This window comes from Membranihabitans maritimus (assembly GCF_021729145.1).
In the GTDB taxonomy this organism is placed as follows: Bacteria; Bacteroidota; Bacteroidia; order Chitinophagales; family Saprospiraceae; genus Membranihabitans; species Membranihabitans maritimus.
The window spans coordinates 115,343-173,013 of the sequence record NZ_JAJSLW010000006.1 but is presented as its reverse complement, the minus strand read 5'-3'; the positions used below and the strand labels follow the sequence as shown (position 1 = coordinate 173,013).

The window sequence follows — 57,671 nt, the reverse complement described above, 5'->3', positions numbered from 1 at the left end:
ATTTCTATTTAGACCTTTGCTGTGATTTTTTGTAGATAGGTACCGTAGAACAGGGTTCTCCAAACATTATTGTTCTGGCAACTGGCCGTAGTTGGGCTGTAAGGTCCATAAACGCGGACGGTGGAACGGGGTGCTTACTACATCCTTTGATGACTATAGGTAGTCCTTCGAAAGTACTTAAATCAAGTTCTCGGATTATTGAATGGTAATATTTTGAAAGGGCCACGTCTTGGGTACCATAGTATAATTTATCTGTTACGGGTTGTAAGTACGTGCTTATAAGCATATAGGCCCACATGGGAATAATAGCGTCTGTAGAGCAAAAAACATGTACGAATTTGTTGCGATAATTATCCCAGTCAATTTCTTTAAGGGCTTCCCTGTACTCTTTTTCTTTAAGAATTAATTCTTTAAAGAGAAAGACTTTTAGATCAATGCCAACAATTTCCTCTTTGGGATAAAATTCCTCAAGATTTATTGTCTTTAGCCTACTGTTGGCTACTCTGTTTACCAAATTGCTTTCTACTTCCATAAGATCTTTAATTTTTATTTTCATTCGCTGTCTTAAAGGCTTCTTCTGCTACGTAACTATCATTTCCGATAACTTGTTTCTTATCTTCAAAATCCTTGAGTTTGGGTAGGTCTTTAATATCTTTAAGGCCGAAATAATCAACGAATTTATCACTTGTGCCATATAGTAGTGGTTTACCGATTTTTTCACTCCTTCCTAAAACTGTTATTAGCTCTTTATCCAATAACTTTTGCACAGTATAATCACAATTGACTCCCCTTATTTGTTCAATTTCAGACTTTGTTACAGGTTGTTTATAAGCGATAATCGAGAGAGTCTCCAGGGCTGCAGTTGAAAGTTTTTTATTGGATATTTGTTTTAAATAGGTACTAACGGTATCAAAATAAGCCGACTTGGTCATAAAACGGAAGCCATTATTCATTTCGACAATTTCGAAACTATACGCTGAAGATGAATATTTTTTTACCAAATGATCTATTATTTCACTTACCATTGATTCATTTGGCCTTTCTTCAAATTTAGTTTCAAGGCAATCAAGTATCTCTTCAAAAGAGATGGCTGGGTTAGCTATAAATATTAGTGTTTCTATGTGCTTGCCAAGGGGATCCATATTAATACTCTGTTGATTTAATCAATTATTTCAGAGGTAAGTATAAGCCTCTGGAAATTATAATCTAATATAAACAAAAAAGGGTACTGAAATAAATTCAGTACCCAGATTAACCCCAAAAAAACTTAATGAAAACAATTCACAAAATATAACTTCATAAGCATATTCTGTGTATGATTCCCGTTGAAATCAATTTTAAGACGAGAATACTTTTAAAAGTCACAGGTTTTTTAAAAAAAAATTAAAAAAAAGAATATAATTATTACTCAAAGGTTCTAATTAAGCGTAATAAGTGCGTATTTAATGTCCTAATAGAATAAGTGTTTATGGCAAAAATGAAAAAGGTATTTCTGTGTACAGAATGCGGGTATGAAGCACCCAAGTGGGAGGGTAAATGTCCGTCTTGTAAGGAGTGGAATACTTTAATAGAGTATAAATTACCAGGGAAATCGAAAACCCCGGATCGTCCCTTAGACCGTGATATACTTTCGGCACCTGTAAAAATTAGGGAAGTACAATTAGAGGAAAAAAGGAGGATAACTGTCAGTGATGCGGAGCTCAATCGGTGTTTGGGAGGAGGATTGGTTCAGGGAGGGATAATTCTGTTGGCCGGTGAACCTGGGATCGGTAAATCGACATTATTATTACAATCAGCATCCGGTCTACCGGGAAAAGTGCTGTATATTTCCGGGGAGGAAAGTACTGAGCAGATTAAAATGCGCGCTGATCGAATGTCTACGTCTAAGGAAGAATTATGGTTATTGAGTGAGGTAGAATTAAATAAAATGAAGGCGCACATCCAATCGATGGAACCGGACGTTGTGGTGTTGGATTCCATACAAACGACATACAATAATAATTTGGATGGAGAGCCTGGTAATATTGCTCAACTTAGGCATTGTACCATGGAACTACAACGAATGGCCAAAGAGAAGGGTTTTTCTTTATTGATTATTGGTCACGTGAATAAGGAAGGTGGGATAGCAGGTCCTAAGATATTAGAGCATATTGTAGATACTGTATTATATTTTGAAGGAGATAAGCAATATAATTATCGTATTTTAAGGGTACATAAAAATCGGTTTGGAAGTACCGACGAGATAGGAATATATCAGATGTCAGGAAATGGACTTGATGTTGTAAAGGATCCTTCTATGTTATTTGTTTCCCAGACGAGAGATGACTTAAGCGGATGTTCTACGGCTGTTACTATTGAGGGGGGAAGACCATTTATGGTTGAAGTCCAGGCGCTGGTGACTCCTACTGTTTATGCTGCACCTCAAAGATCTTCCACCGGGTTTGATTTGCGAAGATTATCTATGTTAATTGCAGTTTTGGAAAAGCGATGTGGTTTTCAATTGGGAAAGTACGATGTATTCGTCAATATTGCAGGTGGGATAAAGGTAAACGACCCGGCAATTGACCTGGCGGTAATTGTAGCGCTGATGAGTTCGTTTAAGGACTTACCCATGAGCAAAAAAATATGTTTTTGTGCTGAAGTCGGTCTTACTGGCGAGTTGAGGACGGTCCACAGATACGAACAAAGAGTGAAAGAAGCAGAGCGATTACATTTTGACCGTGTGGTTTGCTCATCTAATAATAAATCTATGGGAAAAACGTATAAAGATATTTTTATCAGTAAAGTGTCTAATGTGATAGAGTTGCTGGAAATTTTATTCGATTAAAAATGAGGGCGAAAGATGAGTAATTTTTCCAATGAAGGGTTGGAAAGGATAAAATCATGGTTTTCTACTAAAGGGTGGAAGCCTCAGGATTTTCAACTAAAGGCATGGAAAGCTCACCTGAAAGGAAAAAGCGGCCTTGTAGGAGCACCTACGGGATACGGTAAAACGATGTCAATTATGGTTCCTGCTGTTTTGACGGGTGCTAAGGGTGGAGCTGTGGAAAGTGTGTCCGTATTATGGATTTCTCCGGTTCGTGCTTTGACCAAAGATATTGCCCGAAGTGCGGAAATGGTGTGTAAAGAGTTTGCACCGGATTGGAGTGTATTTATCAGAACCGGGGATACCGGAACTAGTGCACGCAATAATTTTAAGAAGGAACCTGCTCAAATCCTGGTTACTACTCCCGAGAGTTTCCATTTATTATTAACGGATCCTGCTTATATCACTATTTTCATGAAATTACAAACTATTGTAATTGACGAATGGCACGATCTCATGGGATCGAAAAGGGGAGTACAGGTACAATTGGCCTTAAGTCGGATACTTAGTTGGAAAAGTGATATTAAAGTATGGGGTATCTCTGCTACATTGGCAGATATGCAAATGGCATCTGAAGTTTTATTTGGTACTTTAATTCAACAGAAGAATATTGAAATAGTGACTTCCAATCAGGTGAAATCGATAGAGTTTCAGACCGTATTGCCTGATGATATTCACAAAATGCCGTGGGCTGGCCATTTGGGACTTTATTATCTTGGGAAGGTTATTGACCTCATCCTGCAACACAATACCACATTGATTTTCACGAATACAAGATCGCAATGTGAAATATGGTACAAAAGGATTATTGAACATCAACCCGAGTTATCGGGTGTATTGGCTATGCATCATGGTTCGGTAGATGCATCTATCAGAAATTGGGTCGAACAGGCGATTCACGATAACAAAATGAAAGCAATTGTGGCTACGTCCAGTCTGGATATGGGGGTAGATTTTGCGCCTGTAGATTCTATTATACAAATTGGCAGCCCAAAAGGTGTTGCGCGCTTTATTCAACGGGCTGGTAGAAGTGGTCATCGTCCCGGTGCGACGAGCAATATCTACTTTATCCCTACCCATTTACTTGAAATAATTGAAGGGGCAGCTCTGCGGGAAGCATTGGAAGTCGGAATAATGGAAGAAAAACTTCCGTACATTCGGAGTTTTGATGTTCTTATTCAGTATTTAATGACTATTGCCTCTTCAACGGGGTTTGAAGAACGGAAGCTATACTCTGAAATAGTCAAAACGTTTGCATTTTCTTCCATTAGCAGAGGAGAGTGGAATTGGTGCCTTGAATTTTTGACGACGGGGGGAACAATGGAAGCTTATGAAAATTATAGAAAGATTGGTCTGGATAAAAATGGGTTGTATCGAATAGCGAATAGCAAAGTAAAGCGTGAGCACAAAATGGGTATTGGCACTATTGTGGGTGATGAAATGTTATTGGTAAAATATATCCGCGGCCCTAAAATCGGTAATATTGAAGAGTGGTTTATATCTCGATTAAATCCCGGAGACCATTTTTGGTTTGCTGGGAAGCTATTGAAGTATATATCGGAAAAAAATGGTAAAGTATTAGTTCGCAAAGGGAATAAACCCAGTAATAATATTCCTTCATGGTTGGGAGGTCGTATTCCACTTTCGTCGCCTTTATCAAGCAAGTTGAGAAACCAAATTTACAAAATGGCAGGAGGTGTATTTGATAAGGATGAGTTAAAAGCTATTGAGCCGGCTATTAAGCAGCAAACTTTGCAATCGTATCTTCCTTCCAGGAGGGAGTTCCTGATTGAATATATACAGGATAATGAAGGTTTTCATCTCTTGTTTTATCCTTTTGAAGGTCGATTGGTACATGAAGGGATGGCCATTCTGGTAGCAAAAAGGATATCTTTTCAGACTGAAGTTACCTTTTCCATCGCCATGAATGATTATGGTTTTGAACTACTTTCCGAAAAAGAGATCGATATTGGAGCCTTCGTAAATAAAAAATTATTTACTACGGAGAAGCTATGGGAAGATATCCAGAATAGCCTTAACACCGCAGAAATGGCTCGAAAGAAATTCAGGGATATAGCTACCATCAGTGGACTATTATTTCAGGGATTTCCTAACCGGAGGAAGCAGACCAGTCATTTACAGACATCTGCGGGGTTACTTTACGAAGTATTTAAAACGTACGACCCTGACAATTTGTTATTCTTACAATCCCTGGAGGAGGTTTTGACATTTCAATTAGAAGAAAATAGGCTTCGGGAATCTTTGAATAATATTGTCGGAAAAAATTGGCAAATTACCCGTCCTGAAAAGCATACCCCCTTTTCTTTCCCTATTTTAGTGGATCGATTGCGCGAACATATTAGTTCGGAGCAATTGCAAAAAAGAATTCAACGAATGGATGTAGAATGGAAAAGCTAACGTAAATAAATCATTTGTGGGCTTGAAAAAGGAAGAAATTATTATTGGGATTGGCGATTTGAAAAATAGCGAAACATTTTTGAAATGTAAAAGCGTGGAAATAATACTTTTTCCTGAAAAGTGTGTATTACTTTCTCAAGATAATATCCTTATTGTGGCTGATCTCCATCTGGGGAAAGCTCATCACTTCAACCGGAATGGGATTATGGTACCCACTGGCACGGATGAGACAACATTAAAAAGACTGGAATCTTTGTTGCAAATCTTGCGTCCTCAAAAATTGGTATTCCTGGGGGACTTATTTCACAGTGAATTAAATTCTAGTTGGCAATTATTTCATCATTGGTTGGATAAAGCCAGTCAGTTTACGGGACAAATAATGTTAGTCAAAGGGAATCATGATATACTGGATGAATCTGTTTTTGCAAATCTGGGCATACCGGTAGTTATCGAAATGCGTATTGGTCGTTTTTTGTTGACACATGAACCCGCTCACAATGACTTGTTTAATATTTATGGTCACCTTCATCCGGGTATTAAAATTAGGGGAAAAGGGAAGCAGAAATTAAGATTGCCATGTTTTGGGTACGGTGGATCAGGTTTGGTTTTGCCAGCCTTTGGAGAATTTACAGGATTACATATACTATCACCTGCAAGTTACTCTAAATTTTTTGCCATTGCAGATGGGCTCATTTTTGAATTTGGGGATAACTAAGCTGGAAAAATTATTGATAAATTCATATATTCGACGGAATAATAAATGCATTTATCTATATGCCCAATCGATCCGGTTCTAATAAGGATGAAATATTTGAAAATGAACTTCTACCAAATATAGATTCTTTACATACATTTGCTTATCACCTGGCCTTTAATGACGATGACGCTAAGGATTTGGTCCAGGAAACATTTTTGAAGGCATATAAGGCATTAGATTCTTACGAACCTGGAACTAATGCAAAGGCATGGTTGTTCAAAATCTTAAAGAATGCTTATATTAATCAATATCGGAAGCGGGCCAGGCGACCGACAAAAGTTGATTATGAAGATTATATTGGTTACCAGGATCGTGAAGATCAGGCATCCATAGATTTCATGGATCTGAGAGAGGAGATTTTTGACAATTTGATTGGAGATGAAGTTACCTCAGCTGTTAATTCTCTTCCCGTAGATTTTAGAGCAGTAATATTATTATGTGATATTGAAGGATTTACTTACGAAGAAATATCAAAAATTATAGATGTTCCGATTGGGACGGTGAGGTCCAGGCTTCACAGAGCTCGCAATATGCTGAAGGAGAAACTTTCGAACTATGCAAAATCACTGGGATATAAAGATAAAAGAAGAATATCAGGTGACAAAAAAGAGGAAGAATAGTCTTGTGAAAAAATCAAATAGCATGAAAAATATTAATTACTACAAAGATGTTCAGGAGCAAATATCGCTTTACCTTGATAATGCATTGGAACCTGATCAAAAACAACAGTTCATGGATGATGTAAAGCAAAACCCGAATATGTGGAAAGCTTTAGAGAAGGAAAAAACTTTCCGGAAAATGATCAAAAGTAAGTTGAATAGCCCCAAACTGGGACCTGATTTTATCGAAAATATCAAGAATAAAATTAACCATTATTAATAATGCGTTATTCTGTGGAGTGAACATCACTTGTGACTACCTCGGTCCTGAGTTTCTTTGCTTTTCCAAAAATATCTTTGGAGTTTTCTAATCGGAGTACACCTCTGGGGCAAACAGCCGAACATATTCCACAACCCACACAAGATGCCCTTACTACGTCTTGTCCCCGTTGGGCATACCAACGCACGTCAATACCCATCTCGCAATATGTGGAACAATTCCCACATGAAATACATTGGCCTCCATTGGTAGTAATTCTGAACTTAGAAAAATATTTTTGTTGTATGCCCAAAATGGCGGCCATGGGACAACCAAATCTACACCAGACCCTATTCCCCATCAAGGGATAAAAACCCACACCTACAACTCCGCTAAATGTAGCCCCAATCAAAAATCCGTACCATTCCCTTACCTGGTAGGTATTGATGAATAATACCTGTCCCTGGCCGGTAAAAAAAGTATACAGGACGAAAATAGTCATTACCACTGCAAATACCAGGACAGAGTGTATAAGGTATCTTTCTATTTGCCATGCTTTTAGCGATTTATCCGAAAGGTGACGGAAAGGATCTCCGGCTGTTTCGGCGAGGCCACCACATCCGCAAACCCATGAACAATACCATCTTTTACCGTAAAAATATGTTAGAATCGGTGTTATTAGAAATGTGAGAAGAATACCCCAAATGAGGGTAAACATTCCTAATTTACCTCCTTCTAACATCCCGTTGAGATGCCAATCGTAGTAAAAATAATAATGAAGAGGCCATATATTTTTGAAATCTTTATTGAAATAAGGTTTGTCAGCGTTCAGTCCTTCAAGTATTTCGGGTAACAAAAAAGCAAAACACAATTGAAAGAACATCACAGATAAAGTCCGTTTGATTTGATATCTGTTGTGACGGTACTTAAGGATAAACTTTATCCCGAAAAAAAGTATAGCACAAGTGTACAATGTACCATATACGAACCACTGAGTAGCAGGTTGACCCTTTAAAAACCGGCTAAGGGGATTGAAAAAGGCGACAAGTCCGGTACTCCCGTTTTCGGGATTGTACCCGATCAAATGGGGGTACCAATATAAAATGATGTAAAATGCGGTCAGGAAGATTCCCAACATCCATGCCCACAACCCCTTGTTTGTAATGGAGTCAAACCAAATCCCGTTGTTTTTTATGCCAGCTGGTATATTTTTATATAAATCAATGGCATACCATATAATACCGATACCCAGTAATGAGATAGAAAGCCAAAAAAAGTAAGGAGGCATTACAGCACGTACATTGAGAGCCGCCAGTAACATCAATAGCATTCCAAGGCTAGATATAGCTGTCGCTATCTTTTGGTTCATAGTGACGAAGGGAGGTTTAGGATTAGAAAGGGAAAAACTTTTGTCAGAATTCATACGGATGCTGATTTTGTGTTGTTGGATCGTTGAAAAGTTTCCTTTACATCATTATATTCCTTTTTTGTAAATTCAGGATCAAAATGGGCGTCTTGAATTTGATTTACTACCGCATTAATATCTAATCCCTGATTCAACCAACGATCACATATTTCGTGCCGAAATCGAATACCCATAAGATTAATTCCTAGGATAGCGTTTTTGTTCTGATGGTAAACCAGTCGGATCGATTTGGATTTGTTTTTGTTTTGCCACAGAAACGATTTTAAAGGGGATTCTATTTTATTCGGTACATATCCATACACCTGGTATTCCAGGTCAAAAAATTTTGCTGAATTAAACCAATTTCCGGGTTGGTATTTGACGGGTTGATCGCAAATGGTATGAGCCACTGTTTCCCCCATTATTCTTCCGGTATACCAGATGGGTTCGATCGCCTTTCTATTTTTTTCAGGAGACCGAAGTTCTGCACAATCACCTATTGCAAAAACATTGGGTAAGTTCGTCTCCAGGTATTCATTGACCAAAATCCCTTTATTTATTTCAAGGCCCGAACTTTTTAGCCAATCAGTATTGGGACGGACACCTGCAGTAAGACCTACAAATTGGCATTTTATTATTTCTTGATCCGTAGTGATGACTGTATTCACATGTCCTGTCCCATCATCTTTTATTTCTTTTAGTTCTGATTCCAATTTCAAATTGATGCCATTTTTTCGGATTTGTTGATTGACCATTTGTGCTTCTTCTTTGGGAAGTACATTGTCCCAGTAATTGGTTTCGCGAACAAGCATGGTTACCTCTTTTCTCCGACTGTGCAACATTTCTGCTAATTCAATTCCTATTAGCCCACCCCCAATTATAACGGCGGAACTGATGTTGGGGCTTAACTCTTCAAGTTTATAAAGGTCTTGCAATGAATACAAGCCCAGGACCCCTTTAAGCTCCTGGCCCGGCCATCCAAATTTGTTGCTTTTCGAGCCGGTTGCCAGGATTAATGTATCGTAAGTCATAGAGTTGGGAGCGATATTGAATGAAGAATTTGGGAACTTTTGGCCCGAAAAAAAGATTTCTTTGTTCTCAGAGTCAATTCGTTGAACCTCACCACGAATAAGATTTATTTTATTTTTTTTCCAAAACCAATCTTCATAAGGTTTGGTATGGTGATATTCCATATGTCCCATATAAATATACATTAGAGCGGTGCGGGAAAAAAAATAATCTGATTCTTTAGAAATTACGGTAATAGATGCGGTACTTAATTTCCTAATAAACCTTGCTGCTGTAATTCCACTAATGCCATTTCCTATAATTAATACTTTTTTCATCCACTAAATACCTAGATATTAAAAAAAAATTTAATATATTTGTTCATCATCAGTTTAAAACTACTGTTTTTGAGGATTTTTATTGTGATGAAATCGTTAAAATTTACAGTAAGGCTGATATGACGGTGATTTTTTGTACTTTTATAATCAATTGTCAAAGGTATATATGAAGAAAACTTTACTAATAATATATTTAATTCCTTTACTTACATTTGTTTGTGCCCAGAGTGCATTCAGTGTGTTTCCTGCAGACCTGACTGTGGAAATCGACAATGTAGATGAATTTGAGACGGTTGCCTATTCGTATGTCGTAAATACCAGTGAAAAGGAACTTAATTTAATGTGGAAAAGAAATATACAATCTAAGCCAGACAATTGGGGAGTGGCTATCTGTGATTTCAATAATTGCTGGGATGAAATTGTGGATTCAGCTTCCATTTCTTTAATGCCGGGAGACACAAGTAATATGGATGTTCATATTAGGCCCAATGGTGTGGATGGAAACGCTGTGGTTAAGCTGGCTATATTTGATCTTGACAATAGAGCGGACGAATTTGTGAATTCCTATACATTCAACGATGCAACTTCCTTTGTATTAGGTCAAAGAGAGCCACAAAATATCAGGCTTTTTCCCAATCCTACAACGGAGTATTTTTCAGTAGATGGTGTGGACAAATTAAAAGAAGTTTTAGTTGTGAATCTTGTAGGGCAAGAAGTCAAGCGTTTTTCTGCGTCAGAAAATGCGAGGTATAAAGTATCTGATCTTATGAGGGGATTGTACCTTGTTCGATTGGTAAATAAAGAAGATAAAATCGTAAAAACCATACGTTTGAGTAAACGTTAATTCTATACTTTATGATTTGTTTCTGTAGTCGCGAAGTTTTTCTATCTGTTTTTCAATTTTGTTTCTAGTCTCTTTCAATAACTCTTTTGGGTCATCCCCAATTATAGGGTTTCCAATGAACATGTAAATGTCAGTCTTTCCTGTAGGGCTGAAGTGTTGAACGAATTGTTTGTAAAGTGATCGTTCTGTCCAGTATTCATCTTCATCTTTATATTCTATAGATACGGGAATAACTGGCACTTTCGCTTCTATCGCAGAAGAAAATGAACCAATTTTGAAGTCTCTTGTATATTCAAGATCAGAAGTTGTACCTTCTGGATAAATCAGAATACTTGATCCATTAATTAAACTCTCTGTAATTAATTTTTTTGTTATTCCCCGTTGCTGCCGATTGGAACGATCCACCAAAATAACTTCGGTTAGGTTACTTCCCCAACCTATTATCGGGTAAGAAGATATTTCCGCCTTTGATACCGGATTAGCAATTATTCTGGAAAGGAAAGCTAAAGGGTCGTAAAATGAACGATGATTGCTGACAAATAAATAAGTGCCGTGATCAGGTATAGTACCCAATAAATTAATTTTAACGCCGAATATCCAGTTACTGAAACGACAGAATCGTTTTCTGAAATTGAATTTGACAGTTCTGCGTCGGGACTGACCTGTCAAAAGAAGTCTGAAGATTAGGACGAAAATATGACCTACTAAACCGATAAAGAAGATAAAAATGAGACACCAGGCTTTATAACTTCTCCAATAGAATTTCACTAACTCAAAATATTATAAATTATCAGGCTTGAAAAGTAAGCTAATAAAGTAAGATATACAAATTGAATTATGGGCCATTTCCAGGTTCCTGTTTCTTTCTTGACTACGGCTAAAGTACTCATACATTGCATAGCAAAGGCGTAGAAAAGTAATAGTGACCATATTGTAGCCGGGGTATATACTTTCTTTCCGGTGTCTGCAAATGTAGCATTTTCCATTTTTGCCTGTATCCCCTCTGTATTATCTTCGGAGCCTACACTGTATATAGTGGCCATGGTTCCAACAAAAACCTCCCTGGCTGCGAAAGATGTAATGAGTGATATTCCTATCTTCCAGTCAAATCCAATAGGCCTTATTACCGGTTCAATAGCCTTTCCCATTATTCCGGCAAAAGAATTTTCCAGTTTGTTTGTAGCAATCAGGTTTTCTGTATCCTCCGGAGAAAGATTTTCTTCAAGGGCAATTTTAACAGCATTTTCTTCAGCTTCCTTCATTGCGTTTTTGGGCCCATAGGATGCCATAAACCAGAGGGCAATACTAATGACAAAAATAATTTTACCCGCTTCTACAATAAATGATTTTACTTTGTTATAGGTAGTAATGGTAACATTTCTAAAATTGGGGGTCCTGTAGTCCGGCATTTCCATCATTAGAAAACTTGGAGATTTACTCTTAATCCATTTACTTAGAATAAAGCCAATAATAATTGCCATTGCTGCGCCCAGGAAATATAAAAGAGCAAAGGATAAACCTTGTAAATTGAAAATACCTCCTACTTTTTTGTATGGAACTACCATAGCAATCAGTAAAGCATAAACTGGGATTCGTGCAGAACAACTAATAAGAGGAGTAACCATTATCGTTATCAAGCGCTCTTTCCAACCAGCTATATTTCTAGTACTCATAATTGCCGGAATAGCACATGCTCCTCCGGATACCAGGGCTACGACGCTTCGACCATTCATCCCTACCTTTTGCATTGAATTATCCAACATAAATACAATTCGGGACATATAACCGGTTTCTTCCAAAATTCCTATCAGGAAAAATAAAATGGCTATTTGAGGAATAAAGATAACTACACCGCCTATCCCTGCCAGAATTCCTTCCGTAAGTAATGCTGTGAACCAGGAACTTTCAAAGTTATCGGAAATCCACCCATTGAGGCTTCCAAATGCCCCATCTATCCACTCCATAGGAATTTGAGCCCATGCAAATATTGCCTGAAAAATAAAAAGCATGAGTATTACAAAAATAGCCGGTCCCATCACGCGATGGGTAAGTAAGCGATCGAGCCGGTCCGTAAATGTTGGGTTATTCTTAATAAGGGGAGTGATTTTAAGAAGCATTGGTTCAAGAATAGAAAAGCGCTTCATAGTATCTTGCACCTGGGCCTTCAGGGGATTGAAGGGAGAATTCTTTATTACATCGGCGGTTTTTTGCCCCCCGGGAATTAATTCCGACAACCAATGGGCGTGGTTAGCGAGGACAAAAGCCAAATAGTCATTATCTATTTTTGTATCGCCTTTCATCAATACTTCGGTTGCATCTCTGTCTTCTTCCAGAATATCTTCTTTGGAGAAAAATATTTTTTTGTTAGGTGGTTTTTGAGAATAGGATTGAATGGCCTTTTTTAATTCATCTATCCCAAGACCTCGCTTAGCGCTTATAGAAACTACCGGTATTTCAAATTCCGTTTGAAAAAATGTTTCTAATTTGTCCAATCTGATTTTGACCTGGTCTGCCATATTTAGACAAAGGATCATTTTTTTACCTAGACTGTATAACTGCGAAAAAAATAATAAATGCTTTTCCAGTTTTGTAATATCGGCTACATAAACGAGTAGGTTATCTTCATTATGAATAGAGCCTTTAAGTACCTCACGCGTTGCGATTTTCTCATCATCAGTTGTAGGAAAAAGTGAATATGCCCCGGGTAAGTCTGTAATTTGAATAGTAGTGCCATTGGGTAATTTGGCCTTTCCTTTTTTTCTCTCTACGGTTACACCGGGATAATTCCCGATCTTTTGTTGTAATCCTGTCAGTTTATTGAATAGCGAACTCTTCCCACTATTAGGATTACCCACTAATACCACGTTTCCATCCATTCTCTTAATTATTAATTCTTCTTATCTTTAAATGGGTTTTACACAAATGCAAGAAGCTTCGTTTTTTCTCAATGCAATGCACCCAGTATTTACTCTTACGTATAATGTATTTCCAAAAGGAGATTTCCGAACTACTTCTACGGACCTCCCGGGAAGAAAACCCAGTTCTAATAATCTGCATTGACAATCAGATGGTTTAATATTATGGATTAGTGCGGCTTTATTTTTTTCTAAATGATCGAGACAAATATCGGGCATTTCTTATAAATTATGTTTATTTAGACAAATACTAAATTAGTGCAAATTAAGTGAATTTTTCAGATATAAAGAAGCCTGGTAGTTCTTAAAATTATGATAATACTCTATCTGGACTTTATTTTTCGACATTCCTGGATCTTACCAGTAAAAATAATCATTCACCAAAATACAAAAGAAAAAATTCAAATCCTGCCTTTTGGCTTGAATTATACCCATGGGGTTTTTGTTCCCACATTCGATAAATCCAAATGGTTAATAATAATCATAATGGTAGTTTTTTGAAGAATGGTGATAGAATATCAAGAGAAATATCCTTCACCCGTCCTAATGGAAAAGGAGCGGTGCAGTTGTCAAAATCATTTTCGCAGCCTGATAACTGGATAGTCTTAGATATAGGAGAATTCAGGATGATAGTAGTGGTTGTACTTCACCGATACTAATTATCTCATTCCAATATATTGGGGGTAGTAAACTTTTGAAGGAAAATTCGATTCAACTAGGGGTATTAAAAATGATAGGAGACATCATTGAAAAGTATTGTATTCTTTTTACAACTTACGTGATTTGCTTGAATAGGAAAGCCAATAAAAATAAGGTTGCAAATATGGATGATCTGTCGGCAGTTGATTCCCTGGGGGAAGGAACCATACAAAATAATGGCAATACATCCGTAATAAGGATTTCCGTAGGCAATTAAAGACAAAATTAAACCAGTTGACTGGAATGGATATTCAGTTCCGGGGGCAGGGGAGTGTTAATGCTCTTTGTTGCTATTCAGATTCGGAAGGCAAGGTATTTCTTCAAAAGAGGTATAAATAATACTACATCAATTAACTGCAGTGGGGAGGAAATATATTGACTAAATTGTTGGGATATTAATACTATTACCAGATTGTTTAAAGGAGATATTACTACAATTAAAAAAAGTAACCGCCCGGATATGAACAGTTACTTTTACATCTATAGGGTGGAGGATATCGGAGTCGAACCGATGACCTCTTGCATGCCATGCAAGCGCTCTAGCCAGCTGAGCTAATCCCCCGGCTTCGGTTTTCAATTATTGAATTGGGTCGCAAATGTAATAAATAAAAATAAAAATTTTATGAGTTCTGATTCAATTTTGATTAATCAGCCAAATAAATAATTTTTTCTGTAATATTGGGACAATCAAATACTAATAAATAATGGATATAAAGTTTTGTGGGGCAGCCAGAGAAGTAACCGGGAGTGCCCATTTAATTACATTGGATAGTGGGTATAAAATATTGTTGGACTGTGGGTTGTATCAGGGCAATGAGGAAGAATTAGAGTCCTTTAATAAAAATTGGTATTTTGACCCTAAGGAGATTGACGTAGTAGTTCTTTCGCATGCACACATTGATCATTCTGGCAGATTGCCATTTCTGGTAAAGAGCGGATTCAACGGGAATATATATAGTACGCACGCCACGAGAAGCTTGTGTTCGATAATGCTTTTGGATAGTGCCAAAATTCAGCAGTACGATGCAGAGTACAAAAACAGGCAGGCGGAACAACGAGGAGAAGGTCAACACTTCAAACCATTGTACGAAACTAAGCATGTCAATGATACCATGAAACTTTTTCGCTCAATGGAATATGATCGTTGGTTTAGAATCCATCCGGAAGTAGAAGTTTTGTATAGGGATGCGGGCCATATCCTGGGTTCGGCATCAGTAACACTGAGGATTGGCGGTGAAAAGCTCGTTGGATTTACTGGAGACATTGGGCGCCCTGATCGTCCCATTTTGCGTGACCCTATCCCGATGCCTGAGGTTGATTACCTAATTTGTGAATCTACCTATGGGGACAAGGATCATATAAGCAAACCAGCAGAAAAGAAGCTGTTTTTGGACATTGTACAGGAGACATGTGTAGACCGGGGAGGTAAATTAATAATCCCAGCATTCAGCGTAGGGAGAACACAAGATATAGTCTATATTTTTGACCAGTTGTTTAATGAAGGGGTTTTACCCCAAATTCCAATTTATGTAGATAGCCCCTTGGCTGTTAATGCAACGCAGGTATACGGCTCCCACCCCGAATGTTATGACAATGAATTAAACGAATACCTCATGATTGATGATGATCCTTTTGGTTTTAATACGCTTAAATACGTAAGGAGTGTAGAGTATTCTAAATCACTGAATGATAAAAAAGAGCCTTGTGTAATTATTAGTGCTGCAGGTATGGCTAATGCGGGGAGGGTACAGCATCACATTGCCAATAATATCGAAAATGAACGAAATACGATTTTGATGGTGGGATATGCATCCCCTTCGACTCCGGGAGGAATGTTGATAAATGGTGTTGATAAATTGAAGTTATTTGGAAAATGGCTTCAAGTCAATGCACAAGTGAAAAGAATTGATGCTTTGTCAGCACATGGAGACCGGACGGAAATGATGGATTTTTTAAAAAATCAGAAAAGTAAACTTAAATCGTTATTTTTAGTTCACGGTGAGTATGATACACAACAAGCCTGGAAAGAATATCTCCATGAAAATGGATTTGACCGTGTAGAAATACCCGCTTTACAAGATTCATTTTCATTATATTCCGAATAATAATTCAAATTTATGAATAAGTATAAAGACGCCTCTGCGATAATTTTCCTTTTTATCTTGATAATCAACCCAATTGGAGCGCAAGAGTATTGTAATTCACCTTTTACTGAAAATTCTTTTTCGGGAGTGATTACCACGGAAATGAGTTATGATACAACAACTTCGGTGGGTGGAAATGAAGTGATTTTAGACCTTGATTTATATTATTCGGAGGAAGTGAATTGGGACACAAGGCCGCTGATGGTTTTATTACATGGAGGGGCGTATTTAGCTGAGAATGGAGATAAATTAAGTGAAGAAATTGTCCAGTTAGCTCAACTAATGGCATCTAAGGGATTTGTAGTTGCATCATTAAATTACCGGACCTGGTCTATTTTTCAAAATGGAGTCCCGTCCAAAGATCAAATTTTAGATGTAGCCCTAAAGTCCGTTTATGACTTGGATGCAGGTATTTATTTTTTGGTTAGAAATAATGGTATCAATGGGATACCTGCCTTTGACGAAGAAAATATTGTTGTTGGCGGGGGCTCTGCCGGTGCTATTACCACAATCCACAGATTGTACCTTGATTCGACTGACTTACTGGATGAAACACTTTCGGGATTAATAGACGATAACGGAGGGTTTTTCGAAAAAGATCCCGACGAGTTTTCTATCGTCGCAGGAGTTAATTTAAGTGGGGGGATTTTGGACACAGCCTGGCTATCCGGTGAATTTACACCACTTATTTCTATGCATGGTGATAATGATGAAACCGTTCCCTACAATACTGGGAAGGCGGTAGATTTAATTGATATATACGGTAGCTTTCTTATCGACCAGCAATTAAATTCTCTCGGCGTGACTTCATATCTTTATACCTTTGAAGGAGGTGGGCATTCGAATATTTATACATCGCCCTTATATCAGGAAGACTTATTTGCTGCCATTGATACCGGCCTAATTATTATTCAAAATGAAATGTGTGTGACTACTTCATTGTATACGTATAAAATCGAACCTAAAGTAGAGATAGTAAATACATTGGTTGAAGATATTTTATTAATTGATAATAGTGAATCCATCAATTACAACTATCATATATTCGATCTTAAAGGGCAATTAATGAAAGGTGGACAAATCATTCCGGGTAGAAATATCCTGGAACTTTATCGTTTACCAGTCGGAGGAAAATATATTTTCAACGCTTATAACCCTGATACCAGGGGTAATATCTCCAGAATGTTTTTTTATGCCCGGTAAATCCTTTCTGGAAAGTTAGTCAGGTGAACCGGAATTCCCTTCAATTTCCAAAGCCTGTATTAAATGAAGTTTACATTTAAATTCAAAATGGCATTTCTTTTTCCTGTAAGGTCACCGCAACTTGGTAAATGTTATTTTGACTAAAATTTTGCAGAGACGGAATTTCTATAATGCAAATTGTATTATTTGTAATATGTTTGCGGTCACAATGTGCCAAATACTGAGAATGTTTTTTTGAAATTGTCTTCGGTTTCAAAAGATAAAACTTTGTGGAAGCACGAATAAAATATTACTTTTATCGATCTTTTAACTTACAATGAATTAACATTTAGCAAATGGGACAAACAATTACTTATTTAATTCCTTTATGTGGAATACTCGGTTTACTCTTTATGTTTTGGAAGTCATCATGGGTTTCCAAACAAGAAGTGGGAACTGAAAGAATGGCGAGAATTGCGAAAAATATTGCAGATGGTGCTATGGCCTTTTTAAGGTCTGAATATAGGGTGTTGGCTATATTCGTCGTTTGTGTAGCAGCACTTTTATTATATAGTGGAACGGTATCTGACGGTTCGAATCCATTAATTGCTGTTTCATTTATTCTGGGAGCCATAAGTTCAGGGCTTGCGGGATTTATAGGAATGAGAATAGCTACAAAAGCCAATGTACGTACTACAAATGCGGCCCGAACGGGGCTGGGCAAAGCGTTGGAAGTGGCATTTGCCGGAGGTTCGGTAATGGGCCTGGCGGTCGTTGCACTCGGCGTTCTTGGTTTGAGTATTTTATTTATAATTTTTTCAGGTATGGGCTGGGCTCCGGCCAAAGTAATTCAGGTTATTACCGGATTTTCATTTGGAGCGTCTTCTATCGCCTTATTTGCGCGTGTAGGGGGAGGTATTTATACCAAGGCTGCTGATGTTGGAGCCGATCTGGTCGGGAAAGTAGAAGCTGGAATTCCTGAGGATCATCCACTCAATCCTGCTACTATTGCAGATAATGTAGGTGATAATGTAGGTGATGTCGCAGGAATGGGAGCTGATTTATTTGAGTCCTATGTAGGCTCTATAATAGGAACAATGGTTTTAGGTGCTGCGTTTTTGGGGCTTGGTGGATTTGAAGAATCCAATAATTTTGGAGGATTAAATGCAGTTTTACTTCCGATGATTTTAGCAGGTGTTGGTATTATCACTTCTATCGTTGGTACTTTTTTCGTAAAGGTCAAGGAAGGAGGGGACCCACAGAAGGCCTTAAATATGGGCGAATTGGTGGCAGCAGTTCTAATGCTTATTGCTACATTTTTTATTATTTCGGCTTTATTACCTGATGCATGGACTTATAATGACAAATCATACACAAGTATTGGAATTTTCTGGGCGGTATGTTTCGGTTTGTTGGCGGGATTATTAATAGGTTTTGTAACTGAAAAATACACAGGTACGGGTACCAAACCTGTAATGAGTATTGTAAAGCAGTCTTTAACGGGTTCTGCAACCAATATTATTGCAGGTCTTGGTGTAGGAATGCAGTCTACAGCCATTCCGATTTTAATTTTAGCGGCAGCTATTATGGGAGCTTATCATTTTGCAGGATTATACGGAATAGCCATTGCAGCGGTAGGTATGTTGTCTAATACAGGGGTGCAATTAGCAGTTGACGCTTATGGACCTATTTCTGATAATGCAGGTGGAATAGCTGAGATGGCGGAATTGCCGAAGGAAGTAAGGCAAAGAACTGACAAACTGGATGCAGTAGGAAATACCACCGCAGCCATTGGAAAAGGTTTTGCGATCGGATCTGCAGCATTGACTGCTTTGGCTTTGTTTGCAGCCTATATGGAGACTACGGATTTGAGAACAATTGATATTGCACAACCAATGGTAATGTCTGGGCTACTGATTGGGTCTATGTTGCCATTCTTGTTTTCTTCTCTTGCCATGAATGCAGTGGGAAGAGCAGCCATGGATATGATCAACGAAGTGCGTAGACAATTTAATAGTATACCAGAATTGAGAGCTGCCCTGGATGCAATGAAAAGAAATGAAGGTAAAGAAGTAAAAGAATGGTCAGAAAATGACCAGAAAATATTCAATGAGGCAGATGGCAAAGCGGAATTTGGTAAATGTGTTGAAATTTCTACAAAGGCATCTATTCGGGAGATGATTATTCCCGGATTAATTGCTGTAGCAACGCCTATTGTGGTTGGGTTTATTTTCGGTGACGAAATGTTGGGAGGTCTATTAGCAGGTGTTACCGCTACCGGAGTACTTATGGCGATTTTTCAATCAAATGCCGGTGGTGCATGGGACAATGCTAAAAAGATGTTTGAAGAAGGAGTAGAAATTGATGGGGAGATGCATTACAAAGGATCAGATGCCCACAAAGCTACCGTCGTAGGTGATACAGTTGGAGATCCTTTTAAAGATACTTCAGGTCCTTCGTTAAATATTTTATTAAAATTGATGTCGGTAGTTGCACTGGTTATTGCCCCTTTTATATAAAACCAGGACAAATAAATTATTACTGAAAAGACAAGGTCATCCACCTTGTCTTTTTGGTTTTTTGTCGTTATACTTATGTTATTTGTCCTATTTTTAGTTTTGTGTGCACGAAAATTCATTATATTTCTGTTAATATTACCATAATCTATCCTCAATCAGGCTGAAATAGTCCATTGCTATGAACCAAATGGGTGTGAGGATCTTTTAAATTAAAAGGAAAATTAAATTGAATAAGATGGTTTTACGAGGAATTGTGTTGGTTGCAGTCTTGGGAAGTGGTCTGTTTATCAATAAAATGAGTGATTCTTCTCTGGATGATTTGACCAGGGAACAAGTCATAGTCAAAGGTATTACCACATTTGTAGACTACCTTCATTATTCCCCTCATGAAATGAATGATGAGTTCTCAAATGAGGTTTATGAAAACTATATGTCTTCACTGGATTCGAGAAAGCAATTTTTTTTACAATCTGAAGTCGATCAATTGAAAAAACACAGAAATTCAATTGATGAAGAAGTAAAAGAATCAAAATTGGATTTTTTCGATGAATCCTATGAATTATATGTCCAGGCCTTTGAACGCACTAAGGGGTATTATGAAGAGATATTAAAGGAACCCTTTGATTTGTCGGTTGATGAAGTTGTAGAAATGGATGCGGATAAGATGAACTTTGCGTCATCTGAAGAAGAATTGAAGGATTATTGGAGGAAATTACTAAAATATGAAACGGTAAACAGGGTACTAGATAAAAAGAATGCCAGATTAAAAGGGGATGAAGAATTGACACTGGAAGAATTGGAAAAAGAAGCCAGGGAAGGAACTAAAAGGATGTACGATCGATGGTTTGATAATCAGGACGATTTGAGAAAAGCTGACTTCTTTGACCAATATATGAATGCAGTGACTGGCGCAAATGACCCCCATTCCAATTATTTTAGTCCCAAAAAGAAAGAAGATTTTGAAATTGATATGTCCGGTAAATTGGAGGGAATAGGAGCCCGGTTGACAAAAGATGGTGAATTTACTAAAGTAGTGAGTGTAGTCCCGGGAGGTCCGGCCTGGAAAGGAAAAGAACTAGAAGAAAATGATTTGATTGCTAAAGTAGCCCAGGGGGAAGAAGAACCCGTAGATGTGAGGGGATGGAGAACAGATGATGTGGTGCAGTTAATACGGGGTGAAGCGGGAACAAAAGTGCGGTTGGTTGTCAAAAAACCGGATGGAGTGATGAAAGAAATAGCCATTATAAGGGATGAAGTCGAAATAGGTCAGAGTTTCGCAAAATCTTTTTTAATAGAAGATAATAAGCTGGACAAAAAGATTGGTTATGTGAAATTGCCGAGATTTTATTTTGAATTTGATGGAGACAGAAGATCCTCAAAAGATATGGCTGAGGAACTTGAGAAATTGAAAAAGCAAAATGTTGAAGGAATTATTCTTGATTTAAGGTACAACCCGGGTGGGTCCCTTAGTGATGTTGTTGATATTAGCGGATTGTTTATAGGTGAAGGTCCCGTAGTCCAGGTTAAATCCAGGGATGATGATCCCCATATTTGGAAAGATAAAGACGAAAAAGTGAGATATGATGGTCCACTGGTGATTTTGGTTAATCAATTCAGTGCCTCAGCATCCGAAATTTTGGCAGCGGCAATGCAGGATTATGGAAGGGCTGTTATTGTGGGAAGTAATTCTACTTTTGGAAAAGGAACGGTACAAAGATTCTTTCATCTGGACCAGGCATTCAGAGGTAATAGTCCCTATGATGATTTGGGCGATGTGAAACTTACCATTCAGAAATATTATAGAATAAATGGCGGAAGCGTTCAATTAAAGGGAGTAGTTCCGGATATCATTTTACCCGATGCTTATTCTTATATGGAAATGGGAGAGAAAGAATATGAAAATCCGCTTGACTGGACTAAGATTGATCCCCTTGAATATGATCAAAAAGTCTTCAAGGTGGATAATATGGAAGAAATAAAGGTGTTATCCCGTAAAAGAGTCGAGCAAAGTGAGGTGTTCGGATTGGTAGATGAAAATGCTATGCGCATGAAAAATATGAGGGATGAAAGCAACTATCCTTTGCAACTGGAAGCTTTTGAAAAAATGGAAGATAAAAGAAAGAAAGAGTCTGAAAAGTACAAAGATATTTTTCCTGTTAATGAGGAGTTGGATGTGGCCAATTTACCGGAGGATATGGATAAAATTCAAATTGATTCATCGATTATAAGTAGTAATAAATCTGAAATTATAAATATCAAAAAAGATATTTATATTAATGAAGCACTCAATATTGTAAATGACCTAATTGAGACTCATTCATTGACCAGTGTCGCGGGAGAACGAGATGCAATTAATTTAAAGGAGAATTAACCAAAAAGAATATTTGACGATGTTGAAAGCCCTGAAAGTAATTTTGGGGTTTTCTCTTTTATATTGGGCGGGTTCGGCTCATAATGCCTTGTTAGCCAGGTACTCCCATTCTTCTTTATTGGACATTTGAAGGGGGGGCGAATCAGCCCTGCTATACCAATAATTTGCATTCCATGTGTCTCCTTCCAGCTTGTGAAGATAAGCATGAATCAAACAGGAAAGTGAGTCACTTTCATCTTGTACAAGATTGTGAGCTTTTTCCCAACTGTCTTCGTGTATATGCCACAAAGCTTCCTGATGTATATTTAAAGAATGGGAAGATTTTTTTTCAGATAGTATTTCGATAAGTTTGGCTGAATTCATATTTCTACTCTTCTTGGATGATTTAAACAAGAATATAAATTTAATGGATTCATTTATGTACACAAACTTGTAGTCTTTTTCTTATCATTGTTTTGAAAAGTAACATGATAATACAAATTAATATTTGAATGCATATTTTAAGTATTGAAAACATGAGCAAATCCTATGGTGAAAAGATCCTCTTTGAGAGTCTTTCTATCCATATGAACCAGGGTGATAAAGTGGGGCTCATAGCTCCAAATGGTAGTGGCAAGAGTACATTGCTAAGAATGACTGCTGGTTTAGAGGTTTCTGATGATCCTTCTTCGAAATTATTTATCCACCCTTCCATTCGAATGGGGTTTTTAAAACAAGCCGAGGATATGAACCGGGATCAAACAGTGGCAAATTTTGTTTTTAGTACGGATATTCCTGAAGTAAAGGCACTTAAAGTTTATAAAGAGGCTTTGGGGGCGGGTAACCAGGATCTATTAGAGGAGGCAACTTTAATGATGGACAATGCCAGGGCCTGGAGCACTGAGTCCAGAATTAATGAAATACTTTCCAAATTAAATATACACGAATCCGATAAGAAATTAAATGAATTAAGCGGGGGGCAACTAAAGAGAGTTTCACTTGCAAAATTGCTCATTGATGATCCTGATTTATTAATCCTGGATGAGCCCACAAACCATCTGGATGTAGAAATGATCCAATGGCTCGAAGAGTATTTAACGATATCTTCTAAGTCTATTTTGATGGTGACGCATGATCGTTATTTCCTGGAGGATGTCTGCAACCAGATTTTGGAATTGGCCAATGGAAGTTTGTATACTTATCCGGGGAACTATTCGGTTTATCTGCAGAAAAAGCAGGATCGGATTGAACAAGAGAAGTCCGATAAGGCCAAGGCATCCAAATTAATGAAGAAAGAATTGGAATGGATCAACAGAATGCCTAAAGCGCGGACGACAAAAAATAAAGCCCGGATAGATGCTTTTGATGAAATCCGTACCGAAGCAAAAAAATCCATTTACAACCATGAATTGGAGTTCAATGTGTTGTCACGAAGAATGGGCTCTACCATATTAGAGTGTGATAATATATCAAAGGCGTATGGGGAAAAATCTATTATCAAAAATTTCTCTTATAAGTGGAAGAAAGGTGAAAAAATAGGCCTGGTAGGGAGAAATGGCACTGGGAAATCGACCTTATTGAATATACTAACGGGAAAAATTGTGCCTGATTCGGGGGAAGTGAAAAAAGGAAGTACTATTGAATTTGGATACTTCAACCAGGAAGGGCTTCTCCTTGAGAATGATCAGCCAATAATCGAAGTGATAAAATCCGTAGCAGAATCCTTGCCTACGAGAAACGGTGGTTTTATTTCTGCGGAACAGTTAATGGAAAAGTTTATGTTCCCAAGATCCCAGCAAAGGGTCTTTTATTCCCTTTTGAGCGGAGGGGAGCGAAGGCGTTTGCACCTGTTAAAAATACTCATGGGTAACCCCAATTTTTTAATCCTCGATGAACCGACCAATGACCTTGATGTTCTTACTTTGAATACACTGGAAGAATTTTTAATTGAGTTTGAGGGCTGTATAATTATTGCCAGTCACGATCGTTATTTGACAGATAAAATCGTTGACCATCTTTTTATAATGGATGGATATGGGGGTATAAAAGACTTTAATGGCTCTTATTCTGATTATTTGCAATGGCAAAAGGTTCGTGATGAGGAGTCAAAAAATGATAAGGTAGTCGAGCCTAAATCCCAGCCCAGTGAAAATCAGTATGAGGCACGGAAGAAAGTTCGAAAACTCGAACAGCAGATCGAAAAGCTCGAGAAAAAGAAATCAGAGTTAGAATTAAAGTTTCAAGATCCTGCTATTTCTGTTGAAGACCTTACGAAGTGGAATGCAGAGTTGGGTAAGGTGAAAGAACAAATTGTAGAATTGGAATCAGATTGGGAAGAATTGGTGGAAAAACTGGAGTCTTGAATGGAAGTTTCCCGATGAGCCAACCAGAGTAAACCTTTAGAATTGAATTAATCTTCTTTGTCAATCCGTTTCTTTTAAAATATTTAAATATTTTTATCCTTGAAGTTGTTTAATAAGTGAATGTTAAAATTACTGATATGTACTTGATTCTTCCCGAAGATCTCCCGTTGGGGCAAGACATACTTCATTTTGAATTTCATCCCCAGAAGGGATGGGACGAAAAAATAGGTGCTCCCGAAAGCGTTCGTATGAGGATCAATGGCATCGCAGTAACATAACAAATTGTTTTTAAACGGTTTCTTTATAATCAAGCAATAATATACCCGATATGTTCGAAAAAAAAAGCTTAATTAATAATTCCATTTCGATTGGTTTGTTTTTTTTGATTTCTGTAGCCTTATTTTATCCTCAGCTTCAAGGGAAAAAATATACGGCGGGGGATACGATGGAAGCTCGTGCCAAAGGAAAAGAAATATCTGATCTTAGGCAGGAATTGGGACGGCAAATCCTTTGGTCTGATGCTATATTCAGCGGAATGCCATCGTATTTCGTAAAGTTAACATACACAGGCAATGTATTTCGAATGATTGATAAGGTGTTCCTGGGCTTCATCAAGCGTCCTATCGGAATGTTTTTATTGGGGATGATAGTTGCTTTTATTGCTTTGAAGTCATTAGGTGTAAAGCACTGGTTGTCTACTATCGGTGCAATAGGAGTAATGATTACCACCAATAATTTTATATTATTTGAGGCCGGACATATGAGTAAGGTCATGACTATCATTTATCTCCCTTTTTTGCTTTCCGGTATGATTTTATTATTCCGTGATAAAAGACTTTGGGGATTTATATTATTCGCTTTGGGTTCAGTCATGGCGATTTATGAGAACCATCCTCAGATGATTTATTACTTTGCTCTGACGTCCATCCCATATATTCTTTATGAAACATATCAGGGAATCAAAAGTGGAAGAGCATTAAAAATCGGTGGAGTTTATTTATTACTTTTAATAGCGGTTGTATCCGGTGTATTGGCAAATGCTTCCCGACTTTGGACTACAATGGAATATGCCGAAGCATCAACCAGAGGTGGATCGGTTTTGACCAAAGAATCTCAGACGAATACAGAAGAAGGCCTGGGGTGGCAATACGCTATGCAATGGAGTAATGGGTTTGTCGATCTAGTTCCTAGTATAATTCCGGGTGCTGCTGGTGGAAGTAGCCAGGAGCCAGTACCCCATGATACCCAATTAGAAAGGGCTTTACAACAGAATAACGGCCAAAAGAAAGGAGATAAGTATCTTGGTCCCTTGTATTGGGGAAATCTTCCGTTTACCTCCGGAGCCATATATTTCGGAGCTTCGCTGATTTTGTTGACGGTCTTTGGCTTTCGATTCCTGACTGTGAATGAGAGGTGGCTTTATGGTGGAGCAATAATAATAACGCTTTTTCTTTCATTGGGGAAAAATGCGGCTTTCCTGAATAAAACACTTTTTGATTACTTTCCAATGTTCAATAATTTTCGGGCTCCAAATAGTGCATTGAGTATACTCCCCATGTTCTTGTCTTTTGCAGCATTTACAGGAATTAACCGTTGGATTGGAAGTTTTAAAAAGAGTAAAAAAGGAAAATCGCTAAAGGTGAAAATTCCAAAGAAGGTTTGGATTGCGACCGGCATTGTGGCTGGTTTTTGCTTGATAATTGCGTTGATCGGACCTTCCTTGTTCAGTTTTGAGGGAGTTAATGCAGAGAATTATCGGTCCCAAAACGTTTTGGGGATGATAGTAGAAGCTAGAGAAGCTTTGTTGAAAAATGATGCCTGGCGTTCTTTGTTAATGGTCATTTTAGCATTTATACCAATATGGATGTTCTACCACCGGAAAATTAAGACGGAGTGGTTGTTTAGTCTTAGTGTAGGAGTGATATTTTTGATAGATATTGCCCCTATTAGTTATCGATATTTCCACATGGACAAATTTGCAACGGATCGTCAATATGAAAGCACCTTTCAAATGCGCCCGATTGATGAGCAGATTTTATCACGAGAAGACCACAGAGCTGATTATCGGGTTTTGGACTATTCTATTAATACTTTTAACTCGAATATGACATCGTATTATCACAATACAATAGGTGGTTATCACGCTTTGAAAATGTCCCGATACCAGGATTTGATTGATGGGCATATAAGTACGAGTAATCAACGTGTACTTAATATGCTAAATACCAAATACATAATCGGCCGTGATGGTAAGTTAAATGTTAATTCTCAGGCTAATGGAACAGCCTGGTTTGTACAAGACCTTATTCCGGTCCATACTCCTGACGAAGAATTCCGAGCATTGGACTCGATAAATACCCGCAATCAAGCGGTGGTATTAATGGATGAATTCCAGAAAGAGTTAAATGGCAAAACACAATGGTCCGCTGCGGGTAGTGTGACACAGGAGAAAAAAATACCGGATGACCTTTCTTATAAGACCAATAATTCCGGAGAAGGGTTGCTGGTCCTTTCCGAATTGTGGTACGATGGACCGGGATGGGAAGCTTATATCGATGGTGAAGAAGTTCCTATTGTTCGCGTCAATTTTGCATTACGTGCGGTAGTTGTCCCGGCAGGTGAACATACTATAGAATTCAAATTCCGCCCAGCGAGTTACTTAGTAGGGGAACGCGTATCTCTAGGTATATCACTGGGATTATTATTGTTGATTCTGGGAGGGATATACTCTTACTGGAAAGGTGGCAATGGGTTGAAATTCTGGAGGACAACCAATGAAGAAAAAGTGAATTAATATGCCTTAGCCGGAAAATGCTAACCATTACCCACTCAGCGGGTAGGGAAACTGCAAAAGTGTAATAATGAACTAGTTACAAAACATGTAATAACTTGTTATTTGCCTGCCATTTTGCCAAAATTTGTGTGATAAATAAATTGCATTGGCTTACCGTGTCCTGACATTCATTTATCTTCGAAATTGCCAGTCTTTAGTATCATCTGGAGGTTGATCCTGAAATATTACGTTGAAGACCAATTGCTTTGAAAGTATTACCGTCATTATTCTCCCGAAAGCATTCGGGGGTGTCATGAATATAGCGGCTTAGTGTGCAGATTTGTAGAGTTCATGGTATTTTTGGATGATGTTTTCCCATGTTAAATTATGGACTTTCTTTAATGCATTATCTGCTAAAGATTTTCTTTTTCTAGGATTTTCGATCAATAATTTCAGCTTTTGGTAAAAATCTTCGAAATTAATAGCAAAAAGCATTTCATTATCTTCTTCGTACGTTCCACAAGGGCCTTCAAGGTGTAATCCGATCATAGCATTGTGATTAGCTGCTGCCTCATTGAATACGAGGCCATACGTCTCCCGAATACTCGGAAGAAGGAAAATTTCTGATTCTTTTAAGAAGTCCAGTACCAGGGGTTTAGGTACCTGACCGGTAAATTCTATAGCCTCTCTTGCCTCTTCAGCTAAGATATTGAGTTTGTCGAATTCGGGCCCTTCACCTATAATTCTAAGAAATATATTGGAAAATTCTTTGTGTAATTGAATAAATGCGTTGATTACCCAATTTATTTGTTTTCTTCTGATCAGACTCCCAACTGTAGTTACGATCAGTTTATCCTCATCATATTCCGGCGGTTGCTTCAGGATTTCCTTGCTTTCAATACCACTGGGTATAAGTTTGGATTGAACACCATATCGATTGAGTACTATTTCCCTGGCATGTGAGTTGAGAACAATAATTTGACTAGCATTTTCCAGAATCTTTTTGATGTTTTTGGAAGTGTGGCCATTTTCCTTTATTTTCTTAATTAACTGGATATCAGTATCGCGAATGGTTACAAGATAAGGTATTCCCTTTTTTTTAAAAATTTGATAGGCCATAAAACCATCAGGAAGTAAATAATGGGCGTGAACTAATTGGTAATTTGTACTATGTTGTGGAACAGAGAAGGTCAGTGGTAAAAATAGAAACTCAAAGTTCTTTATCGGGAGACGTAGATAAGATGTAGTGATGATTTTAAAAGAATTGTAGGTCCAGCTCGATAAAGATTTCAAGTGGCGATACTTTTGGTGGTTTTTCAAAAATACAGGCACTATTTCTTTGGGATACAGGAAGTCAATACTGAAATTTTCACCAAGTTTTTCAGCCAATGTAAAGATGACTCGATTGGCCTTTCGAGTAGGAGTAGGAATATTCTTTGCAATGTAAAGAATATTCATGTGGGTTGGATTTTGAGATGCCATAGCCTGTCAAAGATAGAAATTTTGATAATCTTTGCAAGATGAAGAAATTACTTCTGTTAACCTACTATTGGCCACCGGCAGGAGGTCCCGGTGTACAAAGAGCCCTGTACTTTGTCAAGTACCTTCGAAAATACGGGTGGGAACCAGTGGTGTATACAGTCGAAAATGGTGAATTTCACAATTTGGACTCCTCGTTGGAAAAAGAAATACCTGAAGGAACCAAGGTGTTGAAACATCCCATATGGGAGCCTTATAGTTTGTATAAATCAGCAGTGGGAACGAAAAAGGGGGATACTATCAAACCGGTTGTAGTTGCCGAGAAAACCAAACGTCCTTTACTGCAAAATCTGGCCGTGTGGGTTCGCGGTAATTTTTTTATACCGGATGCCCGGAGATTCTGGATAAAACCTTCTATCAAATTTTTAGGAGAATATTTGGAGAGCAGTCCTGTGGACGCCATTTATTCGACCAGTCCTCCGCAATCAGTACATCTCATTGCATTGGGATTAAAGGAAAAGCTGGGAACTCCCTGGTTGGCGGATTTTAGGGATCCCTGGACAAAAGTGGTGTATTACGATGACCTAAAACTGTCGAAATGGGCAGATAAGAAACACAGAAATCTTGAAAAAGCGGTTTTGACCGGAGCGGATAGGATAGTAGCGGCTAGTTATAAGCTACAACAGGAGTTTTCGGTGCTCGGTGATAGAGAAGTAGATGTTGTCACCAATGGATTTGATACTGAAATGCATTTCGAAGATCGGGAGGAGGCTGAGCGTTTTACCTTGCTGCACCTGGGGAGTGTAACAGCCAAACGGAATCCTGAACAATTTTGGGTAGCGCTGGAGGAGATTATTAACAAAACTGGATATACTCCTTCTGAGTTTTGTATTGAATTCATAGGCTCTGTACATCCGGATATTGTAGAACGCCTGAAAGAGCTCGGGCTTATGGATTTTGTGATTTTTAAGGAATTTATTCCTCACGATGAAATTTGGGAGCCGATTGATCGCGCGTCTACACTTTTATTGATCAATAACAAAGGACAGGATCAGATTATTCCGGCAAAGTTATTTGAGTACCTGGTTTCCAAAACACCTATTTTAGGGATTGCTGATTCAAAAGGGGATGTTGCCAGAATTATAAATGAAAGTGGGCGTGGGATTGTTGTTGATTTTGACGATAAGGAGAGATTTAAGGAACAACTGCAGATGTTATTTATAAAACATAAAAGCGGGAGTTTGCGCAGGGAGTATTTGGGAGACCGTAATCGAATATCTACCTATTCAAGACAAAATTTGACGGGTGATTTGGTGAAAATATTGGATGAAATGACGGAATAGAGGGAGGGTTGATGATGATTAATACCAATTTGTATTGGGAAAATTGAATATAGATTAAATGAAATATCTATATGGCTTTTTATGCCAAAAAGCTAGTTTAGTTTAATAAAAAGAAAAAGGATGAAATATACCCTTATAATACCTGTTTACAACAGATTGTCGGAAGTCAGGGAATTGTTGAAATCAGTCGAAGATCTTAATTTCAACCGAAGTGATTTTGAGGTTTTATTTGTAGATGATGGCTCTGACGATGGTTTTAGGGAATTTATTAAATCGTATAGATCCAATTCTGAATTGAATATTGTAACACTTTTTCAGGAAAATCGTGGCCCTGGGGCGGCCCGTAATTTTGGGATGAGTGAAGCTAACGGAGATTATTTTATTTTTGTCGATTCTGACTGTATATTACCCGTTACCTATTTGGAAAGAATTCATCAGGCAGTAATGGAGAATAATTATGATGCCTTTGGCGGCCCTGATACGGATCACCCTTCTTTCTCCCGGTTGCTAAAGGCTATCAATTACAGTATGACATCTTTTGTGGGTACGGGTGGTACTCGCGGTGGTAAAAACCAGATCGGTAAGTTTTATCCGCGAAGTTTCAATATGGGCGTGTCCCGGAAGGTGTATGAGCAAATTGGAGGGATGAATCACCTGAGGCATGGACAGGACATGGATTATTCGGCCAGGATTTACAATGCCGGATTCGAGGTAGGGTTTATTTTTGATGCCTTTGTGTACCACAAGAGAAGAACAAGTTTGTCCAAGTTTTTTAGGCAGATATTCAATTGGGGAGTGGCACGTATCAATTTAGGTGTACGGCACCAGTCTTTGTTGAAACCGGTCCACTTTTTACCCGCCGTTTTGGTTGCGTTTTATATTCTGATACTTGTATTGGGTTTGATATTTCAAGGGCTTCGACCGATACTGTATCTTGTATTACTTGGGCATTTAGCTGTCTGTGTCTGGGCATTTTTGGAATCCTTTATCAAATACAAATCCATTAAAATTTCTTTTTTGTCAATTATTACCCTGAATATGCAGGTGTTTGCCTATGGCCTGGGTTTTTTATACGCCTTGTTCCAGCGAGCAATAGGTAAGCAGGAAGCTGAAGGATTTGTCAAAAATTATTACGGAAAAGTTGGCGATTGAATGGTATCGAACTAGATAAAGGGAGCAAAAATGGTAAATTTTACTTAGTGAAGACTAACCTAAATTAGTAGGGAATTTGAGTTTGGTCGTGAGTCGTGGGAAGGGGGCTTCTTGTGAAAGGAATAAGACCGGTTTTTTTCTGGGATTTTGTGATATGGGATTGCATAAGATGAGGAATAATTTACCTTCTTGATTTAATCCAGTATACTCGGGGACAACTTAGTAAAAGTGATATTAATTTTTTATTACTGGAAATCTTAATTATTTTGCTCCATAATATAAGGAAACCATGATCTTAAAAAAGATACGTAAACACGCACTGATCGCTGAAAGGAGGGTGAAGTTTGATCGGGAAATGAAAAGAATAGCCCAGTATAAAAATCCTTTATTGGCAAAAGTGCTTGAGGCTTTTTTTAAAGTGAAAAAATCGCGGTTTTCTTCCGAAGATCTGTTGGCATTTGACCGGTGTGAAAGCTATCGACAAAAACTTATGAAGGACAATACCATTGTCTCTTATGAAGTTTTTGGTTCGGATCAAACATCTACCGTAGCAGGTATTTGCAAAAGGGCAGCCTCAAAACCGAAGTGGTGCCAATTACTGTACGCATTGGCTGATATTCCGGACCAACCGGTGGTCTTGGAAATCGGTACTAATGTGGGGATTTCCGGATCCTATATACTCGAATGTATAAAAGATAAAGCCGGTAGTCGATTTGTTAGTATGGAAGGACTTCCGCAATTATGTGAATTGTCTTCCGGCCAATTTGAAAATATTGTACCAAAAGAACAGTTTGAAGTCGTCCAGGGGCTTTACGATACTACTTTCCCGGAAATGGTGTCGAAGAAAATTCCTTTTAACCTGCTATTTATAGACGGTAATCACAAGAAAGATCCCACCCTTGAATACTTGCAACAACTAAAGCTAATAATCTCCTATCCTTCGATTATTATTTTTGATGATATCAACTGGAGTGAGGGCATGAAAGAAGCCTGGAAAATTATTAAAGCGGACAAGGATGTCAATTATTCCATTGACTTGTACAATGTCGGGATCGTGATATTGGACAGGGAAGATGAGAAAAGGAATGTTGGTTTTGAATTTCATTTGGCGTATTAGTTAAAAAAATTATCCATTTAAGTGTGTAGATAAACGGGTTTTAGTTTTTTACTGACTAGCACTCGGCCTACATGAATTATCTTTTTTCTTACCCAATCTTTTTAGCTCACGGCGATATAATAAAATAATAACAAGTAGTCACAAAATTTCGAAACACGGGAATAGAATCAATAAAATCCAGTTGTTTCCGCGGTGTGAGGTTGAATTTGATTTCGTAATTGGGATTGAAAAGGTAAGGGCTTCGGTCGAGCACCCGGTAATTTTCTTCCCGGATAATGCGGTTAAATCGCTCTACACTGATACCTGTGTCTACGTGTTCCATTAGGCTGCGGATCTTTCCTTCGGATTCGCCCCCCTTCTTGAGGATAGACTTATATATATTTCTGGGAAGTAAGTGGTAGTAAGGCAATTTTGAGAGCCATTTGTTCTTACATACCTGTTGATGCCCTCCGAAAGGCATTTGCCAGGGGGGGAATCCCAGGAAGAATAATGTGTTTTCGTGCATAAACCGCTTGACAAATCCCAGAAACACTTCCTGGTTGGGGATATGCTCGATCACATCCCGCATGATCACAATATCAAATACACCAAACTCTTCGGGTGTAACGTCATAAATGTTCTGGCAGATCAATTGAAGTTGCTCTTCGTTATATTCTACAAGGTATTGTTTTGCGTTTTCGATCTGCTTGCAGTTGAGGTCGATACCTACGACTTTGCAACCCCTTTCCAGGAAGGGGAGGATATTTCCCCCTTCTCCGCAGCCTATTTCCAGGACACGCGAGTTTGAATCTACTTTTCCAAACTTTTCCAGGTAGGGGATTACGTATTTTTGGGTGGTATACGCCTGTTCGTTGAAATAGCGCTGTCTGTCGGAGTGTCGGTCTTGCATATCTTAATTGGCTTCAATATTGAAATACATCGAATAATGAAAATGTATTAAATACGAAAGTAGATAAATAGCTTCAATTATCAATTATCAATTATCAATTATCAATTATCAATTATCAATGTACTCTCTTCAATTATTCAATTTGCATTAAGGCATGAACCATGAAAAGCTCGCAGCTAATGGCTCAAGGCTCGTAACTTCATTTTGGACTCCCACAGAACTGATTGCTATGACGACTCCATCTTCCGCCTCCCGGCTTTTCCAAGAATCCATTATCTTTGATAAAAAAACTACATGAAAAAAATAATTATACTCTTTCTTCTGGCATTTCAACTAGCTACAGCTCAAGAGACACATTTTACGGAATTGGATACAATATACGGTGCTTATACGCCGGAACGGGCGTGGTGGGACTTGAATTACTACCACCTGGATGTAGAAGTAGATCCCAAGGAAAAATCACTGGATGGTTCAGTACTTATCCAATATACCGTACTGGAAACCCATGATGTTATGCAGATTGAATTACAGAAACCGTTGGAAATTGAAAGAATAATGCAACAAGGAGCAGAGTTGGATTATTCTGTTAAGGGCTTTAGTTATTTTATTCATTTAACAGAAGAGCAAAAGCCCGGTGAGGTGAATGAGTTGAAAGTTTATTATAGCGGTGTTCCGCATGAAAGTACGAATCCACCCTGGAGTGGGGGAATAACCTGGAGCAAAGACGAAAACGGTAATCCGTTTGTCGCTTCCAGTTGCCAGGGGGACGGTCCCAGTATTTGGTGGCCGTGTAAAGACCACCCCAAAGATGAAGTGGATAGTGTGTTAATCAGCGTGACAGTTCCTGAAGATTTGATGGATGTGTCCAATGGCCGTCTGAGGGGTATAGACGAAAATACGGATGGAACCAGAACTTTTCATTGGTTTGTGGGAAGCCCTATCAACCATTATGGAATCAATATCAATGTCGGTGATTACGTACATTTTGATGAGGTATATAACGGAGAGAAAGGAGAATTGGATTGTGATTATTATGTATTGAGGGATAATCTGGAGAAAGCAAAAGTTCAATTTCAGCAAGTTCCCAAAATGTTGGATGCATTTGAACATTGGTTCGGTCCATATCCTTTTTACGAAGATGGGTTTAAATTGGTGGAGGCTCCTTACCTGGGTATGGAACACCAAAGTTCAGTGACCTATGGGAATGGATATGAGAATGGATACAGAGGAAGTGATCTCAGTGGCAGTGGCTGGGGATTGAAGTTCGATTATATAATTATTCACGAAGCGGGTCACGAATGGTTTGCCAATAATATTACCTATGCAGATGTGGCGGATATGTGGATCCATGAGAGTTTTACCACGTATTCGGAGAATTTATATTTGGATTATCATTTTGGTAAAGAAGCGAGTTCGGAGTACGTACTAGGTATGCGATCCAGTATCGTGAATGACGGGCCAATAATCGGGAAATATGGCGTGGATCAAGAAGGTTCAAGAGATATGTATTTCAAAGGGGCTAATATCTTGCATACCCTTAGACAAATAGTTAATGACGATGAGAAATGGAGGGAGGTATTGAGAGGACTGAATAAGGAATTTTACCATCAGACGGTAACCACACAAGAGGTAGAAGCTTTTATCAATGATCAGATAAAAGTGGATTTGACTTCTTTTTTTGACCAATACCTGAGGGATTACAGGATACCTATATTTTCCTACAGAATCCACGATGGAAATCTTATGTATAAATACGACAATGTGGTTCCCGGATTTGGAATGCCCATCCGGTTAATTCAGGGGGAGGATGAAATCTGGCTTGATGATGCCTCGACACGTTGGCAATCAATTCCTTTGGAAGGGGAGTTTGAGGTGGATCCCAATTTTTACGTAGCTTCGTTTAATTTGACGGGAGATTAAGCTCAGCCAACTTTTCCTCTATTTTATTTTCGTCGCCATTGGAATACCCAATCCGTGAATATACAATTTCCCTGTCTTTATTGAGTAAAACGGTAAACGGAATGCTTTGAAAGTTAAATATTTGTTTACTTTGGCCCTCGGGATCAAGCAATACTTCATAAGGCCATTTCTTTTGAGCTACCATGCTTTTTACCCTTCCGGCTGTTCGTGCATCATCCGTACTAATGGCATAGAGTTCTACATTGTATTTTTCTTGCCAGTCAGCGTAATTATTTTTGATAGCATCTAGTTCTTTTTTACAGGGACCGCACCAGGTAGCCCAGAAACTCAATATTACATACTTATCTTCCGGTAAAGATTTTTCGAGGGTAGTTCTACTGCCCTTTAAGTCTTTTAATTGGAGGTGGTTGAACGCTGAAGATTGGGCTCCCGAAAAAAAAGGTACAAATATTGCGAGTGAAAAGATTGACAAGAGTTGAATAACTTTCATATATCTAAAATAGATAGATTTTTTAATAAAAATAGTAATGGCTCATTAATTAAATACGTTTAACTGACAGAAAAGTTTGGGATTTGAAAAAAACGTTACTCTCAATAGGGTTTATAGTATGTTGGAATGTATTGGTTTGTCAAGACAATGAAAAAGAACTGGCAATTAATGGACTTTTTGTCTCCAATTTAAATTTTGCCATCAAAGATGAAAAAATAGGGGCATCGGCGACCCCTTTTTATGAAGATAAAAAATGGGGTGGGGATGCCTGGTTGGATATTAATGCTTATTATAGAAATTGGCAGTTCAGTACCCGTCTGGACGGGTATCATCATAGTATATTACTAAACCCCGAAGACGTCTATACAAAATATGGTATAGGTTACTTTAATGTTCGGTATTCCGGTGATAATTTTAACATAGAAGGGGGACATTTTTATGGGCAAATTGGCAACGGTCTTATCATGCGGTCATATCGCGATCTCAATCTTCTTATTGACAATTCAATTTTGGGTGTTAAAGGAGAAGTATACCTTCCTCGGAATCAGAAACTCATGTTGTTCGGGGGCAAACCCAAGGACTTGTTTCATTTAGAACCCCTCTGGAATGCAGGTGGAGAATACAGGAATGACTGGAAAATTGGGTCTGTTTACTTAAGTACAGGTGCGGGGGGAAGTTTTAAATTTCTGGATCAATCAATGATTAATGATTTGGTGGATGAGGTGCAATATTATTTTCCGGAGGATCGGGTTGAATTGTATCGCAGTTCCCAGGCCATTACTTTTTTTAATGACCTTTCTGCAGGGGTTTTTAATTGGGCTTTAGAATATAGTATGAAATTTCACGACCCTTTTTATAATTCCGAATCACTGAGAACGTTGGGAAGTGGAGAGAATGTTCTGGGACGATTCGAAACGAAAACAGGCAAGGCTTTTTACACACAATTCGGACTGGATTTTGAAAAAATTTCTTTTCAACTAGAGGGGAAATACATCGATCGTTTTATTAACAAATCAGATCCGTTTAGTTTCAACTACCGAAATGATCTGAATTTCATTCCACCAATGGCAAGGGTTCAAACTTACCGTCTAAAGGCACGTTATATACCCGCTACCCAGTTTTTGGGTGAAAAATCCCTGCAAATGGGTATAACGTACCCGTTAAAAAAACACTTGTTTCAGTGGAGCAACACCCTCATTTATAAATTGGATAATTCGCGACTATATGAGGAATATGACTTGCAGTGGGAACACAGGGATGAAAGTAGTAAATGGGTAGGTGGATTAATGTACCAGGATTACAACCAATCGATCTATGAGGGTAAGGGAGGGAATTTACGGATTCAAAGTTGGATACCCTATGTTGAGTTCTACAAGAGGATAAAAGGTGACCAAAGTCTGAAAATTGAAAGCCAGAGTTTATTAACTGAGCAGGATAAGGGGAACTTGTTTTTTGTAGGTATGGAATATGCACTATCTTCCCAGTGGACGTTTAACCTTTCTTGTATGTACGAACAGAAAGCATCGCTTTTTTATCCTTCGGGAGGATTTTTTTACAGGGGAGGTAATGGGTTATACGGGTTGAACTTTGTGAAGCAGTTGGAAGGGTACGTATGTTCCGGTGGAATATGTCGATATGAACCGGCTTTTAGTGGCGTAAAAGTATCTGTACAAACTCGATTTTAGGTAATTACAGGAAATGAAATGAATAAACAAATATCGAATTTAGTTGCTTTTTTCCTATTGTTTTTCATCATTCTCACAAGTTGTGATGACAAAGTTGAATACGATTTAATCCGTCCGGAATCCGGTCCTCAAAAGGTGCTGGTGGAAGAGGTTAGTGGTGTTCGTTGTCCAAACTGTCCTGATGGCACCCGTTTACTGGATGCATTACAAAAGGAATTTGATAGTTCTCTGGTAGTGGTGACTTTTCATGCGGGAAGTTTTTCATTCCCTTATTCTGAAAGCAAATATGATTTTAAAACCGACCAAACTGTTGAATTATTGCAGAAACTGGGAAGTCCTCTGGGGTATCCTGCTGCTATAATTCAAAGGACCAAGGCGAGTCAAGGTGACGGTTATCCACAATTATCAAATACATGGTCATCATCGATTTCCAATGCATTATCGGTTGAGCCGAAAATCAAAATTAACCTTGAAACCGTCATTACGGCAGACGAACACGTTAAGTTAATTTATAATTTATTATTTTTAGAAAAAATGGATGGCCCGGTTTTTACCAATATTTACCTTTTGGAGGATGGTTTAATAGATTACCAGGCAGATCTCAGGGATGATAATGGTGTGGTAGAAAAGTATGAACATAATCATGTTTTAAAACAAATAATTACGCCGATAAATGGGGAAATACTGGGCAATTCATTTGATATTTTGGAAACGTACACCGATTCAATCACCTTAGATTTGAAATCGTATGATAACATAGAGGTTCCTCAAAATACCTCGCTAATAGTTTTTATTACCAGGGACGATAAAGTCTTACAGGTAGAAAAAGCGTATAACTATCCCTGAATCTCCATACAAATTCAATATCTTTAGCGATTATTATTTATGCTTTTAATCAAGAAAATAATTAATAACGTAATGAGACGAATTTTTTTGGTTAAAAAATGTAATAAGAAAGCATAAATAGATGTATAATTTTGATATTAATTTTTTGACAATATTTGATTTGTAATAAATGAAAGTTTCATATAATTGGCTCAAAGATTACCTGGATTTTGAAGAGACACCACATGAATTGGGAGAGATATTGACAGAAATTGGATTGGAAGTAGAGGGATTGGAAAAAGTAGAGAGTATTCCGGGTGGATTGGCAGGTCTTGTGTCCGGAAAGGTGGTCGAATGCGAACCTCATCCCAATGCGGATCGCTTAAAAGTTACAAAAGTAGATATCGGAGAATCCGAATTATTACCAATCGTTTGTGGAGCCCCTAATGTTGATTCCGGACAGATTGTAATAGTAGCCACTGTAGGAGCCGTTTTGCACCCAATGGAGGGAGAATCTTTTACCATTAAAAAAAGTAAAATTCGGGGTGAAGTTTCCGAAGGAATGATATGTGCAGAAGACGAAATAGGTCTGGGTGGTTCTCATGAAGGAATTCTTGTTTTGGATAAAAACGTAAAAGTGGGAAAGCCTGCCTCATCAATATTTGAGATTAATACGGATTTTGTTTATGAAATCGGGTTGACCCCTAATCGTTCGGATGCTACGAGCCACCTGGGGGTAGCGAGAGATTTGGCAGCCGCTCTCTCTGTTATTCACAAAAAGAATTATACTGTAAAAATTCCGGAAGTCGTATTATTTAAACACGATGAGATAAAGCATGATATAAAGGTTTCTGTTGAGGACCCTGAATTATGTCCCCGGTATTCAAGTGTGACAATTAGTGACTTACAGACTGGGCCTTCTCCAAAGTGGATGGCAGAACGATTAAAGGCCATTGGTGTAAGGCCCAAGAACAATATTGTAGATATAACAAATTTTATCCTTCATGAACTGGGACAACCGTTACATGCTTTTGAATTAAGGGAGTTAAAGGGAAGTAAGGTTTATGTAAAGACATTGCCGGAAAAGACCCCATTTGTTACTCTCGATAGTGAAAAAATTGAACTTAAGTCGGAAGATTTAATGATATGTAATTCGGAGGAGGAGCCTATGTGTTTGGCAGGAGTCTATGGTGGAAAGGAATCTGGTGTCAAAGATAATACCAGGGATATTTTCCTTGAATCGGCACACTTTTCTGCGGAATCTGTCCGAAAATCAAGTACTGTCCACAATCTGAGGACTGATGCTGCCAAGGTATTTGAAAAGGGGAGCGATCCCTCAATTACCGAATATGCACTTAAGCGGGCTTCAATATTATTAAAAAAATATGCAGGCGGAAAAATTAGTTCAAAAATATCAGACGTTTACCCAGAGCCTATTTATCCTACCGTAGTAAAGGTGAGGTTGGCACAGATTCGGAGAATTGCCGGGTTTGAAATTCCTGAAGAAGAAATTCTTCAGATTTTGGAAGCTATGGATATGGAAATCACCAAGAGGCATAAAGATTATTTGAATGTAGCAGTAACTACTGACAAAACCGATGTAACGCGTGAGGCGGATGTGATTGAAGAAATATTAAGGATTTATGGGTATAACCGTATACCCGTGGACGGTCGTTTGTCGATTGCCCTAAATAGCGGTAAAAAAGACCATTCTCTAATTATCAGGGATCGGGTCTCGGCCCTATTGACGGGAATGGGTTTGAATGAAGCAATGGCCTTGTCATTAGTCCCTACCGTTTATTTACCCGAAGACCAGGAAAATGAGAATGTAGTAATTAATAATACTTCCAACAGGGATCTAGAAATTATGCGACCGGATATGGCCTCGTCTTCGATTAATATAGTGGATTATAATGTAAAACATCAAATAAGAGATTTGAAGTTTTATGAATTTGGGTCAACTTATAAGTTTTCTGATGACAAATTTATTGAACAGAAACACCTTTCAATATCACTGGCAGGAGACTTTGTTTCGGGTAGTTGGGCAACCGATAGTATTAAAGGGGATTTTTATATGCTAAAGTCTGTAATCAATCGTGTTTTTGATGCATTGAATATAAGTGGATATCAGGTTTCTGAAACGGATCAGGACCGATTTAAGTATGGAATGAGGTATCACAGGGGCCCCAGGGTATTAGCTGAATTTGGGGAATTGGATTACAGTTATTTCCCAAATATAGACATTGATGTTTCTCACTTTTTTGGAGATATTCACTGGGATGAGGTCGTCCGTGCATCGAAACCGATGCAAGAGATTGAACCGGTAAGTCGATTTCCGGTGATGGATAGGGATTTGGCATTAATTACTCCTACAGGGGTGAGCTATGCTGATATTGAAAAAGTCGTAATAAAGCAAGGGAAGTCACTTATTAAAGAAGTGGGACTTTTTGATGTGTATGAGGATCCTGAACATCTGGGAGAAGGTAGGCGGTCATATGGAATAAAAATGGTGTTTTCAGATGTTAATAAGACTTTAAGTGATAAAGAAGTAGATGCTATAATTCAAAAAATTTTAAATAAATTACAGAAAAATTATGGTATCGAACTAAGATAAAATTGAGGAAAATGGAAACCATAAGGGATAGAATTGGTAAAATCGATCATAAGTTGCGTCAAGTCGGAGGGAAGATGAGTCTTCTGAAAAGGCAAAACATGCAACTCCTGGCTGAAAATGTTCGTTTAAAAAAGCAATTGGAAAAGAATAAAAATAATAACTTTGTAAATAATAAATTAGAGAACAGAGGAGAAAGAGAAGAAGAAATTAAAACAAATGCAGACGGTAACGGAGAAGAGGTAGAGAAGTTGAAAAGTGAATTAGATCACTATATAGAACAACTGGGCGAATGCATAGAAGATTTGGAGAAATTATAAATCTATTATGTCACACGACAACACCAAAAGTTTAAATGTAGTAATCGGAGGTATCAATATACCGGTTAAAGTGACTCCCAGTGAAGAGATGGAAGTCGAGGAAGTGGTAGAAAAGATCAATACAAAACTCAAGGAAATCCAAATGCGCTACCCGGGGAAAGATCTGGCAGAGGCATTGGCTATGACATTATTGGCAATTTCATTTGAACGGGAGACCGAAAGAAAGAATTATCCCGATCAGGAAGAGCTGAAAAATGATTTTGATCAGGTGGATGAACTTCTGGAGAAACTGTTAAAATAGATTTGATCTTTTACGTATAAAACCATGGTAAGTACTGTTTTGATTTTTTAATTCCTTTTGATCCTGTTGTATTTTTTAACTTTAAAATACAGTATATGGATATCATATTAAGTGTGGTCGGAGGCCTTTTGGTGGGAATTATAGCGGGTTACTTTATAATCCGGACTTTCTTGACAAAAAATCAAAAAAATAAGGTTGATGAAATGAACAAAAAGGCCGACCTCGTAATTCAGGAGGCGCGGTTATCAGCAAAAAGAATTATAGATGAAGCCGAAACAAAAGCTGATAAAATAAACTCTCAATCAGAAAGTAAGAATGAATCAATCAAACAAAAGAAAATTCAGGAAGCGAAAGAAAAATTTGCTAATCTGAAATCTAACTATGATGACTACAGGGCCAAGAAAAAGATTGAACTAAAAGAAAGAGAGGTAGAGGTAGTAAATAAAGAAAAAGATATTAGCCGTTCCAAAAAGGAATTAGAAGAGAGAACAGAAGGATTGGAAGCATTGGAACAGGAAGTACAGGTTATCAGAGAGAACCTGGACAAACAAATGAAAGTGATTGCCAAAAAGAGGGAAGAGCTCGACCAGTCCAACGAAGTGTTTATCAAAAAATTGGAGAGTATCGCCAAACTCTCTGAAAGTGAAGCAAAGGATCAGCTTCTGGAAGCTGTTAAAGCCAAGTCTGAGAATGAAGCTATGGCACTGGTAAAGAAAAGGCTCGAGGAAGCCAAATCAACCGCGAACAAAGAAGCAAAGAAATTGGTCATTCAATGTATTCAACGAATGGCCGCGGAATATACAATAGAAAATACAGTAACCGTATTTAATCTTGATTCCGATGATATCAAGGGACAGATAATTGGTAGGGAAGGCCGTAACATTAGGGCTTTAGAAGCAGCTACCGGAGCCGAAATTATAGTGGATGATACCCCTGAAGCTATTGTAATATCGAGTTTTGATCCTATTCGAAGGGAAATATGCCGATTATCATTAAAGAAACTGGTAGCTGATGGAAGAATTCACCCGGCACGCATTGAGGAGGTTGTAACTAAAACCAAACAACAGCTGGAGGAACAAATCAAAGAAATTGGGGAAAGAACGGTTATAGATCTGGATATTCACGGACTTGACCCGGCGATGGTGAGAATGGTTGGTAGAATGCGTTTCAGGTCATCTTACGGACAGAATTTATTAAAACACTCTATAGAAACAGCAAATTTGTGTGCCTTAATGGCTGCAGAAATTGGGTTGCCCAAGAAAATGGTAAAGCTTGCGAAAAGGGCAGGCTTACTCCACGATATAGGAAAAGTCGCGGAAGAGCAGACGGAACTATCCCACGCCTTGGTAGGTATGCAAATGTCAGAAAGATATAAAGAACATTCGTATGTTAATAATGCGATTGGTGCGCATCACGATGAGATTGAGATGAACAATATTCTTTCACCTATTGTACAGGCTTGTGATGCTATTTCTGGTGCGCGTCCCGGGGCTAGAAGGGAAATTCTTGAAAGTTACCTAAAAAGAATAAATGAGCTGGAAGATCTGGCGATGGCATATGACGGTGTGCAAAAGGCGTATGCCCTGCAGGCCGGAAGAGAGCTTAGAGTGATTGTGGAAAGTGAAAAGGTTACTGATGATTATGCCGATGATCTATCTTTTATGATATCGGAAAAAATTCAGGAAGAAATGCAATATCCGGGACAGATTAAAGTTACTGTAATTCGGGAAAAGAGGGCTGTGGCTGTAGCGAAATAATATTATCAAAGTAATTATCAAAGAATTTTGGCTCATAAAGATGTCCCCGTCAGAATACAATTTTTGGTTGTAATTTGTCGGGGATTTTTTGATTCATGACTGGGCAGATACTTGAAGATGTTATTTTCCCGTTAAATGCCTCTAATTATTGTACAAAACAGGATGTCATTTCGTCAAATGACTAAATTGAAAACATTATGACAGCGGTATTAGAATCCCTTATTATTTATCTGTGTTTGGTCAACTTTGCTGTAGCCCAAGACGATCCGGCTTTAAAGCATGAAATAGATCAATTAGTTGAAAAATATAATACTGCCCCACACTTACAGATGGAATTTGAGCTAAAAGTGGTGTATCCTGAACAGAAACCCACCTTGTATAATGGTTCTTATTACCAACAGGATAATACCTTTAGAGTCGTATTCGACGAGTATGAAATCTATTCTGACCATAAATCACAGTGGACAGTATTTAAAGAGAATCAGGAAGTACAGATTACTTCGGTAGAAGAAGAGGGAGCTGAACTTTCCACGCCATCTGGTGTGTTGAAATATTTAGATGAAAATGAATTTCGGTATTTCGATAAGTCTTCTCTTAATCCAGGTAGTTCCCGTCTTCGAATTATTGAATTAATTCCCGAAGATAAAAGCAGTGAATATTTTAAAATTAGGATTACAAAAGAAAAGGATTCAAATCTCCTTAAGTATATTGAAGTTTTTGCCAGGGATGGTAGTAGATTCCAGTTGACAGTGAAAAATTCCTCATTTTCTGCTAACTTGGTTGAAAATTCTGTGGAATGGAATGCTGAAAATTTTAAAGGTTTTTATATTGAGGATTTGAGAATTGACTAAAATTTGGAATTCTAGCTTTCCGATAGCATAAATATTAAATGGGGCATTGTTCCTTAGTTTTGACAAAATGTTAATACGAGTATGGGTTGGAAGTCGATTTTGCTTTGGCCGTTTGCAAATTACATATCGAAAGAAATAGATAAAATGGCTATAAATGCTATAGCCGATCAGCATAAAATAAGAGAAGAAATTGTCAAAAAAGCTTTAGCTACCAAATTTGGCAGGGAACACCATTTTTCGGGAATAAAAAATTATTCGGATTTTAAACAGTCTGTTCCAGTCCGAGATTATGAGATGCTTCGTCCTTATTTTGAATTGGTGAAAGAAGGGCAACCTAATATTTTATGGCCGAAAAAACCTGTATATCTAGCCAAGACTTCGGGTACTACTTCCGGAGCAAAATATATTCCTATAACAAAGGAGTCATTGCCCAATCACTTCAATACAGCGAGAAATGCTTTATTCCATTATTTGATTAAGACAAAGGAAAAGTCTTTTTTAGACGGTAACATGATTTTTTTATCAGGGTCACCGGAACTTGAAAAAGTCAATGGTATTTTAACTGGGAGACTTTCGGGAATCGTTAACCATGAAGTACCTAATTGGTTGAAAAAAAATCAGGTTCCTTCCTGGGAAACTAATTGTATTGAAGATTGGGAAGAAAAGGTAGATCAGATCGTTGAAGAGACCAAAGACATGGATCTTAGGTTGATTTCTGGAATTCCGCCCTGGGTACAGATGTATTATGAACGGCTATTGGAGAGAACTTGTAAAGATAATGTCCTTGAAGTATTTCCTAATTATTCCGTCTTTGTGTACGGCGGAGTGAATTTTGAGCCATACAGGCAAAAACTAGAATCCTTGGTGGGGAAGTCTATTCCAAGTGTCGAAACGTATCCCGCTTCTGAGGGTTTTATTGCCTTTCAGGATCAATTTCCTCATAGCGGAATGTTACTGAATACGAATTCAGGAATTTTCTTTGAATTTATTCCCGCAGATAAATTTTTTGATAAAGATCCACCTCGGCTGATGTTGGATGAAGTAGAACTTCATACCAATTATGTCCTTATATTGAATAGTAACGCCGGCTTATGGGGATATAACATAGGAGATACCATTTCTTTTGTATCCAAAAGTCCGTATAGAGTAGTCGTTACCGGAAGAATCAAACATTTTATTTCGGCATTTGGAGAACATGTAATCGGTAAGGAAGTGGAAGAAGCTCTTAATGCGACTTGTGAAAAAATTCCTGCAGAGATTGTTGAATTCACCGTATCTCCCCAGGTCAATCCCTCTGAAGGATTACCGTTTCATGAATGGTTGATAGAATTTGGTGCTGAACCCAAAAATCTGGAATCATTTAAATCCGAACTGAACCATCAGATGGTGAAACAAAATGTGTATTATCAAGATCTCATTGAAGGCAGAATTTTACAACCATTAAAAATTGTTAGAATGAAGCCTTCAGCATTCCGAAACTATATGAAAAGTCAAGGAAAACTAGGAGGACAAAATAAAGTTCCGAGACTATCTAACGATCGTGGAATTGCGGATGCATTATATGAATTCAGATCGTTATGACTACGTTAAATGAATATGAAATTAATGATTAACTCCTGAAGAAATCGTTGTATGTAGCGATGATAATTTATTGTCATACGATACGGAATTTGATTTACGAGGCACGACGTATAAAAACTACCAACTTTGAAAGAAATTTTCTTACCTTTGCGCACTATGATTTTTTTTCATTACAAATTGATCGTTAGAAGTTTAGCTATTATTGGTCTGATGGCTGCCTTAGTATCTTGTAAATCAGAATTTGAACAGGTACGTACGAGTGGTGATGCCGAAAAGATTTATGATAAATCCATGGAATATTATGAAATGGAAGATTATTCCAAAGCACAAACGCTGATGGAAATTATTCTGAGTTCTTACAGAGGGACGGAAAAAGGTGAGGATTTATATCTTAAATATGCATATTCTAATTATTATCAGGGATTGTATATTTCTTCTGCTAACTTGTTTGAAACCTTCAGCACCACATTTCCTTCTTCGGATTTTAGGGAGGAGGCTGATTTTATGGCTGCCTATTCTTATTACCTACTTTCACCGACTTATCGGCTTGACCAGGAATATACGGATAAGGCGATCGAGTCATTTCAGCTATTTGTCAATACATTTCCTACGAGCGACCGGGTAGAAGAAAGCAATAAGTTGATTGATGATCTTAGAAAAAAACTTGAGGAGAAGCGATTGGCACAGGCAGAATTGTATAGGGATTTGAGACAATATGAAGCAGCGATACAGGTTTTGGATAATCTGTTAAAAGATTTCCCTGAAACTAAAGACGCTCAGGAATTGCGTTTTATGATTGTGGAAAGTTCTTATTTGCTGGCTGTTAATAGTGTATATGAAAAGCAAAAAGAACGCTACACTAAAACTAATTCTTTCGCAGAAGCGTTTCTAAAGCGTTATCCGGAAAGTAAACATGAGAGTGAAGTCCAAAAGTATATGGAAGTTAGTACTAAAAAATTAAATGAATTGTAATTTATGAGTGATATCAGATCAAGGGTGCAGGGATTTGAACCTAGTGCACAACCACAAAATGTCAAGGAGTTAATAAAGGATACGGGGAATATTTATGAGTCGTTGGTGGTTATCTCTAAAAGAGCCAATCAATTGACAAAGAGTATCAAACACGAATTACGTGAAAAATTGGAAGAATTTGCTACTACTTCTGATACGATAGAAGAAGTACAGGAGAATAAAGAGCAAATTGAAATTTCTAAGTATTATGAAAAGCTTCCAAACCCAGCAATTATAGCTACACAGGAATTTGTTTCCGGTGAAATTCAGGTAAAGGACCTCTCAGAAAATCAAGAAGAAGACTAATACGTATTACTGCGGTACTCGAATTTTTAAATGTGTTCATTTATGAAAGGTGAAATACTCAAGGATAAAAGGATTTTATTGGGTATAACCGGTAGTATTGCAGCTTATAAAATATTGTTATTAATTCGTGATCTCCGGAAAGCAGGAGCGGAAGTAAAAGTGGTTATGACTCCTTCTGCAGTTGAATTCATTACGCCGCTTTCGGTTTCTACGCTGAGTAATAATGAAGTTTTCCATAGAATTTCAGACGGAGAAAGCTGGAGTAACCACGTAGAGTTGGGACTTTGGGCTGATATTTTTGTTATCGCGCCCTGTACAGCCAATACTTTGGCTTCAATGTGTACAGGAAGGTGTGATAATATGTTATTAGCTTGTTATTTATCTGCGCGGTGTCCGGTGATGGCTGCACCCGCCATGGATTTGGATATGTGGGCACACCCTACTACTAAAAGGAATATTTTTCAGTTGGAAAAGGATGGGGTAGAAATTATTAATGTAGGTTATGGTGAATTGGCAAGTGGATTAACGGGTAATGGTAGGATGGCGGAGCCTGAAAAAATACTCAGAAATATTGTTGTAAGCTTAGCTCATAAACAAGCTACTTTTTCAGGAAAAAAGGTTTTGGTAACTGCGGGACCTACTTATGAATCCATTGACCCTGTTCGATTTATTGGGAACTGGAGTTCCGGAAGAATGGGGGTTTCCATTGCAGAAGCTTTTTTCCTCCATGGGGCGGAAGTTCATTTGATCGCAGGTCCCGTACAACATTTTCCTGAATATGAAGATATTAAGGTGCATTCTGTTGTTTCTGCAAAAGAAATGTATGATAAAGCTGTAGAGCTCTGGCCGGAGATGGATGTAGGGATATTGGCTGCAGCTGTCGCTGATTATACCCCTGGCCAGTATTTTGAGGAAAAGGTAAAAAAGAAAGGAGGTGAATGGTCCATCCAATTAGACAGGACGAAAGATATTGCCCATCAATTAGGCAAGGCCAAAATCAATAATCAAATACTGGTCGGGTTTGCTTTGGAGACCAGTGATGAAATAAAAAATGCGAAATCCAAGTTAAAAAAGAAGAACTTTGATTGGATTGTACTTAATTCATTGAATGATCAGGGTGCTGGGTTTGGTCACCTGACAAATAAAGTGACCTTTTTGCATGCGAATGGGAAAAAGGAATTATTCGACCTTAAATCAAAAAATGAAGTGGCATTGGATATAGTCATGGAAACCGAAAAAAGATTACAGTAATATGAATATAAGTAAGGTTTTATTGTGCTTATCACTCCTGATTTCACTGAATGTAGGTGCACAGGAATTTCAGATGACTGTTACAGTCAATACACCAAATTTACTAAACGTTGAAAAATCTGTATTTGATGGGTTGGAGACCAAGCTAAACAATTTTATTAATAATACAGCCTGGACGGGGAGTGAATATGAAGATTTTGAAAAGATCAAAGGGAGCATAAATCTTACTATAACCAAGGAGGAATCTGCAACATCATTTTCTGCTCAAATGGATATCCTGGCCCGGAGACCAGTTTATGGAAGTGATTATGAAACAACTTTAATTAATTTCAGGGACCCGAACGTTGCTTTTTCTTATGATCAATCCAGCCCAATAAATTATAACGAGAATTCTTTTAATGACAACCTATCAGCGATTTTCGCGTATTACGCTTTCATTATTTTAGGTTTGGATGGAGACTCCTTTTCTTTGTATGGAGGAGATGAAAATTTTGATAAGGCCAGGACCATAGTACAGCGCATTCCAAATTCTTTGAAGAGTGGGGATCAGTCAGGGTGGTCCCAAACCGGTAGTTCGAGAAATAGAGCCAGGTTAATTCAGGAAATTCTGGATCCGGGATTGCGACCAGTCCGAAAAGCTATGTATGATTACCACCGCCTCGGTTTGGATATGATGCAAGGTGATATGACTTCAGGAAGAACCCAAATAAAAGCCGCTTTGCACAGTATGCAGGAAGCGAATAGTGCAGAGCCAAATTCTATGTTTATTAACATTTTTTTCCTTTCAAAAGCCCTTGAGCTGAATGAAATTTTTGCTGTTAGTCAGCGTGCCGAAAAGATAGAAGTATTTAATATGATTCGGGATATGGATGCGGGCAATACTCAAAAATACGATAAGCTCATTAGATAAATGCAAAATATAGCAATACTAGCTTCAGGCTCCGGAAGTAATGCTGAAAAGATTATGGAATATTTCAGTAAGAATTCCCAACATGGTAGGATAGCTGCTGTCCTAACTAATAATTCTACAGCAGGGGTGCAGATCAGGGCTAGAAAATATGGAGTTCCCTTTGTGCACATATCCAGGAAGGATTGGAAAAAGAAAAATATTGTGTTGCCAGTCTTTGATGATTATAAAATTGATTTTATTGTATTAGCCGGCTTCCTGCAAATGATACCTGCGTATTTAATTAAGCATTTTGGGGATAATATAGTAAATATTCACCCTGCATTGTTACCGTTGTATGGAGGCAAGGGGATGTATGGAATGAATGTTCACAGGGCCGTTTATAGTAATAATGAGCCGGATTCGGGGATAACCATCCACAGGGTAAATGAAATATATGATGATGGAGAAATTATTTTTCAGGCCCGGTGTACAATAGATGAGGATGATTCCCCTGAAGAAATTCAAAGAAAAGTTCAGGTATTAGAGCACAAATATTTTCCGATGGTGATCAATTACCTTGTTGCCAACAAAGGAGCCTAGTATGCACTTTTTCCTTTCAAAATGTACTACATTATCACAAAGTATTTGGTTTTCAAAGTATAATCTCTCTATCTCAAGCGGTCAGAATCCTGAATAATTATCCAAGTCTGGTAGTTACTATAAATCGTCTGATAGAATTAATTCAAGTGCTGTATATTTTAGGCCAAACTTGGAGCTTATGTATTCATTGGTCAGGCTTCCTTTGTACATGTAAACACCATGGGCCAGCCCTTTGGATTTGAGGATGAATTGTTCAAGGTTGTGCGAATTACCACCCTCTGTGAATACACTACTGAAAATATTACTAATTGCTTTTGAAGCTGATTTCGGATATTGAGCTGAAATATTTGGAACACAATAGTGAATTACACCGTGTTTTACGAAAAAAGGGTCCTCGTGATTCCTTGTTTCGGAAGTTTCGAAACAACCACCCTGGTCAATACTTACGTCCACAATTACAGCTCCTTTTTTCATTTTCATTACCACATCCTCTGAAACAACCATTGGAGTCCTTCCATTATCTGAGTGAATGGCTCCTATAACTACATCGGCTTTAACCAATTCTTCTTCCAGGATTTCTGGGTCTAAGGTAGAGGTATACAATCGCTGACCTAAAATATTTTGTAGCCTCATTAATTTAGAAATATTATTGTCGAAAACTTGAATGGAGACGCCTAGCCCTAATGCCGATCGAATAGCATATTCTGCAACGACTCCTGCCCCGAGAATAACAATTTTTGCCGGTGACACCCCTGATATTCCGCCGAGTAATATACCTGCTCCATATCTCTCATTGGAGAGAAGTTGTCCGGCTTTTAATATAGCGCTTGTTCCTGCAAGTTCACTTAGTATCCGGACAATTGGAAATGTACCACTGGGATCCTTCATATACTCCATGGCCAGACTAACAATCCGTTTTTTCTTCATCGCATCTATTAAATCAAATTGCACAGATCCGATGTGGAGGGGTGAAATTAACATTTGGCCCGGTCTCATCTTATTGATTTCATTCAAGGTCGGGGGGGAGCATTGCAGGATAATATCCGCTTTGTAAACTTCATCTTTGGAATAAGCAATGTCTGATCCTGATTCAGCAAAATCGCGATCGGAATAACCTGCTTTTTCACCCGCTCCACTTTCCAGGATAATTCGAAACCCCCTTGAGGTAAGGATACTGACGGCAGATGGAATAAGGCCTACCCTGTTTTCTCCGTTTTCAGATAAGGGGAGTCCGATATACCATCTTTTGCGCTTGGTAGGAATATCGAGCTTTTCTTCCTGGGTTTTCCATTTGGATTCAACTGCAAAACTCATTTGAATATATTTGAGTTAAGAACTAATTTACGAGTAGATTTATCAATGATTGAAAACTCAATAATAATTGTATTTTCAGGATAATAGTTTTTTCCTAAAGCAGGCCATTCTATTAGGCATAGATTGCCAGATTCAAGGTATTCTTCAAATCCAATTTCGGATAATTCATCCGCTCGTTCTAATCGATACAAATCAAAGTGGTTTATAATACCGTTGTCGTATTGGTATTGATTGACAATACTAAAGGTTGGACTAGAAGCCTGGTCTGCTCCCAGAAATTGATTTAAGTGCCTGACGAAAGTAGTTTTGCCACTACCCATTTCCCCGTTCAGTAATACTATTTTAGAGGATACAATAAATTCAGCTACTTCCGGCATTATATCTTTGTAATCCTCCTCTTTATTTACTACCCATTGCTCCACCGCTAAATGTATTTTAAATTTCTAACGCAAAATAAAAAATAATAGTTGTATTTATTGAGAGGTACAAATTATAATTATTAATTATTAGAGATTTGAGGGATCATTTTTGAGAATTCCAACTGTCGGGTAAAACCTTTTGGGGAATATATTATTGATAAGAATAACACCCGGTATGTAGTAAATACAACTTTAAAATATACCTATAAAATTTAAGAAAAAGTTTTGAATTAGGATTGAAACAATAGCCCGAATTCACCGTTTTATAATTGTATTTTTTGAAAATAATTAGTTATATTACCCAATAATTCAGTGAGTAACATATTGTTGTTTGCTATATAAATTTTTTTTCACATGGAAAAATTAATTGGTAAATGGGAAATGATGCCTGAGAAAACTGAGGCACCTATCAAAGCAATCCGAAGAAATAATACCTATACAATAAAAAAAGTAGAAAAGAACAAAATGATGATCCAGTCAGAATGGGTCACCACAGACAATAAAAGCGGTTTTATCGGCTATACAGTCCAGGCTGATGGGATACCGCGAAGGGAATTTAGCTCAGATACAAAATTGGTAGCGAAGTTCCGGGGGAAGAATGTTCTTACTACTTCTAAATTCAAGGATGATCAGGTCGAATCTATGGTGATCCGCGAAGTTCTTGATTCAGGAGAAATGAAATTGACAAAAATTGATGTTTCGCCCAAGGGTGAACAAGTTAAATACATTCAATATTACAAAAAAGTAGATTGAGGCTATTTTATGCTATTACATTTATATTTTCAGCAACAAGATAGATCGTGAGATCTGATTAGCATTGAGCTCGCGGAAACAGTTGAATGGGAAGTTGTATGAAATAATTTTGAATTCCAATATTGTGTGCTTGGGGTTTTTACAAAATGTAGGGTCTAGATATATCTGTCTATGCTACAATGTGATCTCTTGGGAATAATAGTAATGCAGAAAATATTGCTGTTACTAGGTTGACCCTGATATGGTGGACTTGATTGTTTTAGGGTGCTACCTGTACATCGTTTTTATTACGTAAGTTGCTTTTTTTGAAAATATGATTTATTCCGGATGGTACCAAAGGAGAATGTAATTCTCATTTTGTCTACAAGGATTTTATTTGTAATCATCCGGATATTATGATTGCCACAGTATAATATGGTTGTCAAACTCATAAGGGAAAAAGGAAAAAGCCAACCCCACCATTAGTTGGGTGAGATTGGCCAATCTAATAGAGAAAATTCCGAATTTGTGAAAAAACAATCGTTGATTTATTGTATGGGGATTTGAATCGTGGTGCACCTCCATACCGATGAATATTCCTTATCGTGGTGGGTCCCGCTTTCAGATCCGTTGTAGTGAGTAGCTTCAATAATATAGTTACCTTTCCAAAGTGGTTTGAAATGTATGTTACCATTGCTATCTGGAGTAAATACCTTATTCCAACCAGATGGGGAGAACACAGTTACTTGTACATCGGAGTTTGGTGTGCCCTGAAAAAGTGATCGGATGTTGATATCTTTTTTTGCTTTATTTTTGAGTGATTGTACTTCAATACTTAACTCGGTATCAAAGTTGGCGTCAATATTTTTGTGACTTACCAAGACAATTGCCTGGGCGTTGAATTGATATTTGGTTGTTCCTCCCAGGTCTTTTGCCTCGTGGCTTACCATCAATTTATACGTTCCTTCTATGGTAGGAACAAAAGAGGTTGTATAACGGTCTATAGACTCTTTACAATCCAATTGAGTTTTTTCACCTTTTGGATTTATTAGCCAAAGGGTAAAATCACCTACATCGGAATACCAGTCTTCAACTTCTTCTACTGATCCATCCGCAAATTCTTCGTATAGGACTTCTACGGAATGCTCCCGACCAATTTCCCCTTCAGGGGCGGTTTTAATTAAAAGCGCATGGGCATTAATATGAAGGGCAAAACCGAATGCCAAAAGTGTTGTAATTAAATATTTCATGGAAAAACTAGTGTTTTAGATTAGATAAAAATGCAGCCGGAAGTAATATTCCTCCCGGCTACATTGTGAATTCGAATACTTTAATTCGACTCCAATTTACTAATGGCAGTAATCTGTCCGCCTTCTACTTCCAGGCCTTGCCTGGCCGTAGCATTTATGGCGTCTATTTCATATATATAGCTGCTTTCGTCTGTAGTAATTCCCACATAAGCAAACTGTCCATCCAATGGAGAATAGTTATTCCTCTGTGTCACAAGTTGTATATCTTCTGGTGCCGGAGTGCCGGTTACCCAGGTAAATGTTTGGTTGTAAACATCGGCAATAGCAAATTCCTTACCAACTGTGTAGGCTCCTTTTTCTTCTTCTTTATGCATTGTCAATACAAATTTCCCGTTTCCAACATACGTCTTGGTGGTTAAATAATATCCATCCGAAGCTTCAGATATATTAAAGAAATAATCCGAATCAAATTCCGTGGTGCCATTTGGAATCCTGGTAATAGCGCAAGGTTTTGAAGATGTATTTTGTCCACTGTTGGTAGCTACCCCGGAGGAGAATGCATATACATCTCCGGTTTCCACTTCTTCTATACCGCTCGTGAAATATCTTCCAATAAAACTGGTCCTGTCGTCAGTTATTACTTTTTCCAATTGCATGTCGGGATATGAATAAACTGCTATCCAGGCACTGTCAGGATATTGCGTGCCAAATATATCGTCGCAACACCCTTTGATGCTCATATAGGGTGCAAATACTTTTTCACCCACCTGGGTAAGCCACGTAAAATGAGCTCTCTCCCCGTTACCGGCTAATTCTACAACGTTAATTTGACCGTCGTCGACTATTTCAATGCTTTCTGTATTGAGGCGGTACCACAATGCATTTTCATCTCCGGACCTTGGTATTTTAGCCATTAGTATATCGTCTTTTACTGCTGCAAAGGCCTGGACAGTCTCGGATTGGAAATCAGACAGTTCGTTTAACTCACCACTTGAACTGAGGTCATAAGTTGTAACTGCACCAGGGTTGCCTTGCCCGTACAACAAACTGAAAAACTTGTTTTTGTTGGTTACATAATATCGGTATGTCCCATCTTGTTCTTTTCCATTTCCTACCGTACTGACCGTGCCCTCTGTAAGATCATCCGATGTGAGAAGATAGTCTGCCACACCTTCGGATGCAATGGGAGAAGATGCTATGATGTACTTTGATGATGACCCTGTTGGATCACCCTCTTCACCTGGTTCTATTGGATCCTCTTTATCACAGGCCCATCCCAGGAGACTAATGCCTATGACTGATAGTAATAAACGATTAGAAAATTTCATTATTGAATTGTATTTAATTGGTTTATAAATTATTTATAAAATAGCGTAATTTGACACTGAAGCTTCTTCCGGGTTTTTGAAGGCTGAAATTGTCATATAATCTGTCGTTTGTAATATTCCTGCATTCAGCTGTGATATTATACTTCCCGTTTTGTATTGAATAGGTTACGTTTATATCGTGAGATATTTGCTCCGGGATATCCAGTTTGTCACTACCGAGACTTGGCCAGTACAGGTAGAAAGCATGTACATACAGCATATTGTATCCGACAGTAAGGGTATTCCCTGTGGCGAATACATCATCGAGGAATAAGGAAACGTCAGCATTGCCAAAGAGGAACGGCATATTGGGAATTCGATCTCTGTATACCACACTTTCCACACTCTGCCCTTCTTCGTATTTTGTATCATTTCTTACGTTTTGATAAGTGAGGTTCATTCCGGCGGATACCAGGTCATTAAAAAAATACCGAATCTCTCCGTCAAATCCCAGATTAGTCACATTGAACAAATTGTCCATGACTTGCATAGTTTGGTTGTTGTTCAATCTGGGGCGGATAAAATCACGAGCATCCCTGTAAATAATATTTCCGTTGATAGTAATTTGGTTGTGAGGATTGAGGTCGAGAAAATATTGTGCTCCAAGATTGTAGTTGTCGCTTTTTTCCGGATCGAGTTCTATATTACCCTGTAAGTTGACCAGATCCCCGTATAATTCATCGGTTTCAGGTAATCGGTAGCTTTTTTCATAGGATGCCTTTAGCTGAACTATTTCATTAATAAAGTAAGTGGAAGCGATTCCGTAACCGATAGTATTGAATGTATTTACCTGATTTAAGTAAGCCAAATCACCCCAATTACCTGTTGGATTGTATGATTGGGAATACTTGTTGCTCTGGTGAAAATGTTTGAGAAAAACGGAAGTACTCCATTTTTCACTTATTTCATATTTGTATCCAAGTCCAGTTATATTTTTAATGCTTTTTCGCGGTTGGTCATAATTATCATTCTTCGGATATAATTCATCGCTTCCCTTACGGTTGAATGAATTGAATACCGAATTGATTGAAATGGAATGCCTTTCGTTAATCGGATAGTTGGCATTGGCAGTAATTACCCCGGTGTTGTTGCTGTATTTATACAGTGATCGGGACCGTTCGCTACCTTCGCCTTCGTATTGTCTGTATTCCTGAAACCAATTATATCTGCGGTTCACCGTATCTATGTTTTGTTCTTTCCCGAGATTGTAATTGGCATTTAATGTCAAGTCCAGGCCGTCGAGTATCAGATCATTCTTTTTATATTTGAAAGTAGGCATGACGATGTTGCCTTTTCTATGCCAGTCGCCAAATACGCTTACCAGTCGGGCACCGGTTTGAATTTCTGAATAGTTTTGCCCGAGTGTGACTCCGAATAGCATCCGGTCGGCATATGATTTGTTGACGACCCCTATCTTGGCAATAAGTGTTTCATTGTGGTATGAATCATGGAATCTGCGCACCTCCTGTTCGGGGTAATATTTACCCGTATTTATATCTGCGACATCGACATTGACCTTGTAATTGTTGTCGGAATAATTTTGGAATGCATTGATTTGGGCTATCAATCCATTTTTACCTACATATTCTGCATTTATTACGGATTTGTGGGTATTAAAAGATCCATATGAGTAGGATGCATCGATATAGCTGCCGGGAGCCTTTGAGGTGACAATGTTCACCGCTCCCCCCAGGGCATCTGATCCCAACCAAATAGGGACAACCCCTTTGTATACTTCGATACGCTGAGCCAGGTTTACGGGGATATTATTGAGTTGAAAGGAAGATCCAAAATTTTCCATGGGGACTCCATCGATAAAAAATTTTACTTGCTTGCCGGTAAATCCATTGAGCGAAAAACTCATTCTGGAGCCTACACCTCCGCTTTCCCGTATTCGTACCCCGGATATACGGTCCAGGGCATGACCTATATCCAGCGTGGAGTTCTGAAGCTGTTTGGTATCTATTACATCTACGTTATAGGCCAGTTCTTTAGTGATTTTAGCCTTGGATTTAGCGGAAATTGTAACTGCCTCCAATCCATACGCAGACTCTGAAAGTTGAAAGTCAAGTTTCAGGGTTTGATTGCGTTTCAGGTTTACCTTTTTGATCTTAGGAGAATATCCTATGTAACGGACTTCAACTGTATATATCCCGGGAGATAGATTTTTAATAGAAAAATTACCCTTACTATCACTAGAACCACCTTTGGAAATTTCCTGGAGTAAAATAGTAGCACCTACTATTGGATTGCCTTCTGTATCTGTGATATGGCCGGAAACAGCCGTATTCTGTGAGTATGCGAAAATTGAAAGGGCACAACATATGCCTAGCAATAGTAATTTTTTATATTGCATTACTTTTTAATTTGACTGGTTAAAAAGTTCCTGTCTTCAGGATGAGTCATACAGTTGGCGCTGTATGACTCTATTTTAATTCTTATTAAGACTAATTCTAATTAATGGCAAATGTAATAAAAGATGTGATTGCTAGGTAGTATTTTTTACTTGTTTTGATTTAAATTGAAATATATAGCATGAAAATTTTAATTAACTTGTAGTGGTATCGGTTAGATTCAGTGGATTTTCAATTCAAAAATTTTTTATCAGAAGTGTATTCATTTTTTCTTCCTTCTTCGTCCCAGGCCTCTTTTACTAAGAGTAAAGGGTCTTCCATATCGTTTTGAATCGCTTGTTCCAGGTCGTTGATCATTTCCCGGTTGATCTGGAAATATTCCGGTGAATCCATTCGGTGAATTGCTAATTTTCGGATA

At 38.0% G+C, this 57,671-nt stretch carries 50 protein-coding genes and 1 tRNA gene (1 of these 51 cut by a window edge); 32 read left to right on the top strand and 19 right to left on the bottom strand.

The features are described from left to right. Positions 1–4: 4 nt before the first annotated feature. Together LVD47_RS08945 and scpB are read right to left on the bottom strand one after the other, a co-directional pair. A complete protein-coding gene (locus LVD47_RS08945; protein ID WP_236975381.1) occupies positions 5–556 on the bottom strand; it encodes a DUF2480 family protein in 552 nt (183 codons plus the stop codon). Beyond that, positions 540–1,142: an SMC-Scp complex subunit ScpB gene (scpB, locus tag LVD47_RS08940; protein ID WP_236975380.1), complete on the bottom strand. Its 603-nt coding sequence runs from the start codon at positions 1,140–1,142 to the stop codon at positions 540–542. Before scpB ends, LVD47_RS08945 begins: the two co-directional genes overlap by 17 nt. Positions 1,143–1,468: 326 nt before the next feature. Here scpB and radA point away from each other — a divergent pair, with 326 nt between their 5' ends. From radA to LVD47_RS08915, 5 genes are read left to right on the top strand one after another with little or no spacing between them, the layout of a single operon-like run. Then, positions 1,469–2,827, top strand: a complete 1,359-nt coding sequence (radA, locus tag LVD47_RS08935; RefSeq protein ID WP_236975379.1) for a DNA repair protein RadA — start codon at positions 1,469–1,471, stop codon at positions 2,825–2,827. A gap of 15 nt (positions 2,828–2,842) precedes the next feature. Further along, positions 2,843–5,284 carry a ligase-associated DNA damage response DEXH box helicase gene (locus tag LVD47_RS08930; protein ID WP_236975378.1) on the top strand — a complete coding sequence of 814 codons (2,442 nt, stop codon included), beginning with the start codon at positions 2,843–2,845 and terminating at the stop codon, positions 5,282–5,284. 16 nt (positions 5,285–5,300) lie between these two features. After that, positions 5,301–5,999, top strand: a complete 699-nt coding sequence (gene pdeM, locus LVD47_RS08925) for a ligase-associated DNA damage response endonuclease PdeM (protein WP_236975377.1) — start codon at positions 5,301–5,303, stop codon at positions 5,997–5,999. Between the two features lie 59 nt (positions 6,000–6,058). Beyond that, positions 6,059–6,661, top strand: coding sequence for a sigma-70 family RNA polymerase sigma factor (locus LVD47_RS08920; protein WP_236975376.1), 603 nt, complete (start codon positions 6,059–6,061; stop codon positions 6,659–6,661). A 22-nt stretch (positions 6,662–6,683) separates the two neighbouring features. Further along, positions 6,684–6,920, top strand: coding sequence for a zf-HC2 domain-containing protein (locus LVD47_RS08915; protein WP_236975375.1), 237 nt, complete (start codon positions 6,684–6,686; stop codon positions 6,918–6,920). A gap of 7 nt (positions 6,921–6,927) precedes the next feature. Here the strand turns inward: LVD47_RS08915 and LVD47_RS08910 are convergent, their stop codons facing one another. Together LVD47_RS08910 and LVD47_RS08905 are read right to left on the bottom strand one after the other, a co-directional pair. Further along, positions 6,928–8,322, bottom strand: coding sequence for a 4Fe-4S binding protein (locus tag LVD47_RS08910; protein ID WP_236975373.1), 1,395 nt, complete (start codon positions 8,320–8,322; stop codon positions 6,928–6,930). Further along, positions 8,319–9,650 carry an NAD(P)/FAD-dependent oxidoreductase gene (locus LVD47_RS08905; protein ID WP_236975372.1) on the bottom strand — a complete coding sequence of 444 codons (1,332 nt, stop codon included), beginning with the start codon at positions 9,648–9,650 and terminating at the stop codon, positions 8,319–8,321. Before LVD47_RS08905 ends, LVD47_RS08910 begins: the two co-directional genes overlap by 4 nt. 166 nt (positions 9,651–9,816) lie before the next feature. On the opposite strand from LVD47_RS08905, the gene LVD47_RS08900 reads away from it, so the two are divergent. Further along, positions 9,817–10,494, top strand: coding sequence for a T9SS type A sorting domain-containing protein (locus LVD47_RS08900; RefSeq protein WP_236975371.1), 678 nt, complete (start codon positions 9,817–9,819; stop codon positions 10,492–10,494). A gap of 9 nt (positions 10,495–10,503) precedes the next feature. Here the strand turns inward: LVD47_RS08900 and LVD47_RS08895 are convergent, their stop codons facing one another. The 3 genes from LVD47_RS08895 to LVD47_RS24060 form a co-directional block, all read right to left on the bottom strand. Beyond that, complete coding sequence (locus tag LVD47_RS08895) at positions 10,504–11,067, bottom strand: lysophospholipid acyltransferase family protein (protein WP_236975370.1); 564 nt, start codon at positions 11,065–11,067, stop codon at positions 10,504–10,506. A gap of 194 nt (positions 11,068–11,261) precedes the next feature. Further along, entirely contained in the window at positions 11,262–13,370 is a 2,109-nt protein-coding gene (gene feoB / locus LVD47_RS08890) for a ferrous iron transport protein B (protein ID WP_236975369.1), read from the bottom strand. 27 nt (positions 13,371–13,397) lie between these two features. Next, positions 13,398–13,628 (bottom strand): FeoA family protein, encoded by a 231-nt coding sequence (locus LVD47_RS24060; protein WP_369427763.1) that lies wholly within the window; start codon positions 13,626–13,628, stop codon positions 13,398–13,400. Positions 13,629–13,876: 248 nt separating this feature from the next. On the opposite strand from LVD47_RS24060, the gene LVD47_RS08885 reads away from it, so the two are divergent. After that, positions 13,877–14,068, top strand: coding sequence for a hypothetical protein (locus tag LVD47_RS08885; RefSeq protein WP_236975368.1), 192 nt, complete (start codon positions 13,877–13,879; stop codon positions 14,066–14,068). 528 nt (positions 14,069–14,596) lie between these two features. Here LVD47_RS08885 and LVD47_RS08880 read toward each other — a convergent pair. After that, positions 14,597–14,670: transfer RNA gene (locus tag LVD47_RS08880), tRNA-Ala, on the bottom strand. Positions 14,671–14,812: 142 nt separating this feature from the next. Here LVD47_RS08880 and LVD47_RS08875 point away from each other — a divergent pair. The 4 genes from LVD47_RS08875 (at position 14,813) to LVD47_RS08860 (ending at position 22,324) form a co-directional block, all read left to right on the top strand. Continuing rightward, positions 14,813–16,213, top strand: a complete 1,401-nt coding sequence (locus tag LVD47_RS08875; protein WP_236975367.1) for an MBL fold metallo-hydrolase RNA specificity domain-containing protein — start codon at positions 14,813–14,815, stop codon at positions 16,211–16,213. Positions 16,214–16,225: 12 nt separating this feature from the next. After that, entirely contained in the window at positions 16,226–17,455 is a 1,230-nt protein-coding gene (locus LVD47_RS08870; protein WP_236975365.1) for an alpha/beta hydrolase family protein, read from the top strand. A 335-nt stretch (positions 17,456–17,790) separates the two neighbouring features. Further along, positions 17,791–19,953: a sodium-translocating pyrophosphatase gene (locus tag LVD47_RS08865; protein ID WP_236975363.1), complete on the top strand. Its 2,163-nt coding sequence runs from the start codon at positions 17,791–17,793 to the stop codon at positions 19,951–19,953. A gap of 235 nt (positions 19,954–20,188) precedes the next feature. Further along, a complete protein-coding gene (locus tag LVD47_RS08860; RefSeq protein ID WP_236975361.1) occupies positions 20,189–22,324 on the top strand; it encodes a carboxy terminal-processing peptidase in 2,136 nt (711 codons plus the stop codon). 78 nt (positions 22,325–22,402) lie between these two features. On the opposite strand, the gene LVD47_RS08855 is transcribed toward LVD47_RS08860, so the two are convergent. Beyond that, positions 22,403–22,687, bottom strand: coding sequence for a hypothetical protein (locus LVD47_RS08855; protein WP_236975359.1), 285 nt, complete (start codon positions 22,685–22,687; stop codon positions 22,403–22,405). A gap of 128 nt (positions 22,688–22,815) precedes the next feature. Between LVD47_RS08855 and LVD47_RS08850 the strand changes: the two genes are divergently transcribed. From LVD47_RS08850 to LVD47_RS08840, 3 genes are all read left to right on the top strand, one after another. Continuing rightward, positions 22,816–24,666 (top strand): ABC-F family ATP-binding cassette domain-containing protein, encoded by a 1,851-nt coding sequence (locus LVD47_RS08850; RefSeq protein ID WP_236975357.1) that lies wholly within the window; start codon positions 22,816–22,818, stop codon positions 24,664–24,666. A 137-nt stretch (positions 24,667–24,803) separates the two neighbouring features. After that, positions 24,804–24,944 carry a hypothetical protein gene (locus tag LVD47_RS08845; RefSeq protein ID WP_236975355.1) on the top strand — a complete coding sequence of 47 codons (141 nt, stop codon included), beginning with the start codon at positions 24,804–24,806 and terminating at the stop codon, positions 24,942–24,944. A 50-nt stretch (positions 24,945–24,994) separates the two neighbouring features. Further along, the gene (locus tag LVD47_RS08840) at positions 24,995–27,460 is read left to right on the top strand and encodes a YfhO family protein (protein ID WP_236975354.1); all 2,466 of its coding nucleotides are present in this window, start codon (positions 24,995–24,997) and stop codon (positions 27,458–27,460) included. A gap of 306 nt (positions 27,461–27,766) precedes the next feature. On the opposite strand, the gene LVD47_RS08835 is transcribed toward LVD47_RS08840, so the two are convergent. Beyond that, positions 27,767–28,897: a glycosyltransferase family 4 protein gene (locus tag LVD47_RS08835; protein ID WP_236975352.1), complete on the bottom strand. Its 1,131-nt coding sequence runs from the start codon at positions 28,895–28,897 to the stop codon at positions 27,767–27,769. Positions 28,898–28,959: 62 nt separating this feature from the next. Between LVD47_RS08835 and LVD47_RS08830 the strand changes: the two genes are divergently transcribed. From LVD47_RS08830 to LVD47_RS08820, 3 genes are all read left to right on the top strand, one after another. Beyond that, entirely contained in the window at positions 28,960–30,261 is a 1,302-nt protein-coding gene (locus tag LVD47_RS08830; RefSeq protein ID WP_236975350.1) for a glycosyltransferase, read from the top strand. 120 nt (positions 30,262–30,381) lie between these two features. Next, positions 30,382–31,413 (top strand): glycosyltransferase family 2 protein, encoded by a 1,032-nt coding sequence (locus tag LVD47_RS08825; RefSeq protein WP_236975348.1) that lies wholly within the window; start codon positions 30,382–30,384, stop codon positions 31,411–31,413. 289 nt (positions 31,414–31,702) lie between these two features. Beyond that, positions 31,703–32,530, top strand: a complete 828-nt coding sequence (locus LVD47_RS08820) for a class I SAM-dependent methyltransferase (RefSeq protein ID WP_236975347.1) — start codon at positions 31,703–31,705, stop codon at positions 32,528–32,530. Between the two features lie 106 nt (positions 32,531–32,636). Here the strand turns inward: LVD47_RS08820 and LVD47_RS08815 are convergent, their stop codons facing one another. Continuing rightward, the gene (locus tag LVD47_RS08815; RefSeq protein WP_236975346.1) at positions 32,637–33,419 is read right to left on the bottom strand and encodes a class I SAM-dependent methyltransferase; all 783 of its coding nucleotides are present in this window, start codon (positions 33,417–33,419) and stop codon (positions 32,637–32,639) included. 147 nt (positions 33,420–33,566) lie between these two features. Next, the gene (locus LVD47_RS23710) at positions 33,567–33,692 is read right to left on the bottom strand and encodes a hypothetical protein (protein WP_255785063.1); all 126 of its coding nucleotides are present in this window, start codon (positions 33,690–33,692) and stop codon (positions 33,567–33,569) included. 21 nt (positions 33,693–33,713) lie between these two features. On the opposite strand from LVD47_RS23710, the gene LVD47_RS08810 reads away from it, so the two are divergent. Continuing rightward, positions 33,714–35,339 (top strand): M1 family metallopeptidase, encoded by a 1,626-nt coding sequence (locus LVD47_RS08810; RefSeq protein ID WP_236975345.1) that lies wholly within the window; start codon positions 33,714–33,716, stop codon positions 35,337–35,339. Here the strand turns inward: LVD47_RS08810 and LVD47_RS08805 are convergent. Beyond that, a complete protein-coding gene (locus LVD47_RS08805; protein ID WP_236975344.1) occupies positions 35,320–35,829 on the bottom strand; it encodes a TlpA family protein disulfide reductase in 510 nt (169 codons plus the stop codon). The genes LVD47_RS08810 and LVD47_RS08805 overlap by 20 nt on opposite strands. Positions 35,830–35,912: 83 nt before the next feature. On the opposite strand from LVD47_RS08805, the gene LVD47_RS08800 reads away from it, so the two are divergent. The 13 genes from LVD47_RS08800 (at position 35,913) to purN (ending at position 49,817) form a co-directional block, all read left to right on the top strand. Beyond that, positions 35,913–37,514: a DUF6029 family protein gene (locus tag LVD47_RS08800; protein WP_236975343.1), complete on the top strand. Its 1,602-nt coding sequence runs from the start codon at positions 35,913–35,915 to the stop codon at positions 37,512–37,514. 18 nt (positions 37,515–37,532) lie between these two features. Beyond that, positions 37,533–38,360, top strand: a complete 828-nt coding sequence (locus LVD47_RS08795) for an Omp28-related outer membrane protein (RefSeq protein ID WP_236975342.1) — start codon at positions 37,533–37,535, stop codon at positions 38,358–38,360. A 169-nt stretch (positions 38,361–38,529) separates the two neighbouring features. Then, a complete protein-coding gene (pheT, locus tag LVD47_RS08790) occupies positions 38,530–40,953 on the top strand; it encodes a phenylalanine--tRNA ligase subunit beta (protein WP_236975340.1) in 2,424 nt (807 codons plus the stop codon). An 11-nt stretch (positions 40,954–40,964) separates the two neighbouring features. Further along, complete coding sequence (locus LVD47_RS08785; RefSeq protein ID WP_236975339.1) at positions 40,965–41,270, top strand: hypothetical protein; 306 nt, start codon at positions 40,965–40,967, stop codon at positions 41,268–41,270. 7 nt (positions 41,271–41,277) lie between these two features. Continuing rightward, complete coding sequence (locus LVD47_RS08780; RefSeq protein WP_236975338.1) at positions 41,278–41,571, top strand: cell division protein ZapA; 294 nt, start codon at positions 41,278–41,280, stop codon at positions 41,569–41,571. 95 nt (positions 41,572–41,666) lie between these two features. Beyond that, positions 41,667–43,328, top strand: a complete 1,662-nt coding sequence (gene rny / locus LVD47_RS08775; RefSeq protein ID WP_236975337.1) for a ribonuclease Y — start codon at positions 41,667–41,669, stop codon at positions 43,326–43,328. 197 nt (positions 43,329–43,525) lie between these two features. Continuing rightward, the gene (locus tag LVD47_RS08770) at positions 43,526–44,179 is read left to right on the top strand and encodes an outer membrane lipoprotein carrier protein LolA (RefSeq protein WP_236975336.1); all 654 of its coding nucleotides are present in this window, start codon (positions 43,526–43,528) and stop codon (positions 44,177–44,179) included. A gap of 81 nt (positions 44,180–44,260) precedes the next feature. Next, positions 44,261–45,760 carry a GH3 auxin-responsive promoter family protein gene (locus tag LVD47_RS08765; protein WP_236975335.1) on the top strand — a complete coding sequence of 500 codons (1,500 nt, stop codon included), beginning with the start codon at positions 44,261–44,263 and terminating at the stop codon, positions 45,758–45,760. A 126-nt stretch (positions 45,761–45,886) separates the two neighbouring features. After that, complete coding sequence (locus LVD47_RS08760; RefSeq protein ID WP_236975334.1) at positions 45,887–46,732, top strand: outer membrane protein assembly factor BamD; 846 nt, start codon at positions 45,887–45,889, stop codon at positions 46,730–46,732. A gap of 3 nt (positions 46,733–46,735) precedes the next feature. Further along, positions 46,736–47,077, top strand: a complete 342-nt coding sequence (locus LVD47_RS08755) for a DNA-directed RNA polymerase subunit omega (RefSeq protein WP_236975333.1) — start codon at positions 46,736–46,738, stop codon at positions 47,075–47,077. 42 nt (positions 47,078–47,119) lie between these two features. Further along, the gene (gene coaBC, locus LVD47_RS08750) at positions 47,120–48,328 is read left to right on the top strand and encodes a bifunctional phosphopantothenoylcysteine decarboxylase/phosphopantothenate--cysteine ligase CoaBC (RefSeq protein ID WP_236975331.1); all 1,209 of its coding nucleotides are present in this window, start codon (positions 47,120–47,122) and stop codon (positions 48,326–48,328) included. Between the two features lies 1 nt (position 48,329). Next, complete coding sequence (porD, locus tag LVD47_RS08745; RefSeq protein WP_236975329.1) at positions 48,330–49,238, top strand: type IX secretion system protein PorD; 909 nt, start codon at positions 48,330–48,332, stop codon at positions 49,236–49,238. Next, positions 49,239–49,817 (top strand): phosphoribosylglycinamide formyltransferase, encoded by a 579-nt coding sequence (gene purN, locus LVD47_RS08740; RefSeq protein ID WP_236975327.1) that lies wholly within the window; start codon positions 49,239–49,241, stop codon positions 49,815–49,817. 117 nt (positions 49,818–49,934) lie between these two features. On the opposite strand, the gene LVD47_RS08735 is transcribed toward purN, so the two are convergent. Together LVD47_RS08735 and tsaE are read right to left on the bottom strand one after the other, a co-directional pair. Next, positions 49,935–51,131 (bottom strand): alanine dehydrogenase, encoded by a 1,197-nt coding sequence (locus LVD47_RS08735; protein ID WP_236975325.1) that lies wholly within the window; start codon positions 51,129–51,131, stop codon positions 49,935–49,937. Then, positions 51,128–51,553 carry a tRNA (adenosine(37)-N6)-threonylcarbamoyltransferase complex ATPase subunit type 1 TsaE gene (tsaE, locus tag LVD47_RS08730; RefSeq protein ID WP_236975324.1) on the bottom strand — a complete coding sequence of 142 codons (426 nt, stop codon included), beginning with the start codon at positions 51,551–51,553 and terminating at the stop codon, positions 51,128–51,130. The genes LVD47_RS08735 and tsaE overlap by 4 nt, the downstream gene beginning before the upstream one ends. Positions 51,554–51,904: 351 nt before the next feature. Here tsaE and LVD47_RS08725 point away from each other — a divergent pair, with 351 nt between their 5' ends. After that, the gene (locus tag LVD47_RS08725; protein WP_236975323.1) at positions 51,905–52,303 is read left to right on the top strand and encodes a hypothetical protein; all 399 of its coding nucleotides are present in this window, start codon (positions 51,905–51,907) and stop codon (positions 52,301–52,303) included. A gap of 527 nt (positions 52,304–52,830) precedes the next feature. Here LVD47_RS08725 and LVD47_RS08720 read toward each other — a convergent pair. The 4 genes from LVD47_RS08720 to LVD47_RS08705 form a co-directional block, all read right to left on the bottom strand. Next, positions 52,831–53,532, bottom strand: coding sequence for a hypothetical protein (locus LVD47_RS08720; RefSeq protein ID WP_236975322.1), 702 nt, complete (start codon positions 53,530–53,532; stop codon positions 52,831–52,833). An 80-nt stretch (positions 53,533–53,612) separates the two neighbouring features. Next, on the bottom strand, positions 53,613–54,860 hold the full coding sequence (locus LVD47_RS08715) for a DUF4374 domain-containing protein (protein ID WP_236975321.1): 1,248 nt from the start codon (positions 54,858–54,860) through the stop codon (positions 53,613–53,615). Between the two features lie 22 nt (positions 54,861–54,882). Further along, a complete protein-coding gene (locus tag LVD47_RS08710; protein ID WP_236975320.1) occupies positions 54,883–57,255 on the bottom strand; it encodes a TonB-dependent receptor in 2,373 nt (790 codons plus the stop codon). 229 nt (positions 57,256–57,484) lie between these two features. Then, on the bottom strand, positions 57,485–57,671 hold the final stretch of the coding sequence (locus LVD47_RS08705; RefSeq protein WP_236975319.1) for a monovalent cation:proton antiporter-2 (CPA2) family protein. It continues 1,700 nt past the right edge of the window; 187 of the gene's 1,887 nt are visible here — the last part of the coding sequence; its start codon lies off the right edge, out of view — the gene reads right to left on this strand; its stop codon occupies positions 57,485–57,487.

What these genes read in the sequence shown, in the direction of transcription:
- LVD47_RS08795 (WP_236975342.1), top strand. Translation starts at nt 37,533, where the DNA reads ATGAATAAACAAATATCGAATTTAGTTGCTTTTTTCCTATTGTTTTTC.
- LVD47_RS08715 (WP_236975321.1), bottom strand. Translation starts at nt 54,860, where the DNA reads ATGAAATTTTCTAATCGTTTATTACTATCAGTCATAGGCATTAGTCTC.
- coaBC (WP_236975331.1), top strand. Translation starts at nt 47,120, where the DNA reads ATGAAAGGTGAAATACTCAAGGATAAAAGGATTTTATTGGGTATAACC.
- LVD47_RS08875 (WP_236975367.1), top strand. Translation starts at nt 14,813, where the DNA reads ATGGATATAAAGTTTTGTGGGGCAGCCAGAGAAGTAACCGGGAGTGCC.
- LVD47_RS08720 (WP_236975322.1), bottom strand. Translation starts at nt 53,532, where the DNA reads ATGAAATATTTAATTACAACACTTTTGGCATTCGGTTTTGCCCTTCAT.
- purN (WP_236975327.1), top strand. Translation starts at nt 49,239, where the DNA reads ATGCAAAATATAGCAATACTAGCTTCAGGCTCCGGAAGTAATGCTGAA.
- LVD47_RS08820 (WP_236975347.1), top strand. Translation starts at nt 31,703, where the DNA reads ATGATCTTAAAAAAGATACGTAAACACGCACTGATCGCTGAAAGGAGG.
- LVD47_RS08850 (WP_236975357.1), top strand. Translation starts at nt 22,816, where the DNA reads ATGCATATTTTAAGTATTGAAAACATGAGCAAATCCTATGGTGAAAAG.
- LVD47_RS08900 (WP_236975371.1), top strand. Translation starts at nt 9,817, where the DNA reads ATGAAGAAAACTTTACTAATAATATATTTAATTCCTTTACTTACATTT.
- LVD47_RS08885 (WP_236975368.1), top strand. Translation starts at nt 13,877, where the DNA reads ATGGTTAATAATAATCATAATGGTAGTTTTTTGAAGAATGGTGATAGA.
- LVD47_RS08815 (WP_236975346.1), bottom strand. Translation starts at nt 33,419, where the DNA reads ATGCAAGACCGACACTCCGACAGACAGCGCTATTTCAACGAACAGGCG.
- pheT (WP_236975340.1), top strand. Translation starts at nt 38,530, where the DNA reads ATGAAAGTTTCATATAATTGGCTCAAAGATTACCTGGATTTTGAAGAG.
- LVD47_RS08920 (WP_236975376.1), top strand. Translation starts at nt 6,059, where the DNA reads ATGCCCAATCGATCCGGTTCTAATAAGGATGAAATATTTGAAAATGAA.
- LVD47_RS08755 (WP_236975333.1), top strand. Translation starts at nt 46,736, where the DNA reads ATGAGTGATATCAGATCAAGGGTGCAGGGATTTGAACCTAGTGCACAA.
- LVD47_RS08770 (WP_236975336.1), top strand. Translation starts at nt 43,526, where the DNA reads ATGACAGCGGTATTAGAATCCCTTATTATTTATCTGTGTTTGGTCAAC.
- scpB (WP_236975380.1), bottom strand. Translation starts at nt 1,142, where the DNA reads ATGGATCCCCTTGGCAAGCACATAGAAACACTAATATTTATAGCTAAC.
- LVD47_RS08930 (WP_236975378.1), top strand. Translation starts at nt 2,843, where the DNA reads ATGAGTAATTTTTCCAATGAAGGGTTGGAAAGGATAAAATCATGGTTT.
- LVD47_RS08735 (WP_236975325.1), bottom strand. Translation starts at nt 51,131, where the DNA reads ATGAGTTTTGCAGTTGAATCCAAATGGAAAACCCAGGAAGAAAAGCTC.
- LVD47_RS08835 (WP_236975352.1), bottom strand. Translation starts at nt 28,897, where the DNA reads ATGAATATTCTTTACATTGCAAAGAATATTCCTACTCCTACTCGAAAG.
- LVD47_RS08780 (WP_236975338.1), top strand. Translation starts at nt 41,278, where the DNA reads ATGTCACACGACAACACCAAAAGTTTAAATGTAGTAATCGGAGGTATC.
- LVD47_RS08830 (WP_236975350.1), top strand. Translation starts at nt 28,960, where the DNA reads ATGAAGAAATTACTTCTGTTAACCTACTATTGGCCACCGGCAGGAGGT.
- LVD47_RS08915 (WP_236975375.1), top strand. Translation starts at nt 6,684, where the DNA reads ATGAAAAATATTAATTACTACAAAGATGTTCAGGAGCAAATATCGCTT.
- radA (WP_236975379.1), top strand. Translation starts at nt 1,469, where the DNA reads ATGGCAAAAATGAAAAAGGTATTTCTGTGTACAGAATGCGGGTATGAA.
- LVD47_RS08825 (WP_236975348.1), top strand. Translation starts at nt 30,382, where the DNA reads ATGAAATATACCCTTATAATACCTGTTTACAACAGATTGTCGGAAGTC.
- LVD47_RS08725 (WP_236975323.1), top strand. Translation starts at nt 51,905, where the DNA reads ATGGAAAAATTAATTGGTAAATGGGAAATGATGCCTGAGAAAACTGAG.
- LVD47_RS08860 (WP_236975361.1), top strand. Translation starts at nt 20,189, where the DNA reads ATGGTTTTACGAGGAATTGTGTTGGTTGCAGTCTTGGGAAGTGGTCTG.
- LVD47_RS08945 (WP_236975381.1), bottom strand. Translation starts at nt 556, where the DNA reads ATGAAAATAAAAATTAAAGATCTTATGGAAGTAGAAAGCAATTTGGTA.
- LVD47_RS24060 (WP_369427763.1), bottom strand. Translation starts at nt 13,628, where the DNA reads ATGCCCGATATTTGTCTCGATCATTTAGAAAAAAATAAAGCCGCACTA.
- LVD47_RS08765 (WP_236975335.1), top strand. Translation starts at nt 44,261, where the DNA reads ATGGGTTGGAAGTCGATTTTGCTTTGGCCGTTTGCAAATTACATATCG.
- rny (WP_236975337.1), top strand. Translation starts at nt 41,667, where the DNA reads ATGGATATCATATTAAGTGTGGTCGGAGGCCTTTTGGTGGGAATTATA.
- LVD47_RS08870 (WP_236975365.1), top strand. Translation starts at nt 16,226, where the DNA reads ATGAATAAGTATAAAGACGCCTCTGCGATAATTTTCCTTTTTATCTTG.
- LVD47_RS23710 (WP_255785063.1), bottom strand. Translation starts at nt 33,692, where the DNA reads ATGGATTCTTGGAAAAGCCGGGAGGCGGAAGATGGAGTCGTCATAGCA.
- LVD47_RS08910 (WP_236975373.1), bottom strand. Translation starts at nt 8,322, where the DNA reads ATGAATTCTGACAAAAGTTTTTCCCTTTCTAATCCTAAACCTCCCTTC.
- LVD47_RS08785 (WP_236975339.1), top strand. Translation starts at nt 40,965, where the DNA reads ATGGAAACCATAAGGGATAGAATTGGTAAAATCGATCATAAGTTGCGT.
- LVD47_RS08865 (WP_236975363.1), top strand. Translation starts at nt 17,791, where the DNA reads ATGGGACAAACAATTACTTATTTAATTCCTTTATGTGGAATACTCGGT.
- LVD47_RS08905 (WP_236975372.1), bottom strand. Translation starts at nt 9,650, where the DNA reads ATGAAAAAAGTATTAATTATAGGAAATGGCATTAGTGGAATTACAGCA.
- porD (WP_236975329.1), top strand. Translation starts at nt 48,330, where the DNA reads ATGAATATAAGTAAGGTTTTATTGTGCTTATCACTCCTGATTTCACTG.
- LVD47_RS08710 (WP_236975320.1), bottom strand. Translation starts at nt 57,255, where the DNA reads ATGCAATATAAAAAATTACTATTGCTAGGCATATGTTGTGCCCTTTCA.
- LVD47_RS08845 (WP_236975355.1), top strand. Translation starts at nt 24,804, where the DNA reads ATGTACTTGATTCTTCCCGAAGATCTCCCGTTGGGGCAAGACATACTT.
- LVD47_RS08805 (WP_236975344.1), bottom strand. Translation starts at nt 35,829, where the DNA reads ATGAAAGTTATTCAACTCTTGTCAATCTTTTCACTCGCAATATTTGTA.
- LVD47_RS08840 (WP_236975354.1), top strand. Translation starts at nt 24,995, where the DNA reads ATGTTCGAAAAAAAAAGCTTAATTAATAATTCCATTTCGATTGGTTTG.
- LVD47_RS08855 (WP_236975359.1), bottom strand. Translation starts at nt 22,687, where the DNA reads ATGAATTCAGCCAAACTTATCGAAATACTATCTGAAAAAAAATCTTCC.
- LVD47_RS08810 (WP_236975345.1), top strand. Translation starts at nt 33,714, where the DNA reads ATGAAAAAAATAATTATACTCTTTCTTCTGGCATTTCAACTAGCTACA.
- feoB (WP_236975369.1), bottom strand. Translation starts at nt 13,370, where the DNA reads ATGGATGGAAACGTGGTATTAGTGGGTAATCCTAATAGTGGGAAGAGT.